Origin of the sequence: Phocaeicola sp. RTP21359st1_B8_RTP21360_211022 (assembly GCF_040911965.1) — a bacterium.
Classification (GTDB): Bacteria; Bacteroidota; Bacteroidia; order Bacteroidales; family Bacteroidaceae; genus Phocaeicola; species Phocaeicola vulgatus.
The window spans coordinates 56,850-114,358 of record NZ_JBDFXP010000009.1 but is presented as its reverse complement, the minus strand read 5'-3'; the positions used below and the strand labels follow the sequence as shown (position 1 = coordinate 114,358).

The window sequence follows — 57,509 nt, the reverse complement described above, 5'->3', positions numbered from 1 at the left end:
CGTTGAAAAAGGTGGGCAAGGCGAATGATGCCGGTGTGTTGCAGGCAAGGGCAAACGTGATGCAGCTGGAATCATCGCAACTGGCTATATGCAAAAGTATCTCTGAGACAGAAAACGCCTTGTCGGCGATACTTGCCATGCCGTCGCACTCGATTGAGCGGAGCGATTTGGCAGAAGCGTCTTTCCCCGATACAATCTCTGTCGGAGTTCCTTTGCTGTTATTATCCAATCGTCCTGATGTTCGTCGGGCTGAAATGGAACTGGCTCAAGCGTTCTACGCCACCAATGTAGCCCGCTCGGCCTTCTACCCCAATATCACTCTTTCGGGTACATTGGGCTGGACCAACAATGGAGGCGGGGTAATCACCAATCCCGGACAGTGGCTGTTCAATGCAATCGCTTCGCTGACACAGCCGTTATTCAACCGTGGAACAAATATCGCTAATTTGAAAATTGCTCAAACCCGTCAGGAAGAAGCCAGATTGTTATACCAACAGTCATTACTGAACGCGGGGAAAGAGGTGAATGATGCCTTAACCGCATGGCAGACGGCAAAATCGCAATTTGAAATAAACACCCATCAGGTTGAAACCTTGCGTGAAGCTGTGCGAAAGACGGAACTGTTGATGCGCCATTCCGGTACCACCTATCTGGAAATATTAACTACCCAACAGTCACTCCTTGAAGCAGAGACAAACCGGTTGCAAACCAGCTTTGACCGCATACAGAGTATTATCAAACTTTATCATGCACTGGGAGGTGGAATATAAATTAGAATCGGGTATCGAAAATACCTTTTGACATTGATTACGGAATCAGAATTGCAATGGAAGTTATTAGTGGGACATGGAAAAGTTGTATCATTTTTGAGCTAAGCGATGGGGCTAAATGTCCGAGCAAATTACACAAATTGTTTCCTGAAGCCAATGCTCGTGTTATAAATCAGCAATTAAAGAAATTGGAAATGTATGGAATCATAGAGAAGAAAATATTTGCGGAACTTCCCCCACATTCCGAATACTCGATTACTCCGATAGGTGAAACCCTTTTGCCTATCATTGAGAAACTGGAAGAGTGGGGCAATTTCTTTCGTCCCAATATGGAAAAAATATTAGGAATGTCAGCAGACAAAATGTAATTCATTCCTTTGCTTATATATTACACAGTAATAAATTGCATAAATACATGAAAACAAGATATTTCGAGAAGACATTGAAACAGGTGAACGGCAGGTGCAAAGCTCCCGTGGCAGAGAAAACTGCCGGTTGTACAGGTATGTCGGAATAACCTTATCCCAATGAATATGGAAGCAAAGCTCTGGTTCATGGTTTTGTGCGGCCTTGCAGTCCTGCTGTCGTATCTTGCCGGTTTCTGGCGACGGAAGACTGCAGCTGCTGCGTTCGCAGCAGCACGCCGCTACCGCCAAAGAGCGCGACCGTTATTGCCGTCTGGCGGTACTGGCGGGCCATCGGGAAGCCTGCCTCATGTTCTGTTTCGCCCGTTCGGACTTTTTCGAGGACCATCAGCCGCTCAAGCCGTTCAAATCGCACGGAATAAAAGTCGCTTTCTATGGGTATTACTATCCTTCACGGTACGCCGACCTGATCGACGATGAACAGCGGGCGTTCTGCTGTTCCCTCTACCAGTTCAAAGAGGGCGAAAATCACGGTATCGAGTTTTTTAAGGCGTGCATGTCCGTCTTGAATTTGGCCGATGCCCCTTACCACATCCTGTTTATGCCGTGCAGCGACGAGTTCAAGTATGCCCGGCGATTCAAACGGCTCGACTGGTACATCACAACCCACCGGCCGGACCTAAGTTCGGGCTTATATGATGTCGATGTGTTCGAGTCACGCGACAGCTTGCACGAGGCGAAAGGCGGCGAAAACCGTATCCTCGAAAGGAACTACCGTATCACGGGGAATATCGAAGGGAAACAGATTATCATCGTGGACGACGTGCTGACAAGCGGACAGAGTATGGCCGACTACAAGGAGGAGATAGAAAGGTGCGGCGGCAAGGTGGTGGCGGCCATCTTCTATGGAAAAACCGTTACCCGGCCGCCTCTGCTTCTGATAAAGGCGCACGTGTGGGGTGGCTGCATCGTGAACAAAATCAAGGAACTGACGAAATGAAAGAATGACTATTGTTGAAATTCGTTTGAACATCATCGGGAAAAAGCCTTATCCTTTTTATCAAGGGGTGGTAGAAAGGGGACTTGAACACTTGGAAACGGTTTTGGAACATTGGAAAAAGAATATATGACATGGAAATAAAACTTATTACTTCTAACAAGAAACAATTCTTGGATTTGCTGTTGTTGGCAGATGAACAAGAAAGCATGATAGACAAATATCTGGAACGAGGTGAGATGTTTGCCCTCTATGATGACGGTCTGAAGGCTATCTCTGTAGTGACGTGTGAAGGAGAGGGTATTTACGAAATAAAAAACATAGCCGTTTGTCCCTCCTCCCAACGCAAAGGATACGGAAAACGGCTGGTTGATTATCTCTTTGGATACTATCAGGGCAGATGTTCCGTCATGCTTGTCGGTACGGGAGATACGCCATCTACACTCTCTTTCTACGAACATTGCGGCTTTCGTATCTCACACCGACTGAAAAATTTCTTCACGGATAATTACGATCATCCGATTTATGAGGATGGAAAGCTGCTTACCGACATGGTGTACTTGCGGAAAGATTTCTCTTAATTCATATTTTGAATGGAATCTCATTTTTCACATCATTTATTATAAGTGATTTGTGATTATTGAATTATATCTCTATTTTTGGAAACGTAATTTTAATTTTCCCGAAAAACCAAGAATAATAGGGACAAGTATTTTTAGTCATTACATTAAAACATTATAATTTATGAAGAAAATCGTATTGACTTGTGTCCTCGTTTTTTCAGCCTGCTGTGTGACCCTGTTTGCACAAAAGGACAAAAAAGAAAAGGAAACAGTGAAAATAGAATGTTGTTGCGAGGACTGTACCTGCCGCAAGTGTAAATGCGATACGGACTGCTCGGAATGCAGAGGTTGTCGCAAGAATGAAGAATGCAGAAGTTGCGTAGATTGTGATCATGAAGGTCGTTGCTGCGATTATCATCGTCATCACAAGAAACACAGAAGAGGCGGATGTTGCGGAGGATGTTAAACAATCGCTGCCCCAAATTATAAAAAGTGAGGTTGTTCACTTCAAACCGGCACAACCTCACTTTTTATGCGCAAAGAGGCGATGTCTCCGTATGCGGTCATTCCAACCAATGGAATCTTGAACAAAGCCTCCCAAATTTTCAACTGGCAATCCGTTTCTTTCAAATGCCGTTTTATCTCTCCGGTCCTGCATGAAAATAAACAGGGCGTTCTGCCGTATGCCATCGCATTTTGTGTAGAATCGGGTGTGCTCAATCTCCAAGAGACTTTCTTAAAAACAAGTTTTATTACTTGTTTCCTTTTCTCACCCTATATCCTGTCCACAGACACCATACGCATCCTCCTCCCACGAGGAAGACAAACACGTAAGTAGCCACGCTGCCTATGAACACCCGTCCGCTGTGTACTTCCAAAGCGAAGTTCCAAAGCGACATGGGTTGTGTGGAGAGTTCGCCGGGCTGGACAAGTGCATCCGTTCCCTCGTAATATTCCACCACGCATTCCTTTCCCTTGAAATCCGCACTGTAACCCGAAACGGCAAACTTGCCGAAAGGAGGACCGGCTGTATCTTCGGCTTCTTCTCCCGTGAAGTAGTCCGTTACCCAGCCCTGCTGTCTGTCCCAAACGAACAGGCCGCTGAACGAACCGGCCAGCCAGTTCCCCTGCTTATCCTTTTGCCAGACATTCAGCCCCATGACACTGACCGGGGGAGCTTCCTCCACCTTCACGGGAACGGCATCCGGTGAAGCCAGCGAATAAAAACCTTCGGAAGTGGAGAGCAGCCAGTCACCGCACATATCGTCATAGCGCACCATGCGCAGCTTGTCGTGCCAAGGATTAGGGCTGTCTAAGGAAGTGCCGGGCAGAGCGGGTGTCTTAGTCAGAGCCAACGGTATCATGACGGGTGGACGGAGACACCAGCCCGTAACGGCCACCAAGAGGGTCAGTATGATAGTGGTGCGTCCCAGCTTGTCGTGCCACAGCAGGGAGAGGCGTGTCCATCGGGCTTCGCCTTCCGTGTGCCGCCCGTGGCGGTGGCGGCGGCGCATGTCCTTGGGCAGCAGCCAGTAGGCAAGCCCCGTGAGGCACAGGAGAACCAGCACAACAGCCACCGCATCCACAACCAGCTTGCCTGCCGTGCCGAACAACTCCCCGCTATGCAACATCCACACCGTGCGGAAAAGCGTCACCTTCGGCTCGTAACCGTCGGGAACTTTCACCTGTATTTTCCGAAATCCGGCGTGAGAAGACGTGGAGAGATAGAGGTACGAACGTCCGGCAACTACCAGCGTGTCGCCCCGGACGGTGATGTCCGAAAGACGTTCTCCCTCGTCCAAAGGCAGGGGGATTTCTATCCAAGCCGTTCCGTCGTGGCGGTACAGGCCGAACTGGCCGGCGGCATACAGCGTACCGTCGGGTGTTTGCACTATGCCTTTCATGCTACGGTAGTCCGCCCCTTGGGAAAGTCCTTCGTTGAAGTCCGCAAAAGCCGAGGCGGCAGTGTCCGTGCGCCATACCCCGGCTGCACCATAGGCCAGTATATGAGCCACGGAATCCTTGTCCGTATAGCGCAGCGTTCCCCTCAGCAGCCCGCCGTTCCATGCTTCGAAACGATAACCCGCAGGCAGCCACTTCCGGCTGACGTTGATGTCGGCCACCGCTTCACGATGATTCAGCACAATACCGCTCCAACAGAACATGAGCATGAAGAAGCAGAACAGCAACCCGAACCATTTATGATGTTTCCTCCAAGTTATCCGTTTCATGATTTATCTTTTATTGTCGTTTTACATCCGCAGTTTTCTTTCGTCTGTCACAAGCGAGATAAAGCCCGGTTACTGCAAACGAAACCAGAATCAACGCGATTTCCTGCACATGTCCTTGTGGATTTGCCCATAGCCCGTTCAGCAGGTGAATCCGGTCGAAGACCTCTACCGCGATCCAGAAGATAATTACGGTGGCGAAACCGAAACGCAGGCTCATGCCCCACGAAGCATAACGCAACAGCTTGGCGAACATGAACAGCGAACCGATGAAGCCCAGCATCCCGACAAGCAATGTCACCGGATGATGGTCACCAAAAAAACGCTCATCGTAGCAGAACATCAGCACCAAGTAGCACGTCCACAGCATGGTAATGACTTCCATAAAAGCGACAATGCTGGTATGGCGTGTCATGGGGCGTGCGGCGATTTCCTTCTTGTGCTTGCCGAAGAACAAGCGCTGCCACCAGTTCAGGAAATTGCAGCCGTTGGCAGTGCAGAACAGGTACAGCATCATCGTCATGGCCCAGAACCCGAATGTGGACGGAAGTATCAGGTATTCCGGCCGGCTGACAATCTCGCCCGTTACCGGGTCGAGCTGCGCCTGCGTGCCGAAACGGTTGGCATAGTACATAAACAGGAAGTCGATGGCGCCCATCCAGTAAAACATACCGCCGAACAAACCCAACAGCGTTTGTTTGACGTCGCCTTTTATGAATACACCGATAATGACCATCAGCAAACCGAACAGCCCCATTCCCATACCGGCATAGAACTGTTCCACCCCCGCCGTACCGTCTTTCAGCGCACGTGCCAGGATGTGTGTCAGCGGCATGGCAACCAATGTCACAGCGATGGAGACAAACGCTTTAAGCCAGTGCCTTTTTCTCTCTTTTGTTGCTGCCATATCCGGTTTTCTTTATTGGGAAACGGCATTCTTTTTCTTCGCACCCATATACCACAGGTAAACAGCCAGTACAAGGAACGCTGCCAGTATGATAATCATTTCCGTCTTATGCCCCATAGGGTCTACCCATATCTCGCTCAACAAATCCATACGGCCAAGGATCTCAATCGGTGTCCAGAACACGATAACGGTAGCGATTGCCATACGGATGTTGGCCCCCCACGCAGAAAGGCGCAACTGTTTGGCGAAGATAAAGAACGAGCCGATAAAGCATCCGACCCCCACCAACAGTGTCACCGGATGATTCTCGCCCAGGAATACATCATCGTAGCAGAACATCAGCAACAGGTAGGAAGTCCACAGCAACATCATCAGTTCCATGAATGTGACGATACTCGTGTGGCGCGTCATGGGGCGGGCGGCGATGTCGTTCTTCTTACCACGGAAGAGCAACCGTTGCCACCAGTTGATGAAGTTGCATCCGTTCTTTGTACTGAACAGGTACATTACCATAATCATCATCCAAAAACCGAACGAGGCGGGCAGTATGAGATATTCGGGACGGGTTACGATTTCACCCGTCACAGGGTCGAGTTCCGGCTGCGTGCCGAAACGGTTGGCAAAATACATGAAGAGAAATTCCACCCAGCCTGTCCAGAAGAGCAGACCGCCGAAGAATCCCCAGAGTGTTTGGCGCGTATCTCCTTTGGCGAATACGCCGACAATCACCATCGCCATACCTACCGCGCCCATGACAAAGGCCGAATAGTGCAGAACGGTCTCGCTCATCAGATGCTCCATGATAATCATCAGCCCGTGCCCCAAAGGCATGGTAAACAATACCATGAGGAAAGAAGCGATGGCTTTCCACCAATAGCGCCGTTTGGCGGCAGGAGGTGTTACATTTGTTGTTTCAGTGGTCGTTACGTTAGTCTTTTCCATATTCCATTAATTTACGTTTGATACGTTTCTTGTAGAATACTATAATAATTGCCGCAGCAACCAGCATGGCGGCGTGCAGCGTAATTGTAAACTCCCAAGTGGGAGCATTGGGGCTGTCCCCGTACTTGTCTGCCATGACGAAGTGGGCGACCGTTATCGCCGTCAGGAAGACGATAACTGTCGGCCATTTCACCCACCGCCGGTTGCAGAAGCGCATAAAGCGCACGAATTGTCCCATCATACTTTCCGTCATTTCAATTCGTCGCAATAGTAACTGATTCTCCCGCCTTCATCACCGATTTCCACGTTGGCATCGTACCAACTGATAATCTGTATCTTGAAGTACCTCTCTCCGTCGGCGGTACGCACCACATACGTGTGGAACGAAGGGGTGTATGTGGGGGGAGGCCCGGAGAAGCTCATGGCCTGCGACAGCAGCGGGTTGGCATTGGTCTCGGTCGTGGCAGGACCGTTGTTGGGGTCGAACCACGGGTTGGCATCGAAGTCCAGATTGTTTTCCACAAGGTAATGGTTCCAGTCGTTCTGCGACATGGTGACGCGCACGTCGTCCGTGTCAACGACCCATTCCAAGTCGGAAGGCAGTTGTGAAACGCTCGTCCAGTCATCGTAACCGCCATAGCCCAAGTCGGCGGCACCGCCCTGACCGATGCCGCTCGTACCCGAATTGGTACGCATGGTATAGCCGCAGAAAGCCAGATCCCAGTCCGTGCGGTTGATTTGTTCGCCTTCCTTGATGTCCTTGTTCACGGTGTAAGTGTTGAATGACTCTCCCGTGCGGAGGTTGAAGTATATCCAGTCGTTCGTCACCCCTGTGGAATAGCCCGACTTGCGGGGCAGCGTCTTGCCCGTAAAGGGCTGTATGTCGTCATAGTCCACGCAGGAGAACATCGTGAGACAGCCCAGCAGGAGGCTTACCGTTTTGAATAATCCCATACGTTTCATTGTCGTATATTTAATCATTTCTTTTTCCTTAAAGAGTTAATCACATCGTCCAGCATAAATTCCAACTGCACCCATCCGCGTGTTCCCGGCGTGGCGGGCACGTTGAACATCGTGATGCCCGAACCGAGGGTTTTCGGCACGTAGTTGAAGATGTTGTCCACACCGAGCGTCAGTTTTACCTTATTGTAGAAGGTCTGCGACACCGACAGGTTGCACAGCACGTATTGCGGCAGGTCGCAACGGAAGTAGGCGTCATAGCTCTTGTTGTCCTCTTCCACGAACACGCGGTCCTGCACGTCGAACTTCTTGCGTCCCATGTACGAGGCGCTGAACACGGCGTTCAACCGGTAGTTCTTCTTCGTGAACTTGTAGTCCAGACTGGCCGTGGCGGCATGGGGAGAGGTGGTGTTCACCTGTATGCCCTCGTTCTTGCTCACGTTCACGAAGCTGTACGTCCCGTTCAGCGTCAGGCAGTCCAGCACGTGCCAGCGCAGCAAGGCTTCCAGCCCCAGAAGGCGTTGCTTGCTCAAATTGGTGTACTCGAAGTTGTACTGCATGTCGTAGATGCGCCATACGCCCTCGATTTTATCACGGAAATAGTTGCCGTAGGCCGTACCGGACAGGAACAGGCGGTCGTTGCTGTACTCGGCTCCCAGCGAGAAATAATTGTTCTTTTCCGGTTGCATGTTCTCGTTTCCGCGGATCATGAACATGCCCAAATGGTCCCAGTTGAAGAAGAGTTCCTTGATACTCGGAGAACGGTATCCCATCGAATAGTTGGCGCGGATGCTCCACCGTTCGTTGGGCGAATACTTGGCGGCAATCTTGGGCATCCCCATGAAACCGAACGCCTTCGAGAAGTTGGTACGCAGTCCGGCAGATACCATCCACTTGGGGTTGATGGTCCACTCGTCCTGCAAGAAATACTCCGTTTCTTTCAAGGCGCGGGTTTTCAGATCGTGGTTGGCATTGCCGGAGAAACGGTCGGAGGTCAGTTCGTCCGACGTATGTTCCACACCGAAGATCAGGCTGTGCCCGTCGAAGTAGTTGCTCGTGATGGTCAGGCGCGGCTGCCAGATGCTACTCTCGTAGTCCTTGTTGCGCGTGTCGATGCGCTCGTGCCGCTTGAAGCGGTCGTAAAAGTCGGCATGAAGGCTACCCGTAACGCTGAACCAGTCCTTCACGTGGTAGGTCAGCTTGGCTCCCGCCGTCCAGTCACGCGCCTGGCTGAAAGTCATGTCCTGTATCAGGTCATACGTGTTCATGAAGAAGGTGCTCCCGTAAACCAAGACCGAGAGGTCATCGGTCGGGTCGTAATACAGTTTTTGGGAAACCGTGATATGCTCCTTGCCCTCGATGCCCATCGGCGGACGTGAGGACGAGTTGACCACGGTGATGTCGTGCGGAAGGAAGGGATTGGCCTCCTGCGTGTAGACCTTCTTGTCATTCTCCGCCTGATACATGTAGAACGCATCCGAGGAACTGTACCATGCGTCGGTCTGCGAGGTTACTTTCCCCGCCTTGAATCCGGCAGATACCCAGCCTTGCAGGTTGGGGCGGTCGGCATTCTTCTCGAACATATACAAAAAATCCTTCGGTTGCGGATTCTTGTAATTGCGCTCGTTCATCTGTCCGTAGCGCACACCTGCGTCGATGGAAAGCGGTTTGGTCGTTTTCTTCGTGATAAGGTTGATTACCGCACCGGCGGCACGCGAGCCGTACAGCGTACTGCTGGCTCCTTTTACAATCTCGATACGGTCGATGGCGTGCAGGTTGAAACGCTCGTAGTCGAGATTCCCGGCCATGTCGCCCGTCATGCGCTCGCCGTCCATCAGGAACAGCACGTGGCGGGCGTCGAGCCCCTGCATGGAGATTTCGTTTCCGAAGCCCACCTTCTGGATATTCAGACCGGGAGTTTCCTGCTGCAATGCCTGTTGCAGGTTGCTGTATCCGGCTTCGACCAACTGCTTGCCGCCCAAGACTTGCGTCGTAACGGGCGACATCTTGATGGGTCGCGCTGTACGCGAACCGGTGACGACTACCTCGTTCAGTCCCAAATGATCCTCTTCCAGATAGACGGTCTTCTCGGTTTCGGTCGCTTCTATCTTTCCTGTTGCCGGAACAAAACCGACATAGGATATTTTGTAATAATACGTTTTCTTGGAGGGGATTTTCAGTTCCGCCAGCCCGTCCACATTCGTGACGCTCCCCTGCAGGTTTTGCAACGCTTCGTTATCGGCATAGACCACAGTGGCCGCGATGACCGGCTGTTCCGTCCCTTTCTCCAGAACTTTGAGCTTTACTTTACGTTGTGCCTGGGCATTCATACATGCCAGTAAGACACAAAATAAGATGGCTGTTATTCTTTTCATCTGTCTATCATCAAAACATGTTATTCTACACAAAAAAGAGGGAAAGCCGTGTGTCTTACGGTCTTTCCTTCTTTCCTGCAATCGAAAGGTCAAGCCTTGCCCTGTTCTTTCTTGGCTTCTTCCAAGTCTTTTTCGTACTGGGCAAATTCTTCTTCAAAGCGGTCGATACGGCTCTTGTCGATTTCTTGCAGGAAGGTTTCGGTGCGCACGTTCATCATGTTGTAGTCCACGATGAACTCCACTTGCTTGGTGTCCACGTTCAGGAAACCATCTACACGGGCGCCGCTCCCTTCCTGGTTGTCCGCAGCGTCATCGCCGCTCGTGGTGACATTTCCGTCCGTTCCCACGAACTTCACCCAACCGCTGCCGGGGTATTCATCCTTTTCCCAACTGTTGAGTTGCATAAACTTCGTTGCACAGCGGAAGGTGATGGCGAAGGGCATGGCGCCCACGGTGAAGTCGCTCAGGTCGAGCACCATCGTGCCGTCTTCCCGCCAAGAAAAGTTGAATTTGGTGGGGCAACCGCTTTCCAACAGCGTCTTGTCCACACCGCTCATTGTAGCACGGGTTGAGAGCACGAGGTCTCCTACAAGGATTTCCTTCGCCTTATCAATATATTCCTGTGCAGGTGGCTCATTGGTAAGTGAATCGTCACTTTCACACGAACTTAATCCGATTACTGTTGCCATAAGAAGGCTGAATAAAAAGTATAACTTTTTCATTTTGCTTATATAATTTACTTGTTTTGTAATCCATAATTGTTTCCTGTTCATTACCCTTGCCTGCGTGTATTCCGCAAAGGGTATGTAAAGTCATGGTTTTTACATGATTAAAGGCAGGCTTTTTCCGATGGCAAAGTCTGTCTTTGATGTGTACCGCATGTAGGCTTCAGAAGCGGTTCAGGCGGTTTGGATAATTTTGTTTCCTCGCCGTCGGTTGCATACCGGAAGTGTTTTTAGCGGCATAGCAGCCTTGCTGACAGGATAATGGTGTCTTCCCCATTGGGTGAGGTGAATATATTGTGATAATTTTTTCTTAGTAACACACAAAAAAAGAGCTAAGAGAAAGCCGTTTGACAGCTTTCTCCTTACTCTTTCTGAATTTAATTTCGTTGCTTGACAAAATAATGACGAATTATTTTGTTCCAACAAAGTGTACGGATGCAGGGAAATCTGCACCTAAGAACTTACCGGATACTGCCAGAGTAAACTCGATAGTGTTGCCTGTAACTTTGGCATCAGTCAAAGAATCTAACTTCAATGTTACTAAATCCATGCCTAAAATGGTCAAAGTTCCTGCTTTATCACCTTTGAAAGCTGTAATTTCACCGGTTTCTTCATCTACTTCTACTTCCAACTCGATAGTGATATTCCCCGGCATACTTCCGATCTGCGGAAAATCGCAACTCAAAATACCATTTTCAAGAGTATAAGATGCAGCACGTGGCTCATAATCTTCTCCTCTCATTTTGATTTGATCCATTGTACCGTTATAAGTACCTTCGTAATCGCTGATTGCCAATACGGTACTTACACCATCTACATCCATCACTGTGGCAGCGTCAGCAGACTGTGCCATTCCGAAACTTGCTGCAACAAGGGCAGCTCCTAAGAAAAATTTTCGCATCGTTTTTATAATTAAAGTTTAATAAAAAAATAATTACACTTTATTTTTGTTTGTTCAATAAAGTCCTCCAACGGCATCCTTTGTTTTTATCATACGATAAAGAAGAAGTATAACCTAACCTTCTGACCGTATCGTCTGGGTCAATGTCTGTATAATTTGCTTTCAGGAATGCTTGGGTTGATTCTCTATAGAAAGTGTTCTCTGAACAAGCGAAATAAGTACCGGCATATCCATCTTCACTATAGAAAATGGTCAGTTCCGGATAAACCAGATTAAAGTCTTTATTCAAATCACCTATACTGAGTTCTGCTACCATCTTGACATTCGACATGTCAAATGTTTCCAATGCGTCCAAGCATTCAATATCAATTCTGTAGGCTTTCAATTCATTTTTTTCGGGCAATTTGATTTCTTTCAGTATAGGACATCCCAGAACCATCAGACTACTGCCATACGTACCATTGCCTTCCGTTTCTTTATCTCCTTGACCCCAAATAGTGGAATAACTCAAATCTAACTTCTGCAATGCCGGGTTATTTTGGACCCAAGCACTTCGCAAATCTGTAGCATTGGATAAGTCGATATCTTCCACTTCTATATTTTGCAGGATGACTTGGGTTATGAATTTCCCTACTTTTATATTGGGCATAGAAGCTATACTTTCTTCTCCGGCAGAATAAAGGCTGATTTTAGCACCTTCCCAATAAGGATTCTCCACCAGAAACTGAATACCCTCAAAGTTGGTAACATTATCAGCAGGAGCAACAAGCAGTTCCTTTGTTTTCTGGTCGAGTCCCAAATGTTTGCTAAGGTCTATTTGGTCGCCGTTAAACAGATCGGCAAAATTTGTCTGCAAATAAGTGAGCAGGTTTGCGTCGGGCACGTCGCGCAGGGTGGTATAAGTTTGCAGATTGCCGTCGACATCAGTCATCTTCATATCAATGGTGCCGGCGGTGATGGCTTCCTTGTTTTGGCGGTAGAAACGCACGAGATCTTCGATATTCTCTTTAGCGGTTTCCGGAAGGTAAAGTTTGGTAATTTCGTGCAGGTTAGTCACAGTTTCATCACCGTTTTCTTCCACTACGACACTCACAAGATTATCATAGTCGTAGATTTCATTACCCGTCAGGTCTATTCCGGTGATTTGTTCCGGCAATTTGGCAAAGTCGAACGCCGGGCCGTAACCATTGTCCGACAGATCCACATCAGTCAAGTTAGGGAACATGGAAAGTTCTGCCAGTGCGTCTGTGGAAATCTGCGTTCCGGAGAGGTCAAGCGTCGTCGTATTGTTAGCCAAATCATCAAGCAACAGATTGCCGTCCTCGTTGAATGTGTAGCCTCTTTGAACAAGAATGGTTTTCAATTCGGTATTCTGCACGGCACCCGTGCTGTATGAGAGGGTGTTGTCGTCATCGCTGCACGATGCCCCTATCAGCAGCATTGCGAATGCCATCAAACCGACATGCAAATTGTTTCTTTTCATCTTTCTGTGATTTTATTATTTCGTTATTATTATTTCGGGGTGCAAAATTATAACGAGTTTACTCAGAGCACAATACCTAAAAATTGGTATATAATTAGAAGCAAATCACCACTCATTAACTAAAAAAATATAAACTTCGCTCCTGCTTTATAATTGTTTGTTAAAACGGTACTTGAAGGAGAGCATGAACCAACTACCTATCTGCTGCGTGTGTCTCTCCGACAATCCGGAGGAAGAGACGCTGCGGGTAAAGTTCTTTTTCTGGCTAAGGATGTCCGCCCAGTAGAATGACAGTTCCGCCTTCTTCTGTTTGAGGAAACGCCAAGAAAGGGAGGCGTTCCACACTACCTGGTCATCTTCGCCGGGGGTGATGTTCGTCCCGTTGCGGAAAGAATAATCGACATCGCTCCGCAACTGAATGCCGCCGGGCAGGTCGGCGTAGGCGTTCACCCCCAAGCGGTAGTCGCGGGTGTAATCGCCGGTTTCGCGCAAAAGGTTGGTGGAGTGGCGGAAACGCCAGTCACCCGTCAGGTCGAAACCTCCCCATTGGGGCTGGTAGCCAAAACGCAGGTTGGCATTCAGTGTCGTGTTGTGGGTCGTACTGCGCTCCGGCATCTCCTGCTGTCCCTCGTTGATAAGGCTTACGTTCTGGCTGAACGAAGCGCCGGTACGTGCGGTAACGGAAAATCGGCGTTTGATGCGCTTCTGGTATCGCACGGTGGCTCTTGCGTTCCAATTCCCGTTCACATTCACGGGATAGCTTTCTATACCGCCTGTTTGGGTATTGTACGTCACAGCCCGTGTCACACTGTTCACCGTGTTCGCCCAAGTCATGTCTCCGTTCAAACCTATCTTCGTGTCTCGTGCTTCTAAGCGCACCCTTTGGTTGTACGAAGGGCGCAGGCTGGGATTTCCCCGTGTAATGTTCAGCGGATCGCTGTTGTCGGTCAGTGTCAGCAGTTCGGTCAGTCCCGGCTGTTTCGTGTCTCCCTCGTAACTTAGTTGCACCCGTGTTTTCTTTTTGTGCCACAAGACGGTAACAGCCGGGTAGTAGTTCACGGAGGTTCTCAGCGTGTCGGCTTGCATCCGCCCGGTCTTCTGGTCGAGACTCTGCCGTTCGGGAACGACGGACAGGCCAGCGTTGATTTCCCAAGTTCTGTCCGTATAGTTAAGGTGGAGGGCCACTTCATGCGCTGTCGTGTGGCTTCGGCTTCTGTTGCTCAGGCTGTCGGTATAGGCTGCCTCGTAGCCTTCCGGCAGGGTGTACAAGGGTTCATCGTCCGTACCGTCGAAAAAGCGGGACAGGTCGTAGGTATTGCGGTCGTTGTTTTGGTTTTCCCGTCTGAATTTATACGAAAGTTGTGCCCGCAGGCTCTTGTGTAGTGGCTGTGTCAGTATCAGTCCCAAGCTGAATTTGCGGTTTCTGTTTGGGCTGTCATAATATTGATTACGGTAGAGGACGGAATCGTTACCCCACTCATCCTGCAATTGGTAATAGGTGGTGGAGGACACGGAAAACGCCTCGTTCTTTCCTCTCCCCTCCGAGTATTGCATGGTTAGCCCCAAACTGCTGCCTTTCTCGTTCAGCCGTCGGGTGAGGTCGGCGTTCAGGAAATACTGCCGGTTGGCGCTTGTTGAACGGGAGTTCATGCGGATGCCATTCACCCGGATATCGTTTTCCGTTTGGCCGTTTTCTTCCCCATTGAACGGTGCTGTGATATCCAATTCTGGATTTTCATTGTAGGTCGCCTGCCGGCTGTCACTCCCGTTTGTCCCTTTCATCGCACTAAAGCTGCCTGAAAGGTTCAGCAAGGTCATCTTATCGATATTCCATTTCATGCTTAGCATGGTGCTTGCCATGCGGTTGGTGTTGTGGCGGTCGCTGGTCGCATAGCGGTAGCGGTTCCCCGTTTTCAGGTATTGCTCGTAGTAAGATGTCCCCTCGTTCCCATTGATAGCATTGCTGTACATGACATTCCCGTTAAGGTGTATCTTCTTTCCGAACTTTTTCAGGAAGTTCACCGCTACATTGTCTTGGCGGTTGTCTTTGTTTGCGGATGTCATGTTGCGGTTGCCGCTTTTGGCGATTACCGACAGGTTTTCCCCGCCGGTTTTGAAGAAATTGCTGATTAGTTCCGCTTCTTTTTTCTTGTTGTTACCCTTGCCTGCGGCTACGGAAGTCATCAGTGTACCGTTGAACTCCTTCTTGGTTTGCAGGTCGAGCACATAGTTTTCTTCCCCTGTTTTTATCCCCATGAATTTCTCCATTTCGCTACGCTTGTCATACACTTTTATCCTGCTTACCAAATCGGCGGGCAGATTTTCCAAAGCCAGCGCATGGTTTCCTGCAAAGAACGCTTCCCCGTTAACATTGATTTCCGCAATGGGAAGCCCATTATAAACCAAGGTTTTGTTTTGCCTGTCATATTCCAAGCCCGGTATCTTTTTTACCAGCTCTTCCAAGTTCGAGCCTTCGGGAATCCGGTAGGCATCGGCATTGATGACGGTAGTGTCGCCCACCAGTTCCACCTCCTTTATGGGAGCCGTGACCACCACTTCGGACAGTTCAAGACCTTCTGTCAAGACAATGTTTCCGACATGGATTTTCGTCTTGCCTGTATTTAATGCACGAAACTCCGGCTTCATACCTATATAAGAAACTTTCAGCAGGTAAGGCGATTCTTTCTTTGCATGGAAGCTAAGACGGAAATTCCCGCCGGCATCACTCATCACCCCTTTTACAAGGGTGGAATCCCCGGCTTCGAGTACCAAGATATTGGTATAGGGCAACACCTCTTGTCCTTCTCCATTGTTGGAAACGACAAGGGTCTTTCCGGTCACATCCACCCTCTGTTGGGCAAATAGAGTTATCGGAAACAGGAACATAAGTATCAGTCCGAGAACAGATATACGCACAATTACCCGTTATTTTTTTATAGTTTTTAAAAGAAATGAAAAACGGGTACAAAATTACAAGCTTTTACCAGCCGTGCCAATACCAAACAATCGGTATATATAATAACTCATTACTTTAACCTTCAACATATAAAAAATGGTCGGAACGATACAGAGTACAAGAAAACCTGCCGTACAACCGGGTCTTTTCCAGAGCATGGCGTCATGTATGAACCGGACATTTGTCGTGCAAATGAAAGCCTTCCAAAGAAACAAACCCCAGTCCACAATAAAAACAAATCCGGCAACCGTTCTTTTATAGAACCGGCTGCCGGACGAGCCAAATTGCGGAAACTGTTACCGTTTCCCTTCCAGAATCAGAATCGGCCGACCCGCAAAGCATTCACGAAAGCGCTGGCCTCTTCTCCCGTATAATGGAGTACGGAAGATGCCGGTTCGTAAGCGTAAGGAACATACTTCAGCAACTGGACGGCAGCGAAGTTACCGTCCTGCGAAACCATGTAGTCCATCCGCACACCGCCGTCCTTCTTCGGCAGTACCTCTGCCTTGCCGTCAAAAGTCTTCTCCTCCAGCAACCGCCCCAATACAGAGAGGTCGCCCGCATCGAAGAAACAAGAACCTTTTTTCACCAAACTGCCGGTCGGAACGTATATCAGACTCCTTTTTCTTATCATCAGGCGAATACCTCCGGCCACCAGAAAGGCGATTCCGCCGACCAGCAGGACAGGACCTGACGCGGAAGAGGAATCTTCCACTTTCGACGAGAAAAACAGAAGGCACAGTCCCACCGCACAAAAAAGGAGGGAAAGAATAAGAGCCGAAATATTGGTAATCTTCTTTATATCGGGATGCGCTGCGGAAAACAGGGTTTCGGCAGCAGAAATGTTTTGATTCATACGGATTGAAAATTTTATTTTTGCTGATTGTTCAATAATAAGATATACTCACGACGAACAGCCACACCCCGCTTTTCAGCCAAGTGTAACCGTCAGTATAAACGATAAAAAAACAAACCGCTAAATCAGAATCCGTCTCATCCCGAAGATATAATGCTCGCAGGCATTATCCCAGTTCGGGCTACGGGAAGAGTCATGCACGAGGGTACAACAATAGGTCAGGTTGTTCATGCGGCAAATGAGATACCGCTGTAAAATTCGGAGAAAATGGGCCGTTTCCACAGATATGTACCGAAGATGCATCCCCTTTACCGATGCGCCGGCACGGCAAGCCACATCGGGGATTTCCCCGATTATGCCTGTTATGTCGCTGTCCTTTTTTTGCCGGATAGAGTCTCTGTCATGGAATTGCTGAAAAGAGGCGTTGTCCGTATTTCGGACACAACATTCCTGCGCAGCCGCCACACCGGCCGCCGGAACATGCAGCGCCCCGGAATTGCATACCAAGGCCAGCAGCACCAACGATAGAACAGCAACGAATCCTTTCATACCTTAATTTTGCCTTGCAAAGGTAAGCATAAAGGCATTTTTTTACCATTCCCGTGAAATGATTAACAAAAATAAACGGAATCATCTGTGTTTTCCACCCGCAGGACTTAATGCGGGGGCCTCTCTGGATTCGGCCAGTGCCGCCACGCACTCTTCGCGTATGGACTTGATGTAATCCAGTACCATTAACGGATCGACACTTTTTCCATCGAGCTTGCAGGAAATATGCAGGTGTTCGCTGGTGCTGCGTCCTGTAGAACCGGTAATACCGACGACATCCCTCGGCCCGATAGCAGCCCCTTTCCGGGTAAGGATACGCGACAGGTGGCAATAGCTGACCGTGTAGTCTCCATGCCGTAAGGTCACATACTTGCCGGAGGATTTGTCCTGCCCGACTTTCACTACCACTCCCGCCATCATGGCCATCACCTCGTCGCCCCGTGCGTGGAGGTCGATTCCGTTGTGAAACTTCTTTTTTCCGGTAAAAGGATCTTTCCGATACCCATAAAGCGAGTTGATTTTCATCCGGTGCAGCGGATAGCTTACGCTAAGGTAACGCTCTATCCATACGTGTTTGCAGGTGTCGGCGGGCAATGCCGGGGCGGCGTCTCCTGCCGACGGTAAGGAGTCTTGGACGGAAAGCATGTTTCCGGGCAAGGTCGCCACATTATCCCTACCGGCAGAAACGACTTCAACCCTGTATCGGGACGGCACGGTCGAGACCGTATTGAATTGTGCTTGAACGGGGCCTGCGATACTTGCAGCACCCGCCATCAAAACCAGTAGTTTCTTTCTCATGCGGCAAATATAACCAGCCCTGCCCAAGATGTCCCGTTTCCACGGCCTTTTTCGACCAAAGTACAACAAAAAAAGCATTCAGAGTATGAATTTATGCGCAAAATCATACTCTGAACATAAAAATAAACTCTCTTAATACACTAATATTATTCTATTATATACAAGGGAATGAAAAGAATCTATCTTTGCAAAGTGTAATTCAAAATACAAAATTAAATATGAATGTAGTACGATTTGAACTAATTGAATTGCCCTATCCGACACTGGCCCGATTCGGGCTTACACAGGAGATGATCGAGGACTTGCCGATGCGTGTCCTCGATGAGATTTGCGACGGCAGACACTCTCCCGTGCTTCCGGTCCGTGTCCGTGACGAGAAGGGAGAACTAATCGAAAGCCGCAGCCGCTTCGCCCTTGTCCGTAGAGATGACGGTCTGTCGGACGTGGTATTTTATCCCGTCCTGGAATCCTCGCCACTGGAACGCTACGACGAGGCGCAACAGAAACAACTGCTCGCAGGCAAGGCGATTCTTGCCGATGTGGAGACGGCAGACGGACGGCACAGCAAGGCATTCGTGCAGATAGACGAGGAAACGAAGCAGGTGATGTATATCCCCACGCCGATTATCGGGCGCAACCTGCAAGTGCTGGCCGACATAATGCACCTCGGTACAATGGAGGTAAACAGTATGCAGAACGGCGAACCGCTGACACTGGTCGTGGACGATGAACCCGTCACGGTGGGCATCGACCTGCATGACAAGACCGGCATCCGCTTCTGTTCGGGCGACAGCCAGAAATGGAAAGAACAGCCCAAACGCGAGTGGGACAAGTACACTTTCGGCGTGTACGGCTGCTGGGTGATGGACGATGACGGCAACCTCGACTATGTTCCCGAAGAGGAATATACCGAAGAACTGTGGAACGAACAGAAGAAAAGCGCCGAGCGTAACCGTGCGGCGGGAGTTCACAAATAATATCTTAACATCCAGCGAATATGGCAGAACACCAATATTATTCCGAAGAGGTACTTATCGAGAAGATGGAGCGCGGCGAATACGGCTGGCTCGACTATGTGAATCATTTCTCGCCCGAATGGCAGGAGGAATATGCCCGCTATTGCAAGGAGCACAGCCTTATGGCGGGCAACGAATCCGCCGCCGAGTTCGTCCACTACAAGGACGAGCAACTGGAGGCGGCGATGGAGAACGGAGATGCATAACGGAAACCCTTTTTAACAACGGATTATGGCGATACGAAAGAATACCAACCCCCGAATGATGGACCTGCAACCCGAAATGCAGGACATATTGAGGCGTAACGGTATGCAGGCCCACGTGGTCAGCGACGGCACGGGCTACCGGCTCGTGGTGCAGGGCCACGATTCGCCGCTGCTGACCTACGACCTTACCGAGCGTCAGATGTTGGCCCTGACGGACTGGGGAACAAACTCGGCCAACAAGAAAGCCTACAACGTGTTCACGAGCATTGTAGGGAAAGACTTTTATATGCCCAAGAACTTCGTCCATGCCCGCAATGCCAACGGTCGTGTCGCTATGGGGCTGCACGGCTACCGTATCGGTATCGGCGAATACGGGCATGTGGGACGGTTGGGTATGCCGCCCCCGTTTCTCGGCTGGACGCCACGCCACCAGTGGGGCTTCCATCTGCGGCGGGTCGGCGGCCAACTGTTCTATCCGGGACCGCCCGTTGTCCCTGAACGGTGGGACGGACGCATGAAGCCGGGCGAATTGCAGTCGGGCGGCTACGGCTTCTATTACAAATACAAGGCCGGACAACCGGTGCAACCGGCACAACAGGCCGACGTCCTGCAAAACCTGCAGACGGTCATCACGCCGCTGGTCAGCCGTCCGCGCAGCACGGAACCGGCCCGTACCTACAAGGAACTGATAAGCTCTCCTGTCTATTTTTCCAACGAGAAATGGCAGGAATGTCTTGCCTCCCACGGCCTTATCGTCGATAAGGAGGCACGGACACTGACCGTACAGTCCGAAAAGGTGACCGCCGATCTGGTCTATGACCTGACGGAAGAAGAAACGGCCGTCCTGACCTCCAACTCCATCGAGGAACAACCGGTCGAGAAGCGGCTGGAAGTCCTGAACGGGGTTATCGGGGCGGATTTTGCCGACAAGGTAACGATGGCGGACCTCGACAGCAAACAACGTATCGCCCTTGGTCTGCACCCCGAAGTACAGGAGGAACTGACGCAGCGTCAGCAACAGGAGCAGGAAATCCTCTCCCCACTGGAAAACCAGCTCCGGCAGGAGATGCCGTATGGTGCGGCTGCTTCCGTCGATGGACGGGATATTTCCGTCCTTGACGAGCGCAAGGGCTGGTACCGAGAAGAACGGCACGGCAGGGAGGTCGAGGTCGGCGAGATAGCCGTACACCCGTCCCCCATAGAGGGCAAGTACAAGATGACGGCCGTCATCGACGGGCAGGTCATCAGCCACGAGATCAGCCAGAAGGATTACGACAAATTCCTTGCGGTCGATGACTACCACCGCATGAAAATCTTTTCGAAAATATTCAGCGAGGTGGACATGAAGATGCGGCCGGAAGCACAGCGCGGTCTCGGCGTGAAGATTTTCGCCGCCCTTGCGGCAGGAACGGTCGTCACGGCGGGTGTCGTCCACGGCCTGCGGCATCATCATCACGGTCCGGAGTTCTACGGTGAGCGTTTCGGAGGCGAGCCGCGTCCGTATTTCAAGCCCGGTGTCGATACGCCGAGGGACGTGGCTATACGCAATTTCGAGGCACAGATGAATCAGGATATTAACGATATGAGAAGAGGGAGATAAAGACAATTATGAGAGAAGGAGACCTTACCTACGACGACTTCCTGCAAAGGCTGAACATTCAGGACGTGCTGATTGACGCGGGCTACCACCTGAACCGGCGCGACGGCCTGCGCTATCCCTCGTATGTCCGTCTGGACAGCGAGGGACGGCGTATCCGTGGCGACAAGTTCATCGTGACGCAACAGGGAAAGTGCTGCTTCCAAGCACAGCAGCAGAAAGTCTATAACATCATCTCGTTCATCAAGGCGCACCCGCAGTTTTTCGCTGAATACCGTGCGGGCATGTCTCCCGACCGACTGGTGAACCTCGTGTGCAACCGGCTGCTGAACCATCCCATCGAGGACCGGACAACGCGGATTATACAGCCCAAGCGGGACATCCGCCCGTTCGACATCGCGAACTACGACCTGTACAAGTTCAACCCGCAGGACCGGGAGACACAGAAGAAGTTCTATCCTTATTTCAAGAGCCGGGGTATCGACCTCTACACCCAGTACGCCTTCCACCGCCACTTCTGTCTGGCGACGAAACACCGTGAGGACGGTGCGGCATACACCAATCTCGCTTTTCCGCTGACCTTGCCCAAAGGCGACGGCACGGTCGTGGGCTTCGAGGAACGGGGACGTGCAAGAATGGACGGAAGCGGCAGCTACAAAGGCAAGGCCGAGGGCAGCAATTCGAGCGAGGGGCTGTGGATTGCCAGCCCTGCCCAAACCCCACTTGCGGAAGCTAAGCGTATCTATTGGTTCGAGAGTGCCTACGACGCGATGGCTTATTACCAGCTTAACCAGAAATGGGACAAGGAACTGCGAAAGGGAGTGTTCGTTTCTACCGGCGGGGCACCGAGCCAACAGCAGTTCAAAGCCATGATAAAGGCCACTCCACGCGCTTACCACCATCTCTGCTTCGACCAGGACCGTGCCGGACAGATCTTCGCCATCAACTTCGCGCTCACCCAGGCGGGCAAGACATTCACCAGCAACGTGACGAAAGACGACAAACTGCTGGTCCGTATCAGTGGCGAGGAGAACCAGAACTACGAAATAAAACTCGAACCCTTCGACTTTCACAGGATAATCGGCACGCTTTTACGTCCCAAAGAAATCTATCGGGAAGATGGTACGCTCGACTATCGGACAATCGGCGACGGATATTTGCAGGAGATGAGCATGGTGTGCCAAGACGAGTACGAGATAGCCCTTGCCGAGGGTTCGGCCAGTGAGGAAACACTGGAGGGCATGAGACAAAATATCATGGCCATAGAGGATGCGATCCGTAATCTTCCCGCTCCCGGCGAGGACAGCACCGACCTTATTGTGTACGAGCCCGCTGAAAAAGGCTATAAGGACTGGAACGAACAGCTCTTGGCAAAGATCAGGCTGCAAGAATCAGTTCACGAAGAGCCGGCCAGAAGAGAAGAACCCGAACAGGAACGGCAAGCACGTTTCCACCGATGACAACGCAGTACCCCCTACATGAAACAACAAAAGAAAAGAGAAGACAATGAATGACAAGAAATTGACACATAATGATTTTTTGCAAAGACTCGATATCCGGGATGTACTGCTTGATGCCGGGTATCGCCAGAACCGACGCTTCGGACTACGCCTCTCCTCGTTTATCCGCACGGACAGTGAGGAAAAGCGTATCCGGGGTGACAAGTTCGTCATAACGCAACAGGGAAAATGCTGTTGCCAACCACCCCGGCAGAAGGAATACAACGTCGTTTCGTTCATCAAGGAGCACCCGGCGTTATTCGCGGAATATTATGAGGGAATAGACCTGAACCGGCTGGTAAACCTCGTGTGCAGCCGCCTGCTGAACATCCCCTTCGAAGAATACGAGGTGCAAACCGTACCGGTCAAGCAAGACCTACGACCATTCGATATAACAGACTACGACCTGCACAGATTCAACCCTCAAGACCATGAGATGCAGGAGATATTCTATCCCTATTTCAAGAACCGGGGTATCGACCTCAGCACGCAGAATGCTTTCCACCGTCATTTCTGCCTGGCAACAAAACACGGCGCAGACGGTGCGGCATACACCTGTCTCGCTTTTCCACTGACCTTGCCCAAAGAGGGCGGTACGGTCGTGGGTTTCGAGGAACGGGAACGTATGAGAATGGACGGATGCGATAGCTATAAAGGCAAGAGCGAGGAAAGCAATGAGAGCGAAGGGTTGTGGATTGCAAGTCCTGCCGGAACACCTCTTGCCGAGGCCAAACATATCTACTGGTTCGGGAGTACCTATGACGCGATGGCCTATTACCAACTCCATCAGGCGAAGAACAAGGATTTGAGAAAGGCGGTCTTTATCTCAACGGGCGGCAAGCCTATCGGGAAACAGATGAGAGAGATACTTGATCTTACCATCCCTGCCCGGCAACATATCTGTTTCGATAATACCCGGAAAGGGTCGAATCTCACATGGGATTTGCAAAAGGAGATATGCCGCTCAGTACGTTTTGCCATAGAGGAAACGCCGGAGAGGAAACCCTATCTCGATTCCATACCGGACGGCGGGGATTTGACAGACGGAGAATTTTACCTATTGCCCAAGGGTGGTTTGCAAGAAATCTGCATACGGTTCGACGCCGAATCGGAAGAAGCGGAGTCGATGCGTTCGAGCGGGTTGTGTGCCCCGGAAGACGTGCAGGACCAGATAGATACCACGAACAAGTGCTACCGGGAATATCGAGAGAAACTACGGGAGTTCCTTGGTATTGACAGGGAGCATGATGTCTCCATTACCTGGGAAAGTCCGGATTATCGCCATACGAGCTGGAACGAACAGCTTTTGGCTGAACAGAAACGTGAAGAGACTGTCGGGCAGGAGTCGGAAAAAGAAGAAAACGCCGGGCAGGAACGACAGATACACTTTCGCCGATGACCATGCCATATACCATACAAGATGTCCGGAACATTATCCTGCGCCCGCACGCCGGGCAATTCGTCATCGACGAACTGCCATTGATATTCATGTGCATGGCGGGACTGGTGTACGGCGGCATGGAAGGTATGCCGCTTGGCGGTATGGCGACGGTCATTGCCTTGTTTCTGTTCCTCGTGCTGCTGTATCGTTTCATTTGCCTGCGCCGGATATGTTACCGGGTCGGCAACGAACAGCTTGTCTGCGAGCGGGGACTTTTCTGCCGCAGGGTGGACTACATGGAACTGTACCGTATCGTGGACTTTCAGGAACACCAGAGCCTCCTGCAACAGCTTTGCGGTCTGAAAACGGTCGTTATCCTTTCGACGGACCGGAACAGCCCGAAGCTCGACCTTATCGGTATCCGGCGCGGAAACGACATCGTGGCGATTATCCGTGAACGTGTGGAAATCAATAAACGAAAAAAGGGAATCTATGAGATTACGAATCATTAGCATATGGGTGGTCTTTGTGCTTGCCGGTCTGCTTCCGCAATTGGCCAAGGCGCAGGTTGCCGCTTCGAACCCGTTGGAATGGGCAGCCTTGGCCGAGGGAAACGAACTGATAAACGGCCAGATAGACAAACAAATCAAAGGGCAGACACAGACCGCCCTGATGCAGAACAGTATCGCAGCGGAGTTCAACCGCATACATGAGTGGGAAAAGCAGTACAACAGTTACCTCAAGACGGCGAACGGTTATGCTTCGTCGCTGAAAGCCTGTACCCACCTCTATAACGACGGCGTGCGGATTTTCCTCACGCTGGGAAAACTGGGCAAAGCCATCGGGGACAACCCGCAGGGCATCGTCGCCAGCATGAACATGAACAACCTCTATATCGAGACGGCGACGGAGCTGGTTTCCGTGTTCACGTTGCTGAACGACGCCGTGGCCAAAGGCGGCACGGAAAACATGCTCACGGGGGCGGAACGGAGCAAAACCCTGTGGGCTTTGAACGACCAGCTCGCGGCATTCAGCCGGAAACTGCATCTGCTCTATTTGAGCCTGCGCTATTATACCCTGAACGACGTGTGGAACAACATAACGGCGGGTATGATAGACCGCAGCAACGGCGAGGTGGCCCGTCTGGCCATGTCCCGCTGGCGCAGGGCGGCAGCCATCGCCCGTTGAAAAAAGGATAATAAAAAACGAAGAACGATGAAGCGGATAATCTCGATATGGATTCTGTTGCTGTGCGCCGGTATCTCGAAGGTACAGGCGCAGAACGATGCGACCCTTGCGGGAATGATTCTGGTTTATACCAACAAGGCCGAGAAGGAACTGAAAAACCAAGAGAAGGTCATGCTGATGCAAACTACAGGGCATGTGTGGACGAAGGAAGAAGTGGAAGGCACGACGGACTTGCAACGGGAGTTCAACAATTACCTGAACTCGTTCCGCTCGATTGTCTGCTATGCGGCTCAGATTTACGGTTTTTACCATGAAATATCGCAGCTTACAGACAACATGGGCGACTTCACCAAACAATTGAGCAGACATTCGACGGGTGCATTGGCCGTCGCCCTCTCCACGCGGCGCAACCAGATTTACCGGGAGATGATATTGAACAGCGTGGAAATCGTGAACGATATACGCACGGCCTGCCTCTCGGACAACAAGATGACGGAAAGGGAACGTATGGAGATCGTGTTCGGCATACGTCCGAAACTCCGGTCGATGAACCGGACGCTGCAGCGACTGACCAAGGCAGTGAAATACACCACGATGGGCGACATCTGGCGGGAAATCGACGAGGGCGCACGCCCTGTCGCGGACAAGTACGACATCGTGAAAGCCGCCCAAAGACGCTGGCGGCAAATTGGAAGAAATGTAAGACCCTAAAAAAAAGAATAAAAATATGGGAGCTTGGGATACGATATTGAAATACGGCGGAAAGGCCATGAAAGGCATGGGCAAGGCCGCCAATGCGACGGGGAAAAGTGCCGGTCATGCGGTACTGCATCCCTCGCAGACCCTTCGGGGAGCCGGGCAGGCGGTCAAAACGGCTACCGCCGGAGCTGCCGTCGGTTATGTGGGTTGGGAAAAACTGACCACCGACAAAAGTGTCGCACGGATCGTCAGTGAGGCCGTAGTCGGCAAATCCGCCACGGATGCCCTTGCAGGTACGACCGAAGACATGAAGGAACTGAAAGACAAAGCCGGAGAGACGGTCTCTGCCATAGGTGAGGCTGTGGGAGGCGCGGACTCGAAACTGAACGGGGTATCGAACTTCCTGCGGGAAGCCTCCGGCGGTGGGTTGTTCAACATGCTCAGCGGCTTTTTGCGAAACCTCGGAGGGGGCAATGTGTCGGGATTGAACATTGCAGGACTTATCGCAGCAGCGTACCTCGTGTTCGGACGTTTCGGCTGGCTGGGTAAAATCGCCGGTCTGTTTCTGGGCATGATGCTTATCGGCAACAATGCGGGCGTTGTCCGCACGGTTCCCTCGGAAACGGTATCGAGGACACAGACGCCGACACTCTCTCCGGAGGAACAAACGCAAAGCGGAGGAATGAGAAGATAGAAACACGAAAATATATATCACAATGAAATATACGGAAGAAATGATTCTGCACTCCGACAGCGGCTATTGTATGCCGTTCGAGGAGCCGCAGGGGAAAGATGTGGAGATGTCGCTCGGCTACGGCGAACAGGTACACCCGGCAACGGGAGAAAAGTTCTTTCATCACGGAATAGACTTCAACGTGAGGTGTTACATGCTGTCAGCCGTGGCCAGCGGCATCGTGTCAGGTGTGGGCAACGACCCGGTACATGGCATTTGCCAGACGGTCCGTTACGGCGGGTACGAGGTGACATACGGTCATCTGTCGAATGTATTCGCCCAATTCGGACAGCGGGTGAAAGCCGGACAAACGGTGGCTTTGAGCGGCGAACTGCTGCATATAGAAGTCAAATTCAAGGGCGAGGAACTGAACCCAATAGAGTTCCTGACCATGTTGTACGGCAACATCAAGGCTTTGCAGGAAGCCGACGGCAATGGTGCGGCGTCTTTTTACGATGCGGAAACAAGAGTAAAAAACGACTACGAGAAGGATCAAAGGGAAATAGAAGAGCTGATGCTCCGCTTTCTGCCACTTTACATGGAGGATTTACAGCGGGGAGCGTACACGGTGCCCGCACATACGGAGCAGTCGCTGCGCCACATCTTTACAATGGGAGCTGCGAAGGAGTATTTCTATGAGAAGATGCCGAGCATGTACAACCCGCTGGGACTGGGGCGCAAAGCCATGCCGCTGGCCTGCAAGGTACAGAACCTGCTGATAGCGGATTTCCTGAACTACCTTGCCCTGCGGCATGATGTGTACCTTTCCGCAACAGGCGGCGAGGTAAAAAAAAACTTCATGACGAAGCCGTAGCGGGCAGCGGACTCATTGATCTGTTGGCGGAACTGGACATCGACATCCAGAGCTTCGACATACCGAGAATCGTCTCCGTCTATCCCGACCGTGCCGGAGTCCGCTGGTGGACGAAGGCATGGTTCAACAACCGGGAGGAAGGGGAAGCCTCGGTAGAAATCGAGCGGGAACAGGCGATACGTTTCATTCACGACAATATCGAAAAGGACACGTGGCTCGAAGAGTTTTTCCCCAAGCAAATGGAGGTGTACCATAACGCTATCGAGCAGACGAAGGAACAACTGTTGAAACAAATAAACATGATATAGAAAGACATTGATTATATGGACGGAATCAAACATAGCAGAAGGTTTGCGGAGTTGGAGGCCCTGATGGGCAGTTATTTCCGCCATCATCTTGTCCCCGTCATGACGCAGACGCAATCCTACCTGACCGAAAAACAGGGCGAGGAAATGAAAGCGTATTCGACCTCCCTGGGCGGCATACTCGGCATGATGGCGTCAGCGGGGCAACCGCTCGCCGACCCGTACCAGACTCTCAAGGTTACGGGAGAGTGGAACTCCAAGACGACCGAGGACTACATCGGGATGTGCAAGGACAGGATTCTCTCGTCGGAGGAGATGCAGCACGACCTCGCCTACATGGCCGGACAGTGGCGCGATGTCGTTGTGAAGGAAGTCGGACGCGAGCGTTACGATAAACTGTCGCAGGAATTGGGCTGCGACCTCGCCTATGCCTTCGTGGACTATCGTGTAGAGCAACTGATGATAGACCAACTGGTCAAGGAACGTATGCCCAAATCCTCGGCGGACTACATCATCCGTAAGGCGGCAGAATCGAGCCTGCTGGGATTGCCACAGGCTTTGGGGCGCTCGCCGCTGGCCGAAGAGATAGAAAAACGCGGAGAGGTTGCCTACCGGCCGAGCAAGTTGGAGAAAGGTGCGGGCTGGGTGTTGGGGGCTTCGGCCGATACGGTCATGTTGGGCGGTACGGGTTCGTGGACGGCCGTTGCACGGTTCATCGGTGCGGATACGGCAATCTCAGCCGTTGCCGACCATTTCGGGAAGGAGGAAACGCAGCCGCTCTCTGCAGAGGAGTGTATCAGCAAGGGCGTGTTCGGCAGCGACAGCAACGTGTTCGACAGCTTCCGCAAAGAGGCGGCAAGCATACCGGGCAAAGAAAACACGGCTCTTGCCGCAGCCAACGGAAAGTTGCAAAAGAAGATACCGATTGTAACATTCGATTTTATGGACTGGTGGAAAACAGACAATAGAAATATGCCGTGGCGGGAAGAAACCGCCGAGGAGGAACGGAAACGGGTGGAACGGTATAAAGACGTGCCGATGGTTGTCGCTCCCGGACAAGAGGAAGCCTACCTGCAAGATATGGAAAGACGGAAAGCCGAAACGGAGGAACAGACGGAATCGAAACCCAAACAAAGGGAAAAAGAGGAAAAGGAAGTGTCGACTTCCGCCGTCTCTGCGGGGGAAGGGATGCGGCAGGAACAGGCAGGTCAGGGAACACAGACCATACAGACCAACGAGAACGGCTGGGACGAGCTGGTCCGCTCGCTCGGACTGGACGGCATAGGCGATGTCGCGGGTAATCTGGGCTATATACTGGCCATGCTGCCCGACATCCTGCTGGGCGTGTTTACAGGTAGGACACAATCGCTGGGCCTGAAAGACAACCTGCTGCCGATAGCGAGTATAGTGGCAGGTATGTTCGTCAAGAATCCGATGTTGAAGATGCTGCTTATCGGCTTGGGTGGCGCGAACCTGCTGAACAAGGCGGGACACGAGGTGCTGGGAAAAGAACGGACGGAGGGAAACAGAAATGCAGCCACGACCGGTAGAGAGGTACAGTACAGACGCTATCCCGACGAGCCGCTGAATCCGCGTATCGTGAACCCGGCACTACAAGGCTGCACGCTGGTTGCCACGATAGACCGTGTGCCCTGTACGGTGCAGCTCACCCCCGCTATGGCCGACGCTTACCGTGCAGGAGCCTTGCCGCTGAACACGCTGGCCAATGCCGTGCTCGCCCAAAGCGACAAGCTCCGCCAGATGGCTTCGCAGAACTATGACAACGGACAGCAGGAAACCATCGTGCGGACACGGGGCATTCAATAATCCTGTAACCGAAAAAATATGGGAATATGAAAGAAAAATCGCAAATAGAAAAGAATGCCGAGGAGCGTCAGATAGAGCTGCTCTCCACGGCTTTGAACGAAGCGTCGAATGCCGGGGGACACTGGCTCAACGCTACGGGCAAGGGCTTTCCGAAATTTTATCCGAAAGGTGTTGCCGTCAGCCCGTTCAACGGCCTGTTCATGGCCTTGCATTCGGACCGGAACGGGTGCAAGACCAACCTGTTCACCCTTTACAGCGATGCCAAGGCACGCGGCACATCGGTACGCGAGCACGAGCAAGGCGTTCCGTTCCTGTTCTACAACTGGAACAAGTACGTCCACCGCAACAATCCGGAGGACATCATCAGCCGGGACGCTTATCTGAAACTGGACGAGGAGGTGCAGAAACAGTACAAGGGCATACATAACAGGGAGATCCGCACACTTTTCAACATCGACCAGACGACACTGCCCTACGTGGATAAGGAGACTTACGATGCGGTATTGCAGAAAGACGGTAGTGCCGTGGAGCGTGGCTACTCCGAAACCGATGAACGGAGACTGCATATCCGCTTCAACGACTTCCTGCTGAAAATGCGGGACAATCTCGTGCCCGTGCGTTCGGACGGCAGCGGAATGCCCCATTACGAGACGGACCGCGATGCGGTCTATATGCCGCGCCAACGGAACTTCGAGCATTATAACGACTACGTTCAGGAAGCCTTGCGGCAAATCGTGAGCGCCACGGGGCACCAACAACGGCTGGCCCGTGAAGGCATGGTGATGAAAAACGGCATGGGTCCTTCGGAAGATGCCCTCAAACAGGAACGGCTGATCGTGGAGGTGGCTTCGGGCATCAAAATGCTGGAACTGGGACTGCCTGCCCGTCTGTCCGACAAAAGCCTTGAATTGGTAGACTACTGGAACCGGGAACTTAAAGAGAACCCCAACCTGATGGATGCCCTCGAAAGCGACGTGAACAACGCCCTCGAAGTAATCCACAAGGCGGAACGGGGCGAGAAAATCGAATATGCCACGATGCGTAACCGCCGGCAGACTTCGGATATGCAGGAGCAGTTACCCAAGCATTTCTACGTGGCCGATGAAATCCGGAAACACCCGAACAAGGAGGACAAGACCATTGTCATCGTCATCGATCCGTCCTCGAAATCGGCGGATGTGATACTCCCTGCCGGTGCGTCGCCGGAGGTGGACAACGAAGTGCCGGGCATGAACAAGGCCCGTATCGGCAGGGCTTTGCGAAGGGAAGGTATTGAAAACGTGCGTTTCTTCAATCCCGACGGCGCATGGGGGTACAGGCCCGATGATGCCTATTTCGCCAAGAAACAGGTATCACTGGCCCGACTGAAGAACTGGGCACTGGAGATGCTTTCCACACTGGACGTGACGCCTGCGGTCAAACGGGCGGACGAAATCGGTTTCGACCAGATACAGATGATCCAGGACGACAAGAACCGCTGGGCGCTGTATCTGAAGCCCGAACATCAGAACGGGTACAGTATCTATCCAGACAAGGAGGACGTGAACCGTTTTTTCTCCACGCTCAAACAGGCGATGGACAACATCGACAAGGTACGCATGGAACTGGCGCACAAGTATTATGTACTGGCGGAAACACAGCCAGACCTGAAAGTGGACCTGTTCAGCAGCGGGGCGCAGGACATCGACCTGAACCGGATTCAGCGTGTGTCCGTATTCAAGACCAAACAAGAAGGAACTCTGTGCGTGGCGACCATCGACGGGAAGAAACTGCAGCCCCGGAGCGTCACGCGGCAACAGTGGCAGCGCATGTGGCTGGCTGAGGACCGTGCAGAATATAAACGCCATCTGGCGGCCACGCTTTTTGCCGATGTGCTGCGTAAAGGACAGACGCAGGAAGAGACTGCCGGAAAGAAACAAGGAGAAGAGGATACCCTACAGCAGGATAAGGACAAGCACCCCAAGCAAGCCAATGAGGAATCCCCCAAAACTGCTTCATCCTTGAAAGAGTTGCCCATAAAAGATATACCGGAACAACTGTATGACAAATACAAGAAAATCAAAGAGGAACAACCGGAAGCGGTCGTCCTTTTCAAACATGAGAACAAGTATTACGCTTCCATGTATGATGCGGAGACCATAGCGAACGAGCTGGACATGCCTCCGGCCAAAGAACGCATTCCGTATGATGCGGACAAAATCATATTGGTATTTGAACACAGCAATGAGGAAACAAGGCAGCAAATCCATGCGCTGCGGGCATACGTGATGGATTGTGACGGTATGTCCAAGGCGCAGCAAAACGAGCCTGCAGAGGCAACTGACGAACAGAACGAGAACGAACAACGTCCAACCATGAGGAGGTAAAGATATGGCAAACAAGAATCAAGAATATACGGAACAATACGCAGATTATGCGATGGCACAGATGCGGAGGTACGGCATTCCGGCCTCCGTGACGCTGGCACAGGGCATACTGGAAAGTTCCAACGGGCAGAGCCGTTTGGCCGTGAATGAGAACAACCATTTCGGCATCAAGGCCACGCCCGAATGGATTGCCGAAGGTGGCCGGTACGGTCTGTATTCCGATGACAAGCCGAACGAGAAGTTTTGCAGCTACGACAGCGTGGGCGATTCGTATGAGCACCACTCACGCTTCCTGAAAGAGAACAGCCGCTATGCCCGCTGTTTCTCGCTCTCGCCCGATGACTACAAGGGCTGGACACAGGGCCTCGAAAAGGCGGGCTATGCCACGGGCGGGCATTATGCCGACAGCCTGCAACGTATCATCGAACAGAACGGGCTGCAAAAGTACGACCGGCAGGTCATGCAGGAAATGGAGACGCAGGGAAAGCGGTTCGGCGTGGAAGAGAACCCGCTCCGTGAGGTCGGAAATACAGTGGACTATTCGTTTCCGGTGGAGCGGAAAGAGTTTCTTTTCGTCACCTCGCCATTCGGTATGCGGCAAGATCCGGCAGACGGCAAGGAACGTATGCACACGGGTATCGACATCCGGTGCGACGGCGATACGGTCCTGGCCACGGAAAAAGACGGCAAGGTCGTCGCTGTCAAAGACAAAGGCCATGCACCCGGTAACAAATCGCTGACCGTGGAATACACCCGTCCGGACGGCAGCAAGGTACAGTGTACCTACATGCACCTCGGCGAAGTTTCCGTAAAGGCAGGCGATACGGTACAGGCAGGCCAGAAGCTCGGCCGTTCCGGTAACACGGGGACACGGACGACCGGGAAGCACCTGCACTTCGGTGTCCGGCAGATTTATGCGGACGGCACGCAGCGGGACGTCGATCCGGCAGCGTATCTGGCTGAAATCGCACAAAAGGGCCACATCAAACAGCAGGTACTACATAACGGCAACGACCTGCTCGCCCGATATAAGGGAACAGAAGAGAATGCCACCGGCAAAAGCCTTTCGCCCGATGCGTGGATGAAAAAACTGCTCTCCTCGGAGGATAGCGGCGTGGGATTGTCGGGGTGCAGTGATCCTGTCGTGGAAATGGCCATGACCGCCTTTACCTCCCTGATGTTACTGGCGACGCAAATCGACAGCAAGAACAAGGAGGAACAAAAGGCAGCCATTTCCGAGGCGATGGACAGCCGGCGTATCGACCTCAAAGCGTTGCTGCCGGGCATGAAAAACTGTGACCTCACAGTCGGGGAAAACGGGCGAGCTGTCCTGCAGGCGGACAACGGCAGCGTTCAGGTATCACGGGAACTGGCCTCTGCCGAGTTAAGCCGCCTGTCGGTGACGCTGAACGACAGTTCTCTTTCGGAGGAAGCCAAACGGCTGCGTGTGACCGGCGTGCTGAACACGGTCATCCTCTCGGAGGCGGCGTCGCAGAACTTTGAACGGGGAATGTCCGAACAACGGGCACAATCGGAAAACCTGAAAAGATAATCCCAAAAAGTCATGATAAAACGCGTGATGATACGACTTTGCGGGTACTTGTCCGGGGTGTCCGTCTGCGCCCTGCATATCCTGTTCTGTTCCCGGCTATTCGGTTGGGTAGCAACACTCGTTATCGTGGGCGTCCAACTGGGTATTGCCGGCTGGATTGTCTACATGAGAATACGTGCTCCCGATTAGGAAACGCTTTCAACCTGTTCAACTTCAAGACACCCCGCTTTGTCCGGTGGACTATGTATCACTAAAAGACAAAATAAAATGATTAAATGCAATATTACGGCGTGCGGCACCATCGGCCGCGACGCTTCGATGCGCACGACCAAAGAAGAGAAAACATTCCTGACCTTTCCGCTCCGCGTCGTGCTCCAAGGCAAGGACGGTCGGAACGAAACGGTCGAGATCAGTGTCAGCAAGGAGGGCGGTCAGAAGAAGGTATCCGGCTATCGAAACGGATTGCGTGTCGAGGTTGCGGGGACGCTGTTCCTGAAACGCCGGGGCGAAAAGCTCTATTTCAACCTCTTTGCCGACCGTATCGGCCCGGCGGCGGACATCGCGGATTCCATCAAGGGCGAACTGTCGTTCCGGGGCAAGGTGGGCAAGAACATCGAGGAACGGAAGGACAAAAAGGATAAGTCCTACACGATGTTCTCTGCATTCAGCACCGAAAAGGTCGATGAGAATTTCGAGTACCAGTGGGTGCGTTTCTTCTGCTTCGACAGGCAACGTGAAGAGTGGCTGCAACCGGGCGTCAAGGTAGAAGCCAAGGGCGAAATGACGGTCTCGGTACATAACGGGAAGCCGGACATCTCCTGCCGGGTGGAAGAACTGGCGCAATATATTCCCGAATCGGATAACTTCAATCAGTAGCAGTCATGGCCGGTTATAGAAAGCGAAATACGGAGGGGCCGAGTAGCGAGGACAAGGCGCTGGACCTCTTTGCCGAGATGATGATCGAGAAAATCGAAAGCATCCACAAGGACTGGCATAAGCCGTGGTTTACCGAGGGGGCACTGCAATGGCCGCGTAACCTTTCCGGGCGGGAGTACAACGGTATGAACGCCCTTATGTTACTGTTGCATTGTGAGAATGAGGGGTACAAGATTCCGCGCTTCTGCACCTTTGACTGCGTGCAGCGGCTCAACAAGCCCGGCAAGGACGGGCAGGAATTACCCCGTGTATCTGTACTGCGCGGCGAGAAATCGTTTCCCGTCATGCTGACCACATTCACCTGCATACATAAGGAAACAAAGGAGAAAATCAAGTACGACGACTACAAGAAACTCTCCGACGAAGAGAAGGCGCAATACAATGTCTATCCGAAAATGCAGGTGTTCCGGGTGTTCAATGTCGCCCAGACCAACCTGCAGGAGGCTCGACCGGAGTTATGGGAGCAGTTGGAAAGAGAGAACGGGAAAAGGGTCGAAAACGGCGAACATTTCAGTTTTGGGCCTGTCGATGCGATGATAAAGGACAACCTTTGGATTTGTCCCATCAAACCGACGCACCAAAACGAAGCATACTACTCAATCACAAAGAACGAGATTGTCGTACCCGAAAAGGAGCAGTTCAGAGACGGGGAATCTTTCTACGGAACGCTGTTCCATGAGATGGTCCATTCCACGGGTGCCGAAGGTGTGCTTGACCGACTCCAACCTACCTCTTTCGGTTCGAAAGAGTATGCCCGCGAGGAACTGGTGGCCGAACTGGGCAGCGCGTTGGTCGCACAACGCTACGGCATGACCAAGCATATAAAGGAAGACAGTTGCGCATACCTCAAAGGGTGGCTCGATGAGTTGAAAGAATCCCCACAGTTTATCAAGACAACGCTTCTGGACGTGAAAAGAGCTTCGTCAATCGTTACTCAAAAGGTGGATAAGATTGCGCAGGAGTTGGAACAAAATGTTACCGAAGAGCAAGAGGACAAACGCTCTGCCAAGGAACGTATTTTTTATGCTTCGGTGGCCTATCTCCAAACCGCTGACGACACGAAGCAACTGGACGAATTGAAGGACAAAGGCGACTACAAGGGTCTGCTTGCGCTCGCCAAGGAGTATTACGACGGCAACGGCATGGACGAGCAGCATACATACGCTTCTCCCCTCCAGAACCGGGGCGATGACCTGCTGATTGAAGATAAGGACTTTGCCGTGGTGTACAACGGAAGTGTCGGAGGCACATACGACATCATGCTGAAATACACGGAACAGGAGGTGCGGGACCATATCACACGTTACGGCACAGACCGTGCCAGCGATGATGTGAAAGAGGTGGCCAAAGATATGGCGGCGGAACAGTTTGCTGAACTGACACATCAGAGAATGCCGGTATTCGAAATGCCAAACGGAGATATTCTGTATGCAAGGTACAACAGGGACAAGGATACGCTGGACGTGGGTACGGCCACCAATGCAGGGATGGCCGTACAACATCATTACCCTTATGACCACAACATGACGCTGGAGGCCAACCTGCAAGCCGTGAACGAGAAGCTGAACGAGCTTGAAGAATACAGGGAGGAGCTACAAGAGGCGGAATATGGCGGCGGTCTGCGTCGGTAACGGCAGCGTAATATGAAGAATGTGGAGCGATTTCATACTGAAGGCGCTCCACATCCTTATAGTCCCTACCGGTTTTCATTCCGCTACAGACTATATGTTATCATTACGACAGCAGTTTGTCAATCATTGACTGTAACTGCAGCATATCGCAATATTGATTGTTTCCGCCGGTATAATCCTTTGCGTGCCGGGCAGTCCGTATCATGAACGAACCGAGTTCTATCTTTATCCCATCATCCATCCGCACATCCGCAGAATGGTTTATATATACAAACTTACCATTACGTTCAATAAAGCAACTTGTATAATAATGCCCCTTATTCTCGGATACGACCGCCGCATCCACGGCTTCTGCATATTTGGATATTTCACGTAGCAATGCCGTTTGGAAATTACTGTATTCCTTTGAAACATAAGTTTCTGCGTCTGCAAGGACAGAAGATTGCCATTGGGTATAAAAAGTCTGTGTCATATTCTTTCAATTCTAATTCTGTAAATAAATTAGGCACATAGCAATAAAAGTATTGAATTTATAGTATTCAATTAACATTTAAGCAATTACCATGATGTTTTCAGAGACCAAAATTACGGAGATTTATTGTATGACAGATGATTTTTGCAAAGAAATTGCTCAATTTCAGGAAAAATATATGGTTGAAGATAAAGATATTGAATATTCCATGCCCCACTTCCTTTAATATAACTTTATTTCCAACTCCCTTTCTACCATAACAGCATACTGTTTTTGAAAGAAGCCCGCCATTGATGTATGTTTTTCAAAGACGGGCAACTGGCTATATTTTGAATTATACTCACGTTAAATAGCTTTCCCAATTCTCTTTGTCGATAGTTAATTTGTTCATTTCCCAATCGTATTCCACTTCCGGTATATCGGAATAAGGGAAGTGCACGGTATAGCCTATCTGTCCGTAGGAGCAATGCAGCGGTACAACGCAAATTTCCTGACCGCAATAAGACTGTGGCGTACAGTATTTCTTCCAATCAAAACGGCCTGCAACTATATTGCAGCAGAGCAGTTTTAGAGCCATTATGCCTTTCCAACTCTGAAAATCTTTCTTGTAACTTGCTCTTTTCATAATGAATACCATTTAATGAGCCATGTTGTAGTAAATTTCGGGTTCGCTCGATACGTTGTAAATCTGACTCCCGCAACGTACCAATAGGGCGTTTTTTCCGTAGTAAAGCTGCTTCATGCCGGTTATGTTCCCCGTGCGGTGAAAGTTTGGGAAACGGCTTATTCCTGCCTTTTCGGCGTCTCGTGTGTAGAGGGTTTTCGTTCTCATTGCATGGTTGTTTTTAATGTTTCATAAAGTTTTTCTATCATGGCTTCCGCCTGCTCCATATCGCTCACGATGTCTTTGATTCGGTAAGGTGCGCCGTTCTTGCCATGCCCGTCCGTACCAATCCACAGGTAGGCTTCATAGTCGGGGTCGAAGTCTTCGTAATATGTTTCAACTTCCTGTAACAAGCTGTCGGTGTCATTGCCTTTCATCTCAACCGAGAAACTGAAATCCTGCCCGTGAGGTGTGTATTGCTGAAAATCGAACACCACGAGGTTCGGTTTGTCGGTATCGGTTTTAACTTGCCAGCCTAATTGTTCAGCTATGGCGATAATCTGTTCTATTGCTGTCATTGTTCTGTTTTTTTATTTCCCTTTTCTTGAAGCCTTCCGACTTCGCCCAAAGGGTTGATTTTTACGTGCAATTCCCAACGGCGAAAGCAAGAACAGCAGGCAAGGAACGGAGGTTAAAATTTTATGAAATGCCGCAATCTGCGATTGCGGAAAGTTTGCGTCAAATTTTATCCGGAGTAGCGAAGCGGTACTTGACACGCTGTTCGTTCGCCGTACCTTTGCTGCGTAAAAACAGGCCGTGGCGATAGTGGAGATTCCATGAAATGATACGCCCAAGCATACAAAGGGAATGGAGGCAAAGATCTCCGGCCGTTACAACAGGAAACGACGGCAGTATGTGTCTGGGGTATAAAGGGCAAAAAAAACGTCGAACGATTGTCCATCGGACAAAATGTAAGGGAATGGAAAAAGAATTGTCTGTATAACAGAATGTTCGACATGGCCTTTATCGGGAATATGAACAACCACCTGTCCCGATTGGCAGGTGGTTGCCCGATATAACTTCCGCAGCCGGTATCAGGCGGCCATGCGCTTTCGGATAAGGGCGATGTTCTTATGCACGAGGTTCATAATCCGCTTGTGATATTTCGTATTTTTATTACACAGTCCTCTCGACTGCAGCACCTTGAATGTTTCGAGGCTCAATTCTACGGTCTCGACCCTCTTGTCCTCTATCCGTGCGGAGAATACCAGCGTATCCGGTTTGAGGTAATATTCGCACTGTCCCACGCAGTGGTGCAACGCATTACCCTCGTCGTAGTAGGCTTCCACGCTATCCAGTACACGGACGACTATCGTTCCGTCCGTGAACTCCAGACCGAAGAACTTGCCTTTCAACTCCCTAAAACGTGCCTCGTTTTCCCTCGCCCGTTTCATCTGCTCCTTGCGTTTTTCCTGCTCTTGGAGAATACGCACCTTGTTCTGATACTTGTCATGCTCGGCTTTCAAATCGGCGGGGCAAACATAGTGGGCGTTGTGCAAGTCCTTGCCGCATCTGTCGAGCATACGGAGATAATCCACCCATATTCCAATGTCCGTTATCCGATACTTCTGGCGTAACACGATTTTGTAGGACGGCCAACAGAAATCCAAATCCTGCGGGTGGTCGATGAAGTGCTTGAGGTCTCGTTTGCGTCCACTTTTAAGTATTGTCTCCACTCGGCTGTCCGATAGCAGGGCTTTCATCAGCTTTTGCGGGGCGATGTCGGCAAACGACCCTTTCAGCCCGTTGCGCCGTAACTTCGGGATAACCGTGTAGCCCGGACAGACATAACAGTCGGCTATGCGTTGGTACACGTAATTGTCGTTCCGCAGTTCCAATCCCGACCCGTACAGAAAGCTGTCCAAATAACACCCCATTGTCCGTTGCAAGGCTGTCAAAGCGGTTTTCCCGTTCTCGTCCAACCAGTATCTCGCCACTTCGCACACGTCTGTCCATGCGTTCTTGCCTTTGCGGTAACAGACATTCATTCTGAAAATCCGCTGCACCTGAAATCCGTCCTGCGTGGTGATGACAGAAAAATAGCTTTTCTCATCTGTCTTGCGGCAAAGCGTGTCTTTGAGCGTCAGTTTGGCGTGGCAGTTCGGGCAATGGCAACGCTTCGCCTTTGTCTCGTTCCACCTATGACCGCAATCGAGGCAGGTCGTTTGTCCGCTCGGTGTACGAAAAGCGTAATGTCCGACGGTATGCCGGAACGCCCATTCTGCCTGTTTCTCCGTGATAGGCAGCAACCGCCCGTTGGCGGCTACTACCTGATGCTGAAATTTTGTCCGTGCTTTCATGGTCAGAAATCGAAGAGTGAGAGTTCCGTTTGGGTATTCTGTACAGCTTTGGCGGTCGGCTTCGGCCTGCTGTGGCGTTGCTGTATCTTGCGCATTTCTTCCTCCTGATAGGCTTTCAGCGCGTCTTTTCGGGCTTGCGCCTTTTCTTCTTCGGTCAGCTCCACCTTGTGATTGACCACGACGCCACAACTGATAGGTTTGCCCACGTCGATGTTGTCCTCATCATAGTAATGAATGGCGAGCGACCACACCTCGTCGTCGGTCATTCCGCAACAGCCGCTTGCCTTGACTTGATTGAGAATGAATGTGATACAATCGTCCAAGTTTTTGTTTTCTTTGGCATAGGAGACGGCGAAAAGTTCGTCCGTCCGTGCCTTGCCGTCCAAGTATTCCTTGATAGTCCGTTTGAAATGTTCCGTACCTTTCATCGTTCAGCGTTTTGAGGTTAAAAATGATAGTCGATGACACCGCCGATGTAAAGCAGCGTACCGGGTTTAAATTCACATGCCTGCCGCAGGAACTCGTAGGATTGCTCGGCGTTGGATTGCAGCCCCTCCTCGTCCATGTAGAACCAGTAAGCGGTATCGAGCGGGTTTTTCAGGAACTTTTCGAGTTGATAGACCGGGCCAATCCAGTCCTGCACGCTTTCGGGGGTAAGGGCTTCCGCCCTGCTTCGAATGTCTGCGATGAAATCTTCTCTCCATCGTTCCGCACCGCCTTTGTAGCGTATGGTATCGTCGGAAACAAGCTCGAACATGCCTTTGGGCAGAATGTTGTTTACCAAGTTGTCGATATGGAACTGGCGTTCCTCATCGTCAATCTCCGCACAATAGTCGAAGAAACTATCGTCGCCCTGCGTGAGGGTGTCCTCGTTCAGGTAGTTGTCCTTGCTCACCCGTGTTTCGGTAATTTGAAAAATCTTGCTGTGCATAACTTTAAATTTTTAATTTGTTGAACTTGCTTTTTTCTTCTCCCTGCTTTCGGAGCCTTTCGGCTTCCTTGGCGGGAGAGATTTTACATGCAAGCCAGACAGCGGGGAAAGGACGGAAAGGCAAGCAAACGGCCGGAGAATTTCACGGAATACCCAACCCGTCGAGGTACGAGGCGGGGGCTGAAAGGCCATCTTCGATTTGCGGAAGGCTGCCGGGCAAATCCGCGAGCCGTTAGCATAGTGGTGCTTGACGCCGGACGACCGCTGTACCTTTGCATGAGAAAATCCAACCGGCGAGGAGGCAACGGGGGCGAGATCAGGGAAAGAATGGGATAACCGGAATAAAAGAGGAAGAAGCCCGATTGTATATAGAAGTGGGAATAACGGCTAAAAAAGAAAATCTGCCTGTGAGGGCGATTGACAAAAAAAGCCCCCTGAACCTTTTGACCGTCCAAGGGACTTCACGTGCCCGGCAAAGCGGAATTTTCGGAACGCGAGCCGGATTATAAGGTGGCTTTTAATCGTAATGCATAATTCAACAGATATTTTCCTGAATCGGAAAACTCTTTTTTATTTCCTGTATAGACATACCCGTGGCTCTCATAAAATTTTCTTGCTGCAAAATTTTCTTCCAACACCCACAGGTAAACCTCTTTTACATCGTGACTTTTTGCTGTTGTAAGGAAATGGCGCATAAGTTTTGTCCCAACACCTTCTCCTTGAAAGAACGGATCTACATACAACTCTTTCAATTCCCATATACTGTTTTTACAATCCAGTTTCATCATCCCCTTTACAATCCCGTCATCAAAAACATATATATCGTCCAAAGCTCCTATAACATCCTGATAATATAATGCAAGACGCAATACCGACATTTCATTAAAGGAAACATCATCGTTTTGAAAAATAGGGCGAAAGGCTTTTCTTTTAGAGAAAATCTGTATTTCCGCAAGTCTTGAAGCATCCTTTATCGTGGCAACTCTAATCATTTTTTTGTTTTTATAATTTTGTATTTACATATTATTTTCCCAAAAGTTTCTGTTCTTCACATACTATCCGGCACTGTTTCCAGTATGTTTTTTTCAGAAGCAAATATATAAAAATCAATTCCACAAGGTGCCATGAACGACTTTTTTTATTAAGATTCACAGGAATGTGATATAAAAGAGTTTAACTCCTCCGACGTTCCTTTGCAGCTGCATAGGGTGTCGTGTGTCTTGCCTTGATTTGTCGGGTAACGTCAGGAGCAAAAACGGGAAACGCTATCGGGAGGTAGAAAGGAATGGAAATGGGGTATAAGGGTTATAACAGGTGGACGTCCGCTTAAAAAGGAATTTCTTGTGACATGCCGGGTATGGCATATAACTGGAGAGACGACCTTGCGGAATAAAGCCCCCGAAACCGGCTTTGCAGGTTCGGAGGCTTGTGCCGCATGAGGCTATTTATCAGCGTTTGCCGTGCGCCTGTCCCAGAAGATAGTCTTGCAGGGATTGGTAGCGGTTTTGAATATTAGCGTTTTCATTGAAACCGTTCAGGCAATGAAGCAATGCTTTTTCGAGCGTGATGTATCGGCGGCTGAAAGTCTGTACGTTATCCAAGCAACAGGCTTCCAAAGCGTATTTGAACGGTGCAAAATTTTCAGGTTCTTTCCGAATCCGCACATGCCACAGGAAGAACAACTGAATCGTGAAACTGTCGGATTCACCTGCTTTCATCAAATGTTCTTCATCGAGCAACCGTCGGACAAGCTCCGGGGTAAGCTGGCAATCATTTTTCCGGTAATACATGCGTTTTGCCGTATTATAGGCTGCAAACTGTTCGATGTCCTGTGCCGTCAGCCTGTATACTTCCGAGTAAAATGCACGTACTTCTTTACCTGTAACAACGATTTTCTCGTCTCCGAACTCGTATTCATACGCTTTTTCATCGGAGATTTCCTCTTCTGTTAAGGTCTTGAACCCGTAACATTCCGTTACGATGAACGGTTCTTTTCCGAACTCCGCCAGAGATTCGAGGGCATGGAGGCTGTTGCAGGAGAAGAACATGTCGTTTCCAATACTTTCACCGCTTTCCAGCAGCCGGATTTTTACGTCTTCGGAATCGTTGGTGTACTTCCATACTATCCGACAACTTGCATAATGGGGCTTCCTGCCGTTCGCCTCGACAAATCCGGCAAATCCGCTCTTGATGGCGGCCTTTGTCTTCTCTACATCCGTCAGGACGCTTCGTGCCTTACAGGTTTCGCACCGGCCGAATTGCAAAGAATCGTCGGAAATTTCCGTTATCACTTTGGTGTTGGGGTTTACTGTGGCTTCGCATACTACCTGCGTACCGCCACATCGTGTACATATTATACTCATATCTTGTCAAGATTAAAAATTAATATATCTTTCTATCCGCTATATTGAACTTGTCGATAAGGTTCAGCCAATGGCTGCAATTCCTTTTCAACAAAACAATTTATCCAGATTCTGCTTAAAGCGTAGCATTAGGCGACACTTCCCATCGCATTTACGAACCGACCCCATATAGGCGCATTGACCGCTTGTTTCATCAAACAAAAAACATGACTGCCGGAATGCCTCAAAAATTCTTATCTTAACCTGTTCGTCCAGAACTTTCCCTTCCATAATTTGATTACCATTTGCGTGCATAATACATAAAAGTTAAATTAAACTCCGAGTTATTTATTTCCCTCCTCTCGGAAGCTTTTCAGCTTTCCTTGCCGGGAGAGATTTTACATGCAGATCAGACAGCGGGGAAAGGACGGGAAGGCAAGCAAACAGCCGGGGATTTCACGGAATACCCAACCCGACAGGCGCAGCAAGGAGGGAACTGAAAGGACATCTTCGATTTGGGAAGGCTGCCGGGCAAATCCACGAGCGGTTAGCATGGCGGTACTTGACACCGGACGACCGCTGTACCTTTGCATGGGAAAATCCAACCGGCGAGAAAGTGGCGGAAACGAGATAAGGGAAAGAAGGAGATACGATAGTGGAGTAAAAGGGGAAGAAGCCGGACTGTATAAAAAAGCCGGAACATTGGCTAAAAAAGGAGGTCGTTCCGTGGAAACGGCGTACAGAGAAAGTCCTCTCGAACTTTTACTGTCCGAGAGGGCTTATCGTCTACTCTATAAAATGGTAATGGGCATTTTGGCATTCTCCGTTCGATTGTGTCTTTTGCAAAACGTCATCGACGCTGGAATATCGGCTAAAACAGCCGTTATATATCTGCTTGCCGTCGAGCGTTATCCGTTGCAGGTAACAGCCGCATACTCCGTCACGGCTACGGTCAGCGACAAAATAGAACACGATACCGTTGCTGTACGACAATCGCAATTCCGTATAGTTTATCTCGGTTTTGGGCTGTTCGGTCGGCAGACGGGTATTGAAATAACCCGTAGCCAGCATGACCTGTCCGGCGAAACGCATGGCTTCTGCCCGATATTTTTTCATGGCCGAAGCCACGGGGCTTTCGTCCCGACCGTTTCCGACAAACGATGCGGGCAGGCTTCTGTTCCTGTAAGACAGTTTGAACATGCCGACCTCTTCCTGCACCACGGGCAGGCCGACAGCTTCGTACTCCTCTTTCGTCATTTCGATGAAACGTGTGCGTTCCTCGTCCAGATAGAGGCGGTAAGCGGGTTTCACCCGCTCCCGCTTCTCTTCATATTCCGCCTGTTCCCGTGCGTTCATGCAGTTATAAACGTGTCGGGACACTCTCCGCACCGCATTGACGAAAGTCGGGCTTTTGCATATCCCGAAATGCCGGGCGAAGTCGGGTACAGTCCCGATAAAGCCGTACTCTTTCCAATGATAGGTTCTCATGGCTGTCTGTCCGATTTAATCCACGACCACATATTCATTGATACTGCAGCAAGAATCGGGGTTTTCCTGCGCCCATTCTTCAAACAGAGCCTTGGCATCCTGTTCCGAGCGGACGGTTTTTCCTGCGACCTCGCCAAGCCACGCAAACAGGCTCTCCCTGTCGGCAAAATATTCGCAGAAGTATTTGCCTTTGGCAGTACATAAATCGACTATGTATTTGTCGGTAAAATACTTGCCTTCGCTGTCGTTGGTCTCGTAGAAGCCCATTCCCGGCTCTTCGGTCTGGTAATAATAACGGAGCGATGGGAATTTCTCGCACACGAGGTCGAATGTCTCGTTGCATGGCCCCCATGCCGTCTCCGTCGTAAAGCGGAGGGTTTCGCCCACCATTTCGAGGTTTGCCCAATCTCCCCGACAACTCACCTTGTCCCAGTCCTTGCCCAAGGCATCCACAAGACACCCCAGCCATGATGTCCCGAAGCCGTTTTTCACGGCAGGCGTTTTTCTGTCCTGCAAATCTTTCATCAACTCATAGAGGCTTTTGATTTCCTGCGCGTCGCCCTCTATCACATACGCTGTTGAACACCAGTTTGGCATAATCGTTAATTTTTATTCGTTAAACTTTTTCTTCCCTTTTTTCGGAAGCTGTTCCGGCTTCCTTATCGGGATAGATTTTACATGCAGGCCAGACAGCGGGAAAATGAGGAAAAGGCAAGGAAACCGCCGGGGATTGAACGGAATACCCAACCCGACAGCGCAGCACGGCGGGGACCGAAAGGTCATCTTCGATTTGGGAAGGCTGCCGGGCAAATCCGCGAGCCGGTTAGCGGAGCGGTACTTGACGACCGAATGACGCTGTACCTTCGCATGGGAAAATCACACCGACAAGGGAGTGCGGCAGGGAGCGATAAGAACGAGAATAAATAAAAAGGAGAGGTGAACGGGATATAACGGGTATAGAATATGGACTTGAAAAGGAAATTTTTCGGTATAATTATAATAAGGTGTTTCCGGACACGAGGCCGGGTAGCCGTCTTGTCTCTGCCATAACCGAAAGGTCCAGCGAACAATGAATAACGCAGCATCGTTCAGCAGTCAGAAACAGTAACTATGCCGTCGTACTGATTTACGACAATGCCGATAAAATAAGGAAAAGCCGAAAAGAGGGGCTTGCCTTCTTTCCGGCTTTTCGTGAAAGTCCTATTATCCGGGCTTCCCGTTATTCTATACGGTCCAGCCTGCGGACTTCTCTTGAATCGTCCACAGACGGGCATAAAGCCCCTCGTGCCGCATCAGTTCGTCGTGCGTGCCTTGTTCTTTTACCCGTCCGTCTTCCAGAACGACGATCCGGTCCGCATTCATGATCGTCTTAAGCTTGTGGGCGATGACGATGACGGTGCGTCCCTTGATAAGCGTGTCGATGGCTTTCTGCACCTCCACCTCGTTTTCCGGGTCGAGCGATGCGGTCGCCTCGTCCAGCAGGATAATCGGCGCATCCTTCAAGATGGCGCGGGCGATGGATATGCGCTGTTTCTCGCCGCCGGACAGCGTGCAACCGCCCTCACCCACCATCGTGTCGTATCCCTGCGGCAGGCGCATGATGAAATCGTGGCAGCAGGCTTTCTCGGCTGCCGCGATGATCTCCTCGTCCGTCGCACCGGGCTTTCCGAAACGGATATTGTCGCGTATCGTGTCCTGAAACAGATAGACGTCCTGGAACACCATCGAGATGCGGCTCATCAGACTTTCAGGTTCTATATCTTTCATCGGAACGCCATCGAAAAGGACACGCCCCTGCTGCGGGTCGTAGAATCGGGCGCAAAGTTTCATCACCGTACTTTTCCCGCTCCCCGAAGGACCGACGAGAGCCGTCAGCGTGTTTCTCGGAAACGCGATGGAAACGTCCTGAAGCACCTTCTTGTCCTGATAGGCGAACGACACATGCTCGAACCGGATGTCGCCGGTGGCCGGCGCCTGCCGTTCGCCTTCCATCTCCGGCTCGTTCATCAGCGTGAGAATACGCCCTCCGGCAATGGAGAAGTAGCGGAACTCCGCAAAGTTGGTCAGCGCCGAAGTCAGCGGGTCGAACACGCGCGAGCCGACCACGAGGAACAGCACGAAGACGAGCAGCGAGAGTTCGCCTCCCAACAGCAGGTAGGTTCCGCACAGCACCATCAGGGTCAGTCCGGCCCGCACCAATGTAATGCTCAGCAGCACGAAAGGCCCCAGCATGGCTTCCTGACGGATACAGGCACGGCGCAGTTCCGCAAAAGCATCGCGCAGGCGGACAAAGCGGTCGCCCAGCAGGTTGTAGGCTTTCATCACGCGAATGCCCTGCAAGTATTCCTCCAAGCGGTTCCCGGCATTGATTTTGGCTTGTATCTGCCTGCCGCTCAACTTTTTCTGCACACTCGTGCTCATCCATAGGACAAGCAAGGCGACCGGCAGTGCGGCGAACATGGCAACGGCCATCCGCCAGTCGATCCATACCAGCGAGAGGAATGCCAGCACGGGCATGACGACGGCTCCCATCAGTTGGGGCAAATGGTGGGAAATGCCCGTCTCGGCCATCGTGAAATCGGTAACGAGCATGGACGAAAGATCGCCGGGGTCGCGCCGGGAAAGAAATCCGAGAGAGAGTTTCCGCAGATGTTCCGCCAGTGCAATGCGCCCCGACGCACTCATTTCGTAGGCTCCTCTGAAATTGGCCCGGTAGGAGGCCCGTTCGGCCAAAGCCATCACCAGCATATAGACAGCCAATATGCCGAAAATGCACCACAGTCTTGCCGTGTCGAGCGGTCGTCCGCTGCCGTCGAACGCGGCGAAGATGATGCGCACCGCCTCGATGGAGAGGCAGAAAGGTATGATGTTGACCAGATTGGCGAGCATGGTATAGCCCACGGGCTTGTAAAGACGTTCCGTATGGCCTATCGTAATGTTTTTAATCGCATTCATGTTCCACTCCTTTCATTTATGTGCGACGATATGCAGTTCTTCTTTTTTCTGAATTACCCGGATGTCGGAAAAGCCGGCTTGGGACAGCAACTGTTTCAGTTCTTCGGCTCCGTACACCGTCATTCCCTTTATCCGCTCCGTCCACGCCTTTCCGAGTTCGGGGTCGCTCGCTTCCAGACTGATGAGAAAGCAGCCCCCTTTCCGGATCACGCGGAAGACTTCGGCCAGCGCCTTGCTGACGGAAGACCAGAAATAGACGGTCTCGAAGGCCGTAACGGCATCGAAGGCCCCGTCCCCGTAAGGCAGGGAGCAGACATCGCCCTGCTGTATGAAACATCGGCGGTCCAGTTCTCCCGCATTGTGCCTGCGGGCGAAGGCGACGCTCTCCTCCGACAGGTCCATGCCGTAAACTTTTCCCTGCGGACACAGCTTCAGCAGACGCTTCACGTTGGCGCCGCCCCCGCATCCGATGTCCAGCACATTCCATTCCGGCCGCCAGTCCACCTGTTTCATGCCGCGATGGGCCAGCGAAGCGTGGAAACAGTTCATTCCCCGCAAAATCATCCGTCCCCAGAATCCCTGCGGACAACTCGTATTCTGTAAAATATCGTTCAAGAAACTATTCTTTTTCATATCTCCGTATTCAATTTTTGTTCAACTTCCAATGATAAGCGCTCGTATAGGCATCCCACATGTTCTTGTAGAGCCCCTCGGCGACGGATAAGTCGTCGTGCTGGCCCTGCTGTACGATCCGTCCCTGCTGCAAGACCACGATGTTGTCCGCCGAGACGATGGACGACAGCCGGTGGGCGATAATAATCACGGTCTTGCCTTTTATCAGGGATTGAAGGGCCTGCTGCATCTTGTATTCGTTCTCCGGATCGGCGAAGGCCGTGGCTTCGTCCAGTACCAGTATCGGCGCATTCTTCAGAATGGCGCGGGCCACGCATACCCGCTGCGCCTCGCCGCCCGACAGATACACGCCCTCGTCGCCTATTCTCGTCTCGTAGCCTTGCGGCAGCCGCTCGATGAACTCGTGGCACTGGGCGGCTTTGGCCGCCGCCACGACCGTTTCTTTCGTTGCGGCGGGGGAACCGACGGCGATGTTCTCGTACAGCGTGTCGTAGAACAGGAACGTATCCTGAAAGACGAATGAAACGGTATCCATCAACTGCGTCGTAGCGATGTTCTTGATGTTCACGCCACCGATGAGAATCTCGCCCTGCTCCACGTCCCAGAAACGGGGAATCAGGTTCGCGACGGTGGACTTGCCGCTTCCCGAAGGCCCCACGAGCGCCGTAATCCGGCCTTGCGGCGCCGTGAAGCAAACATCGCGCAGCGCCTCGGTACGTGTGCCCTGTTCCGTATTTTCGTAGGAGAATGACACGTGGCGGAACTCCACCTCATACGACTGCGGCACTTCGGGGTGTTCCGGTTCGGGAACGGGCTTTTTCTCCAGAATGCGGTCGATACGCGCCACGCCTTCGTCGATCTCCTTGGTGTTTCCGCCCAGGAACGTCAGTTTGTAGATGGGCGAAGCCACACCCGGTCCCATGATGATGAAAAACAGCCATACGGCGGCCAATGCGAGCGACTGCGGATTCCCTTGTATCAGCAGGATACCCACGGGAAGAATGAACGTCACCATCGAACCCAGCAGGACGGTGAACGCGATCATCCCGTTCTGGTAGGTGTCGCAGCATTTCAGGGCGAACGTCTTGTAAGCCTGTATCTCGGCGTTGAACTGCCGGAACGAGCGGACGCTCTGTCCGAATATCTTCACCACGGGCATTCCCCTGACGTACTGCACGGCGGAGGCGCTCATCTTTTCCTGCGCATCATAGTAAATACTCATGAACTCCCGTGCCTTCTTCCCCATGAAATTGGAGAATTGCAGGGCGAAGCTCAACAGCACCACGGCCAGACAGACCGCCGTCAGCCATGTATCCAGCGAGAAAAAGATGACGAGCATCACCACGACCGTCGCCACTACGTTCACCAAATCGGGAATCGTGTGGGCGATGAATCCCTCGATTTTCTCGATGTTCTGCTCCATCGTCTTCTTGATGGCTCCGGTAGAGGTGTTGTTGAGATAACCCAGCGACAGCTTGCCGATATGCTCGGACAGCCGGACACGCAATCCGTACAGAATGCGGAATGCAGCCACGTGCGAGGACATCAGGGCGGCGTACAGCAGCACCAGTCCGCCGATAAGCCCGCAGAAGGCGATCCAGCCCCAACGAATCATGCCGGCTTCGTCCACCGAAGCCGGGCTTGTACCGTGCGTCAGCAGCTCTTTCAACACCTCGTACACCGCCCAATAGGGTACGAGCATACACACGGCGCTGCCTGCCGACAGCAGACCCGCCAGAAAAAGCAGCCCTTTCTTCTGCCCCGCGATCTCGAACAGGCGGGACAGACCTTCTTTCTTCTTTTCTTTTGTTTCCATATATTGAATTTTATCCGATTCTCTCTATCCGTTGTTGGTAAATTCCTGTAAATCTTCCGGCCGGATTACAACAGCCCCGTCAGCCGCTCCCCGCTCTTTTGTCAGCCGGAAATCGCAGCACGAAGCACCGTGTGCCAATGTGCGGGTCCGTGTCAGCCGGATACCGAGTACATCGTGTGTGATATAATCATTCACGCAGAAATAGGGAAAAAAGCACTCGACGCCAATACGGGAACAGAGTTCGGCGACCGGGCACCGGGCAATGTCCATACCGACATCGAACGTATCGTCCGCATTCGGCAACACGCAATCGAACAGCCAATCGTCCTCTGTGGAAACATGCGAAGCGGAAGCGATGCGACGCACATAGTCGGGCGAACACAACATTTCGCGTATTTCCGAAATTTTTTCAGAAGGGATACTCGACAACGTGAGCTTTTTCAATGCTTTCTGCGTAACAATGGAAAGTTCTGCCGGACTCCATCCTCTGGCCGACAGTTCTTGCCACAGACCGATCTCATAGGCTATACCGATAATGTTTTTCACCCATGGTGATGTCGGCGGGACATCCGGAATGATTGCGGAGATACGATGAAAATTCTCGACAGCCGCTTCCATCACGGAATCAACGGATTCGACCGACAAACGGGATGCCAGTTCTTCCCTGAAAAATTCTTCGAACCGTTCCAACATTGGGAGATAAGGTTCAATCGTCGTCTCTTTCATCTTTCATGGAGAATTGCCGCCGTGTCACGGGAATTCGATACGATTTCATATCCCAACATCGAACTGAACTTGTAGCACAGCCGCGTCATCCGTCCCAATATTTGCCCGAAGAAGAAGCCCCAGCGCGGACGGAAAAACTTCATGTAATTGGCCTGTTCCAAAAGGCGTAGGCGGGGTTCCCATTGTTCTACCAGACGCCCGTCGCTCAGACCGGAGCGGATTTGCGCCTCGTGTTCACGGAGCGAATCGGGTTTCACTCCGTGACGGCTCATCATCGTACCGCAGACGTCGAACCACAGTTCGCCGCCCCCGAAACGCTCGGCCACATGGTGCAGAAATGTTTTTACCTGCTTTTCATAGAAATACATCAGCACGCCTTCGACCACGAAGATGAAATGCGCATCGGGATGCCGGCGACGCAGGTCGTCCAGCCAGCCGGCATCCAGCAGGGAGGCCGCAATGTAGGGGTTGCCCGGCTGCTCCGGAATCAGCTCGCGGCGCAGCGCGATGACTTCCGGCAGGTCCATGTCGTAGAATACGGCCTTCCCGTCGCCGATACGCTGGAAACGGGTGTCCAGACCACAGCCCACATTCACCACCACCGCATCGGCGTGCTTCCCTATGAAGCGGCGCACGGCACGGTCGAAAAACCACCCGCGCACGACGCAGCCGACCTCGCTCAACTTCGCCCCGTCGAAACGGGAGTAGTCGTATTCCAGACTGTCCACCAGCCCCTCCGCAACCTTGTCGTTCAGAATCGGGTTCTTTCGGCGGCTCTCTTTCGCCCTGTAATAGAGCGGAATGAGCAATGTCTCGGCGACAATGCTCTCGAATTTATGTCTCTGTTTCATTTGTTATGATATTTATTAATGAACGATATTCAGATTTGTTCACGAATAAAAAAAGAGGAAACCTTTGTGAAGATTTCCTCTTTTCCCGCTGCCCCGTTACGGCAGCTTGTCCGTATGTGTCTTTTCTATCTGTCATACCTTGATAATGGCCCTCCAACCTTGAATTTCAAACAGAATATAGTCATGCAGAATGGATTCCATTTCCTGTTTGGGCACCGCGTGCATCAACAGCTCCTCGAACAGCGTGAACATCCACACCGTATGCAGGTGAATGATAAAATCGGACACAGCCGTATTTATATTCGGGTACTTCTTCTTCATGGCGGCGAACCATGCCTTGACCAGCCCGGTCGAACGGTCGGTGTAGCTTTCGCGAAAATGTTCCAGCGAAGAGCCTTGGGCACGGAACAACAGGATCTCCAGCAGGCTGCGATGCGTTTCGATGAGCGAAACGTATTCGTCGATACAGGCTTTCAGGTATTTTTCGGAACGCATCGTCATCACGTCCTCGCCGCGTATGCCGTGATGCTCCTGCAACATGGCTTCCATAGCGTGCAGGACGGGACGGACCACTTCACAGAACAATTCGTCCTTGTTCCGGAAATAATTATATATGTTCCCCACACCGACACCGACGGCTCCGGCAATCTCGCGCATGGAGGTCTTGGAATACCCCTGCTGCCCGAATCGCTGTTCGGCGACTGCCAATATGCGGCCGCGTATGTCTTCTTTGAGTACCTGCATAAATAATGAACGATGTTTCCGTTTATATTTTTGCAAAAGTACGGGGTTTGAATTTACTGGACAATACCTATTTATGGTGATTTTACATGATTGAAATAAGGGAAAAGCAGGTATTACCGGAGGTAGCGAAATACCTTGTCTATATCCTTGTCTATATCCGAAAGGAAAAGTCATATTGTTCATTGAAAAGGAGAAAGTCTCATAGATTATAATTACTTTTGTACATAAAACCCAAAGAATCAAATATAAAATGGCAAAGATTACAGTAAAAGACACAAGTGTCACAATTATATCAGTCAACGAGAATGATTATATCAGCCTGACAGACATAGCAAGATACAAAAGCGATGACCCGACTGCGGTTATCGGGAACTGGCTGCGTAACCGGAATACAATAGAATATCTGGGTATTTGGGAGAGTTTGTACAACCCGAGTTTTAAACCCCTCGAATTCGAGGGGTTTAAAAAGGAAGCCGGGCTGAACGCCTTTACCTTATCACCGACAAAATGGATAAGTACGACAAACGCAATAGGCATACTCTCCAAATCGGGACGCTACGGCGGCACTTACGCTCACAAGGATATAGCATTTAAGTTTGCAAGCTGGATTTCCGTTGAATTTGAACTGTATATTATAAAGGAGTTCCAACGATTAAAGACCGAGGAACAACAGCAACTCGGTTGGTCAGCCAAACGGGAACTGTCGAAAATCAACTACCGCATACATACCGATGCCATAAAACAGAACCTTATCCCGGCAGAGGTAACCGCCAAACAAGCCAGTATTATCTATGCCGATGAAGCCGATATGCTGAATGTGGCGATGTTCGGTATGACCGCCAAGATGTGGCGTGAGCAACACCCCGAACTGAAAGGGAATATCCGGGACTATGCCACAATCAATGAGCTTATTTGCCTCTCAAATATGGAAAACCTCAATGCAGTATTTATAGACCAAGGTATTCCGCAGGGTGAGCGGTTGATTAAACTCAATCAGATAGCCATTCAACAGATGAGAATATTGGGAACTGGCGGCAGCGAACGCAAGTTATTAAAGTAGATGAGTCTCTATCAGAATTTGTGCCGAGTACGTGATGAACAATACACTATCAAACCATGACGAATAAAGATGAAATGACAATGAACTCTGATAAAAACGCCTATTTTCTATCGCTTCCGGAGATAACCGAATTATCCGTTCCTCCTAAAACGATATTGTTGGAAGAAGGCAAGGTAGCCGACAGAATGTACCTGATCCGGAAAGGTTGCCTGCGCCTGTTTTTCAACAACGAAGGACGGGACATCACTTTCCAGTTCTTTTTCGAAGGGGATTTCGTCGCGTCATTCGACAGCCTGTATCAACGGACACCGAGCCTTTTTTCCCTGGAAAGCATAGAGCCGGCAGAACTGTCGGTTATGAAGCGGGAAGATTTTTTCAGAAACCTCGGACAGAAGCCCGCGCTACGGCAGATATATGAGGAAAAAATCATCGAACGCTTCCATGTTTATCAGCGGCTCTTCCTTTCCCGCATAAAGAACACCCCCCAACAACGGTATGAAGAACTGCTGAAAGAACACCCCTCTATCATACAGCGGATTCCCCAGCATTATATTGCCTCCTATTTGGGGATTACTTCTGTTTCCCTGTCGAGGATCAGAAACAGGCGATAGTTCATTTCTTTACATTTGTTATCGTCCGGTTCCAGTCGAAGATGCGAACTTTGCCGCATCTATTAAAACCGAAAGACAGATGAAAAAGATTTTTATAATAGACTGGAGCCTGATTCCCGTGTTTGTCCTGTCCGCATACTCCGGAATCGAATTGCATGTGGCCGACTATGAAGGCAATCACGAGGTATGGCATAATTGGGCAGTTTTCCATGTCCTGACGAGCCTGCTGTTCCTCATGGCCTCCATATTTCATATAGCGACGCATTGGGGCTGGTACAAGGGAACTGCCAAGAACGGAATAGGCCGGAAAAGCAAGGTCACGGCGGTACTGTCGGTCCTGTTCCTGTCCGTGGTTCTGACCGGATTTGCCCTGTTAGGCATAGAAGGAGCAGGTTCCCCGGTCGGGCAATGTCATTTTTGGGCAGGAATCGTTACAACTGTCCTTTCTATCGGCCATATACTGAAACGCCTTCCGTTGCTACGCAAATCATTGAAATAAGCACAACCTATTCAACGGACAACTTCCGGACAAAGCGTTCTTACAGAAATCGGGGTACTTATTACAAATGCGGCTTCTTGCTTACTGTCGAGAAGACCGCATTTTTCTTTATTTTTCGGCATATCATTCGATTTCAGCATTGCTCGTCCAACCATTTGGGGCATCCGGTCCATTCGTTGCCCCTTCAAATCCGGCATCAGAGAATGGCTGTTGTCATAGGCACCGACTTCATGCAGTTCCACGAATGAGGCATTTCCTCCGTAACGGTTTATGTTTTTCACGAGCTTACGGCCTGTCCGGAGAAAACATACGTGCCAGTTTTTCCCGACGAGATTCCGAAAAGACATTAAAATAGTTGAAGAATAAAATGTTACGCATACAATTATGTACAGAATCCTTTCATTTCGAACCATCATGCCTTATTTATACCGGACGGGGGCAATGTCGCTCCCGTAAAATAATTAAGGATTATGATAATAGGTTATTTAAGGGTCAGCACGGGCAAACAGAACCCGGCTAACCAACAAGACGAGATCCGGCGTTTCGCCGACAGTAGAAATCTTTCCGTCAGCCAGTGGGTGACGGAGGTCGCCAGCGGCAAGAAGAAGGGGTGCGACCGCAAATTAGGGGGACTGATACGGCGCATGAAACGGGGCGACACGCTGATTGTCACGGAAGTTTCGCGGCTAAGCCGCACGCTGACGGACCTCATGGCCATCATGGGCAAGTGTCTGGAGAAGGGAATCAACCTTTACACAACCAAGGAGGGGTATTCGTTCGACAACTCCATCAACAGCAAGGTACTTTGTTTCGCGTTCGGTCTGGTAGCGGAAATTGAACGCAACCTGATTTCGATGCGCACGAAGGAGGCTCTCGCCCTCCGGAAAGCCGAGGGTGTCGTCCTTGGTCGGAAAAAAGGCAGCTACACGAAAATGAACGTGCTGATCGAAAACCGAAAGGTCATCGTTGGCATGTTGAAGCGGAACTGTACGATTGCCGATATATGCAGGCGTTTCGACATTTCGCGGGATACATTCATGAAATTCCGTAGCCGCTATAAGGAAATAGATAAGGCCATGAAAGAGAAAGAGATAAGACGGAAAGGGGAGTTGCAAAAACGGAGGGTATGATTTTACGTTGGTTTAATCGTTGGTTAAATCGTTCGTTTTCAGCCACAAAATTACAAAAACACGAATTATCCACAAAAAAAATCTGCAAAAAATTGCGTTTCAGTTCTTTGAGTAGGACAAATTTTCCCGGAGTGTCCGAATAATACGACCTTTTTTCCGATAGTCTTTTTAACGAACAAATAAATCGGCATAACTGACAGTTATCCGGCTGATTATTTGTTGGTTCGGTGCTTTTTTACCTCTAAAGAAAGAAGCACGGCACGGACAAACGTACAGAGATTGAATAAATAGCTGATATAAATAAATTGGCATAGACAGAATTATGACAATGAAACGAATACTGTTATTATTTCTTTTATTCTGCGGCGGGTATGTTCATGCGCAAGAGTTGGACTCGGCCCGTATCCATTACCGGCAGGGCCACAGGGAAGTGGACATGCTCTTCCGGGACAACCGCGCGGAACTGGAGCGTTTTATCCGCACCCTGCGTGAAGAACACGGTGCGGACCGCCTTGAAAGCGTCGTGATACGCTCGTGGGCATCGCCCGAAGGTGTGAACCGTCTCAACGGGGTGCTGTCAGAGCGCAGGGCCGACTCCCTGAAATCCTATCTCGTGCGCCACGCCGGAATCCCCGACAGTTTGATCTGCATACATGGAGAAGGTATTGCGTGGGACATGCTGCGCCAAATGGTCGCCGCCTCGGACATATTATACAAGGAAGAGGTGCTGCATATCCTTGACCATACGCCCGTATGGGTGTTCGACAAGGCAGGTCGCGTAGTGGACGGACGCAAGAAACAGCTCATGGACCTGCGGGGCGGTATGCCGTACACCTACATGCTGGAGAATTTCTTTCCCGAACTGCGCTCCAGCCTCTCGGTGGCCTGCTACCGGAAACCCGAACCGCCCGTAAAAGTCATTTCCCAAAAAGAGACGAAAGTGAAAGAGCCGGAACCGGCCCTGCAACCCGATAGCGTGGCGGAACCGGCCTCCGAGCCGGCAACGGTGCGGAAGGAAGCGACCGTGCAACCGCATAGACCGACAGTACAGCGGTTGGCCGTTAAGACCAACCTGCTCTACGATGCGATACTGATGCCTTCGCTCGAAGTGGAGTACCGTATCGCCGACCGTTGGACGGTGAACCTCGAAGGCGACATGGCATGGTGGAATAATGACGGCAAGCACAAATGTTACCAAGTAGCTACAATCAGCCCGGAGGGACGCTGGTGGTTCGGACAGAAGCAAGGCAGCCCGTGGCACGGCCACTACCTCGGCGTGTTCGGCGGCTTCACGTGGTACGACCTTGAAAACGGCAAAGAGGGCTATCAGGGCGAGGCCGAAATGGTGGGTGTCAGCTACGGCTACATGTTCCCCATCGGACGGCGGCTCTCGCTGGAAGCCGGTATCGGTCTGGGGTACATGCACAGCAAGTACGAAGAATATCTTCCCATCGACGGGCACTACGTGTACCAGCAGACAAACCGAATGAATTACTTCGGTCCGTTGAAACTGAAGTTTGCCCTTGTGTGGCGGTTGTGGGATACCGATAAAAAGAAAGGAGGCGCACGATGAAAGCAACGCTACGATATACCCTCATGGGGCTTACGTTTGCAGGATTGACATTCCTTTCCACGAGCTGCCGGAAAGACCTGTGTTACGACCACGACGAGCATGGTCTTTCCGTGAAGGTGAATCTCTCTTCCGACTGGGAACAGGAATGGGAACGTACTTACGCCTATGACTGGGAAAAATTGTGGGAAGAGGACTGGAAGTACGACTATGAAGATTTGTGTCCTGCTCCGGCCGACGGAATACGTGTCCAAGTCTATACCAGCGACGGACAGCGTATAGAGAGCAATCTGCCCGATGAAGGAGGACGGATCGCCATGCCGGAAGGCACGCACGAACTGTTGTTCTACAACAATGATACGGAATATATCGTGTTCGATGGCGTGGCCGCTTCGGAATCCGCCACAGCCACCACACGCGGCGTGACCCGGAGTTCTTTCCATGAATTGCACGCGGGGGAACGTACCGTGAACCAGCCCGACATGCTTTACGGGGCATACATGGAAGAATACACGGCAGAAAAAACACTTGCCCCGACGGAGCTGCCGGTTACCTTGCGTCCATTGGTTTACACCTATATGATACGTTACGA

At 51.1% G+C, this 57,509-nt stretch carries 60 protein-coding genes and 1 pseudogene (2 of these 61 cut by a window edge); 28 read left to right on the top strand and 33 right to left on the bottom strand.

Features of this window, described 5'->3' with window-relative positions:
* From AB5062_RS06950 to AB5062_RS06930, 5 genes and pseudogenes are all read left to right on the top strand, one after another.
* Positions 1-770: the 3' portion of an efflux transporter outer membrane subunit gene (locus AB5062_RS06950; protein ID WP_007569361.1), read on the top strand. The gene continues 586 nt to the left of window position 1, outside the view; 770 of the gene's 1,356 nt are visible here — the last part of the coding sequence; its start codon lies off the left edge, out of view; it ends in the stop codon at positions 768-770.
* A gap of 56 nt (positions 771-826) precedes the next feature.
* Positions 827-1,138 carry a helix-turn-helix domain-containing protein gene (locus AB5062_RS06945; protein WP_007569362.1) on the top strand — a complete coding sequence of 104 codons (312 nt, stop codon included), beginning with the start codon at positions 827-829 and terminating at the stop codon, positions 1,136-1,138.
* Between the two features lie 165 nt (positions 1,139-1,303).
* A pseudogene (locus AB5062_RS06940) lies at positions 1,304-2,135 on the top strand (phosphoribosyltransferase family protein).
* A 131-nt stretch (positions 2,136-2,266) separates the two neighbouring features.
* On the top strand, positions 2,267-2,713 hold the full coding sequence (locus AB5062_RS06935) for an N-acetyltransferase (RefSeq protein ID WP_007569366.1): 447 nt from the start codon (positions 2,267-2,269) through the stop codon (positions 2,711-2,713).
* Between the two features lie 163 nt (positions 2,714-2,876).
* Entirely contained in the window at positions 2,877-3,161 is a 285-nt protein-coding gene (locus tag AB5062_RS06930; RefSeq protein ID WP_164932424.1) for a hypothetical protein, read from the top strand.
* A 41-nt stretch (positions 3,162-3,202) separates the two neighbouring features.
* On the opposite strand, the gene AB5062_RS06925 is transcribed toward AB5062_RS06930, so the two are convergent.
* The 14 genes from AB5062_RS06925 to AB5062_RS06860 all read right to left on the bottom strand — a co-directional run bounded on the left by AB5062_RS06925 (position 3,203) and on the right by AB5062_RS06860 (position 18,453).
* Positions 3,203-3,385, bottom strand: a complete 183-nt coding sequence (locus AB5062_RS06925) for a hypothetical protein (RefSeq protein ID WP_054349832.1) — start codon at positions 3,383-3,385, stop codon at positions 3,203-3,205.
* 62 nt (positions 3,386-3,447) lie between these two features.
* A complete protein-coding gene (locus AB5062_RS06920) occupies positions 3,448-4,926 on the bottom strand; it encodes a PepSY domain-containing protein (RefSeq protein ID WP_007569370.1) in 1,479 nt (492 codons plus the stop codon).
* A gap of 10 nt (positions 4,927-4,936) precedes the next feature.
* The gene (locus AB5062_RS06915) at positions 4,937-5,830 is read right to left on the bottom strand and encodes a hypothetical protein (protein ID WP_007569372.1); all 894 of its coding nucleotides are present in this window, start codon (positions 5,828-5,830) and stop codon (positions 4,937-4,939) included.
* A gap of 12 nt (positions 5,831-5,842) precedes the next feature.
* The gene (locus AB5062_RS06910; protein ID WP_007569373.1) at positions 5,843-6,772 is read right to left on the bottom strand and encodes a hypothetical protein; all 930 of its coding nucleotides are present in this window, start codon (positions 6,770-6,772) and stop codon (positions 5,843-5,845) included.
* The gene (locus AB5062_RS06905) at positions 6,759-7,013 is read right to left on the bottom strand and encodes a hypothetical protein (protein WP_225719307.1); all 255 of its coding nucleotides are present in this window, start codon (positions 7,011-7,013) and stop codon (positions 6,759-6,761) included. The genes AB5062_RS06910 and AB5062_RS06905 overlap by 14 nt, the downstream gene beginning before the upstream one ends.
* Before the next feature lie 8 nt (positions 7,014-7,021).
* Entirely contained in the window at positions 7,022-7,735 is a 714-nt protein-coding gene (locus AB5062_RS06900) for an HmuY family protein (protein ID WP_008655044.1), read from the bottom strand.
* Positions 7,736-7,749: 14 nt separating this feature from the next.
* The gene (locus AB5062_RS06895; RefSeq protein ID WP_008655042.1) at positions 7,750-10,107 is read right to left on the bottom strand and encodes a TonB-dependent receptor; all 2,358 of its coding nucleotides are present in this window, start codon (positions 10,105-10,107) and stop codon (positions 7,750-7,752) included.
* A gap of 89 nt (positions 10,108-10,196) precedes the next feature.
* A complete protein-coding gene (locus AB5062_RS06890; RefSeq protein WP_044301994.1) occupies positions 10,197-10,829 on the bottom strand; it encodes a DUF4903 family protein in 633 nt (210 codons plus the stop codon).
* A gap of 412 nt (positions 10,830-11,241) precedes the next feature.
* Positions 11,242-11,733 carry a hypothetical protein gene (locus AB5062_RS06885; protein WP_007569380.1) on the bottom strand — a complete coding sequence of 164 codons (492 nt, stop codon included), beginning with the start codon at positions 11,731-11,733 and terminating at the stop codon, positions 11,242-11,244.
* A 40-nt stretch (positions 11,734-11,773) separates the two neighbouring features.
* The gene (locus AB5062_RS06880) at positions 11,774-13,216 is read right to left on the bottom strand and encodes a hypothetical protein (protein WP_007569382.1); all 1,443 of its coding nucleotides are present in this window, start codon (positions 13,214-13,216) and stop codon (positions 11,774-11,776) included.
* A gap of 147 nt (positions 13,217-13,363) precedes the next feature.
* A complete protein-coding gene (locus AB5062_RS06875; RefSeq protein ID WP_007567535.1) occupies positions 13,364-16,102 on the bottom strand; it encodes an outer membrane beta-barrel protein in 2,739 nt (912 codons plus the stop codon).
* Positions 16,103-16,488: 386 nt separating this feature from the next.
* Positions 16,489-16,920 carry a hypothetical protein gene (locus AB5062_RS06870; RefSeq protein WP_229533186.1) on the bottom strand — a complete coding sequence of 144 codons (432 nt, stop codon included), beginning with the start codon at positions 16,918-16,920 and terminating at the stop codon, positions 16,489-16,491.
* 228 nt (positions 16,921-17,148) lie between these two features.
* Positions 17,149-17,577, bottom strand: a complete 429-nt coding sequence (locus tag AB5062_RS06865) for a hypothetical protein (RefSeq protein WP_007567540.1) — start codon at positions 17,575-17,577, stop codon at positions 17,149-17,151.
* Positions 17,578-17,658: 81 nt separating this feature from the next.
* Positions 17,659-18,453, bottom strand: a complete 795-nt coding sequence (locus tag AB5062_RS06860; protein WP_007567541.1) for a M23 family metallopeptidase — start codon at positions 18,451-18,453, stop codon at positions 17,659-17,661.
* A 140-nt stretch (positions 18,454-18,593) separates the two neighbouring features.
* Here AB5062_RS06860 and AB5062_RS06855 point away from each other — a divergent pair, with 140 nt between their 5' ends.
* The 17 genes from AB5062_RS06855 (at position 18,594) to AB5062_RS06775 (ending at position 36,125) form a co-directional block, all read left to right on the top strand.
* Positions 18,594-19,352, top strand: coding sequence for a DUF4099 domain-containing protein (locus AB5062_RS06855; RefSeq protein WP_007567550.1), 759 nt, complete (start codon positions 18,594-18,596; stop codon positions 19,350-19,352).
* 20 nt (positions 19,353-19,372) lie between these two features.
* On the top strand, positions 19,373-19,597 hold the full coding sequence (locus tag AB5062_RS06850) for a hypothetical protein (protein WP_007567552.1): 225 nt from the start codon (positions 19,373-19,375) through the stop codon (positions 19,595-19,597).
* Between the two features lie 25 nt (positions 19,598-19,622).
* The gene (locus tag AB5062_RS06845; RefSeq protein WP_007567553.1) at positions 19,623-21,197 is read left to right on the top strand and encodes a hypothetical protein; all 1,575 of its coding nucleotides are present in this window, start codon (positions 19,623-19,625) and stop codon (positions 21,195-21,197) included.
* Positions 21,198-21,205: 8 nt separating this feature from the next.
* On the top strand, positions 21,206-22,654 hold the full coding sequence (locus AB5062_RS06840; RefSeq protein ID WP_007567554.1) for a toprim domain-containing protein: 1,449 nt from the start codon (positions 21,206-21,208) through the stop codon (positions 22,652-22,654).
* A gap of 46 nt (positions 22,655-22,700) precedes the next feature.
* On the top strand, positions 22,701-24,092 hold the full coding sequence (locus AB5062_RS06835; protein ID WP_007567560.1) for a toprim domain-containing protein: 1,392 nt from the start codon (positions 22,701-22,703) through the stop codon (positions 24,090-24,092).
* Entirely contained in the window at positions 24,089-24,586 is a 498-nt protein-coding gene (locus tag AB5062_RS06830; RefSeq protein ID WP_007567564.1) for a PH domain-containing protein, read from the top strand. Before AB5062_RS06835 ends, AB5062_RS06830 begins: the two co-directional genes overlap by 4 nt.
* A complete protein-coding gene (locus AB5062_RS06825) occupies positions 24,567-25,262 on the top strand; it encodes a hypothetical protein (protein WP_007567566.1) in 696 nt (231 codons plus the stop codon). Before AB5062_RS06830 ends, AB5062_RS06825 begins: the two co-directional genes overlap by 20 nt.
* A gap of 27 nt (positions 25,263-25,289) precedes the next feature.
* The gene (locus AB5062_RS06820) at positions 25,290-25,973 is read left to right on the top strand and encodes a hypothetical protein (protein WP_008655035.1); all 684 of its coding nucleotides are present in this window, start codon (positions 25,290-25,292) and stop codon (positions 25,971-25,973) included.
* 16 nt (positions 25,974-25,989) lie between these two features.
* Positions 25,990-26,655, top strand: coding sequence for a hypothetical protein (locus AB5062_RS06815; protein ID WP_008655034.1), 666 nt, complete (start codon positions 25,990-25,992; stop codon positions 26,653-26,655).
* Positions 26,656-26,677: 22 nt separating this feature from the next.
* On the top strand, positions 26,678-27,508 hold the full coding sequence (locus AB5062_RS06810) for a M23 family metallopeptidase (protein WP_008655033.1): 831 nt from the start codon (positions 26,678-26,680) through the stop codon (positions 27,506-27,508).
* Positions 27,509-27,531: 23 nt separating this feature from the next.
* The gene (locus AB5062_RS06805) at positions 27,532-27,816 is read left to right on the top strand and encodes a hypothetical protein (protein ID WP_008655032.1); all 285 of its coding nucleotides are present in this window, start codon (positions 27,532-27,534) and stop codon (positions 27,814-27,816) included.
* Positions 27,817-27,831: 15 nt separating this feature from the next.
* On the top strand, positions 27,832-29,640 hold the full coding sequence (locus AB5062_RS06800; RefSeq protein ID WP_008655031.1) for a hypothetical protein: 1,809 nt from the start codon (positions 27,832-27,834) through the stop codon (positions 29,638-29,640).
* Positions 29,641-29,666: 26 nt separating this feature from the next.
* Entirely contained in the window at positions 29,667-32,006 is a 2,340-nt protein-coding gene (locus AB5062_RS06795) for an ArdC-like ssDNA-binding domain-containing protein (protein ID WP_008655030.1), read from the top strand.
* Positions 32,007-32,010: 4 nt separating this feature from the next.
* Complete coding sequence (locus tag AB5062_RS06790; protein WP_008655029.1) at positions 32,011-33,558, top strand: glucosaminidase domain-containing protein; 1,548 nt, start codon at positions 32,011-32,013, stop codon at positions 33,556-33,558.
* Positions 33,559-33,570: 12 nt separating this feature from the next.
* On the top strand, positions 33,571-33,747 hold the full coding sequence (locus AB5062_RS06785) for a hypothetical protein (protein WP_008655028.1): 177 nt from the start codon (positions 33,571-33,573) through the stop codon (positions 33,745-33,747).
* Positions 33,748-33,825: 78 nt separating this feature from the next.
* The gene (locus tag AB5062_RS06780; protein WP_008655026.1) at positions 33,826-34,434 is read left to right on the top strand and encodes a hypothetical protein; all 609 of its coding nucleotides are present in this window, start codon (positions 33,826-33,828) and stop codon (positions 34,432-34,434) included.
* 5 nt (positions 34,435-34,439) lie between these two features.
* Entirely contained in the window at positions 34,440-36,125 is a 1,686-nt protein-coding gene (locus tag AB5062_RS06775; RefSeq protein ID WP_008655024.1) for a zincin-like metallopeptidase domain-containing protein, read from the top strand.
* 103 nt (positions 36,126-36,228) lie between these two features.
* Here the strand turns inward: AB5062_RS06775 and AB5062_RS06770 are convergent, their stop codons facing one another.
* From AB5062_RS06770 to AB5062_RS06685, 18 genes are all read right to left on the bottom strand, one after another.
* Positions 36,229-36,597, bottom strand: coding sequence for a hypothetical protein (locus tag AB5062_RS06770; protein WP_008655022.1), 369 nt, complete (start codon positions 36,595-36,597; stop codon positions 36,229-36,231).
* A gap of 340 nt (positions 36,598-36,937) precedes the next feature.
* Positions 36,938-37,222 (bottom strand): hypothetical protein, encoded by a 285-nt coding sequence (locus tag AB5062_RS06765; protein WP_008655007.1) that lies wholly within the window; start codon positions 37,220-37,222, stop codon positions 36,938-36,940.
* A 12-nt stretch (positions 37,223-37,234) separates the two neighbouring features.
* Positions 37,235-37,429, bottom strand: a complete 195-nt coding sequence (locus AB5062_RS06760; protein ID WP_008655004.1) for a hypothetical protein — start codon at positions 37,427-37,429, stop codon at positions 37,235-37,237.
* The gene (locus AB5062_RS06755) at positions 37,426-37,779 is read right to left on the bottom strand and encodes a hypothetical protein (protein WP_008655002.1); all 354 of its coding nucleotides are present in this window, start codon (positions 37,777-37,779) and stop codon (positions 37,426-37,428) included. Before AB5062_RS06755 ends, AB5062_RS06760 begins: the two co-directional genes overlap by 4 nt.
* Before the next feature lie 516 nt (positions 37,780-38,295).
* Positions 38,296-39,561, bottom strand: a complete 1,266-nt coding sequence (locus tag AB5062_RS06750; protein ID WP_008654999.1) for a PcfJ domain-containing protein — start codon at positions 39,559-39,561, stop codon at positions 38,296-38,298.
* Positions 39,562-39,563: 2 nt separating this feature from the next.
* The gene (locus tag AB5062_RS06745; RefSeq protein ID WP_008654998.1) at positions 39,564-39,989 is read right to left on the bottom strand and encodes a PcfK-like family protein; all 426 of its coding nucleotides are present in this window, start codon (positions 39,987-39,989) and stop codon (positions 39,564-39,566) included.
* A gap of 17 nt (positions 39,990-40,006) precedes the next feature.
* Positions 40,007-40,492, bottom strand: coding sequence for a hypothetical protein (locus AB5062_RS06740; protein WP_008654997.1), 486 nt, complete (start codon positions 40,490-40,492; stop codon positions 40,007-40,009).
* A 503-nt stretch (positions 40,493-40,995) separates the two neighbouring features.
* Positions 40,996-41,484: a GNAT family N-acetyltransferase gene (locus AB5062_RS06735; protein ID WP_008654991.1), complete on the bottom strand. Its 489-nt coding sequence runs from the start codon at positions 41,482-41,484 to the stop codon at positions 40,996-40,998.
* Positions 41,485-41,940: 456 nt separating this feature from the next.
* A complete protein-coding gene (locus tag AB5062_RS06730; RefSeq protein WP_007572000.1) occupies positions 41,941-42,855 on the bottom strand; it encodes a hypothetical protein in 915 nt (304 codons plus the stop codon).
* Positions 42,856-43,232: 377 nt separating this feature from the next.
* A complete protein-coding gene (locus tag AB5062_RS06725) occupies positions 43,233-43,427 on the bottom strand; it encodes a hypothetical protein (RefSeq protein ID WP_007571998.1) in 195 nt (64 codons plus the stop codon).
* Positions 43,428-43,620: 193 nt separating this feature from the next.
* Positions 43,621-44,322 (bottom strand): hypothetical protein, encoded by a 702-nt coding sequence (locus tag AB5062_RS06720; protein ID WP_225719306.1) that lies wholly within the window; start codon positions 44,320-44,322, stop codon positions 43,621-43,623.
* 15 nt (positions 44,323-44,337) lie between these two features.
* A complete protein-coding gene (locus AB5062_RS06715) occupies positions 44,338-44,919 on the bottom strand; it encodes a hypothetical protein (RefSeq protein ID WP_007571996.1) in 582 nt (193 codons plus the stop codon).
* Positions 44,920-45,546: 627 nt separating this feature from the next.
* Positions 45,547-47,277 carry an ABC transporter ATP-binding protein gene (locus AB5062_RS06710; RefSeq protein ID WP_007571994.1) on the bottom strand — a complete coding sequence of 577 codons (1,731 nt, stop codon included), beginning with the start codon at positions 47,275-47,277 and terminating at the stop codon, positions 45,547-45,549.
* 12 nt (positions 47,278-47,289) lie between these two features.
* Positions 47,290-47,910: a class I SAM-dependent methyltransferase gene (locus AB5062_RS06705; RefSeq protein ID WP_007571993.1), complete on the bottom strand. Its 621-nt coding sequence runs from the start codon at positions 47,908-47,910 to the stop codon at positions 47,290-47,292.
* Positions 47,911-47,920: 10 nt separating this feature from the next.
* Entirely contained in the window at positions 47,921-49,726 is a 1,806-nt protein-coding gene (locus tag AB5062_RS06700; protein WP_007571990.1) for an ABC transporter ATP-binding protein, read from the bottom strand.
* Between the two features lie 24 nt (positions 49,727-49,750).
* Positions 49,751-50,452 carry an L-2-amino-thiazoline-4-carboxylic acid hydrolase gene (locus tag AB5062_RS06695; protein ID WP_007571988.1) on the bottom strand — a complete coding sequence of 234 codons (702 nt, stop codon included), beginning with the start codon at positions 50,450-50,452 and terminating at the stop codon, positions 49,751-49,753.
* On the bottom strand, positions 50,449-51,303 hold the full coding sequence (locus tag AB5062_RS06690; protein WP_007571986.1) for a class I SAM-dependent methyltransferase: 855 nt from the start codon (positions 51,301-51,303) through the stop codon (positions 50,449-50,451). Before AB5062_RS06690 ends, AB5062_RS06695 begins: the two co-directional genes overlap by 4 nt.
* Before the next feature lie 132 nt (positions 51,304-51,435).
* Positions 51,436-52,047, bottom strand: a complete 612-nt coding sequence (locus tag AB5062_RS06685) for a TetR/AcrR family transcriptional regulator (RefSeq protein WP_007571984.1) — start codon at positions 52,045-52,047, stop codon at positions 51,436-51,438.
* A gap of 250 nt (positions 52,048-52,297) precedes the next feature.
* Between AB5062_RS06685 and AB5062_RS06680 the strand changes: the two genes are divergently transcribed.
* From AB5062_RS06680 to AB5062_RS06670, 3 genes are all read left to right on the top strand, one after another.
* Entirely contained in the window at positions 52,298-53,107 is an 810-nt protein-coding gene (locus AB5062_RS06680) for a KilA-N domain-containing protein (protein WP_007571983.1), read from the top strand.
* A 56-nt stretch (positions 53,108-53,163) separates the two neighbouring features.
* Positions 53,164-53,718 (top strand): Crp/Fnr family transcriptional regulator, encoded by a 555-nt coding sequence (locus AB5062_RS06675; protein ID WP_007571982.1) that lies wholly within the window; start codon positions 53,164-53,166, stop codon positions 53,716-53,718.
* A 79-nt stretch (positions 53,719-53,797) separates the two neighbouring features.
* On the top strand, positions 53,798-54,217 hold the full coding sequence (locus AB5062_RS06670) for a DUF4405 domain-containing protein (protein ID WP_007571980.1): 420 nt from the start codon (positions 53,798-53,800) through the stop codon (positions 54,215-54,217).
* Between the two features lie 11 nt (positions 54,218-54,228).
* Here AB5062_RS06670 and AB5062_RS06665 read toward each other — a convergent pair whose 3' ends face one another.
* Positions 54,229-54,498 carry a hypothetical protein gene (locus tag AB5062_RS06665; RefSeq protein WP_225719305.1) on the bottom strand — a complete coding sequence of 90 codons (270 nt, stop codon included), beginning with the start codon at positions 54,496-54,498 and terminating at the stop codon, positions 54,229-54,231.
* A 189-nt stretch (positions 54,499-54,687) separates the two neighbouring features.
* On the opposite strand from AB5062_RS06665, the gene AB5062_RS06660 reads away from it, so the two are divergent.
* From AB5062_RS06660 to AB5062_RS06650, 3 genes are all read left to right on the top strand, one after another.
* The gene (locus AB5062_RS06660; RefSeq protein WP_007571976.1) at positions 54,688-55,347 is read left to right on the top strand and encodes a recombinase family protein; all 660 of its coding nucleotides are present in this window, start codon (positions 54,688-54,690) and stop codon (positions 55,345-55,347) included.
* 322 nt (positions 55,348-55,669) lie between these two features.
* Positions 55,670-56,920, top strand: coding sequence for a DUF3575 domain-containing protein (locus AB5062_RS06655; RefSeq protein WP_007571972.1), 1,251 nt, complete (start codon positions 55,670-55,672; stop codon positions 56,918-56,920).
* Positions 56,917-57,509, top strand: partial view of a DUF5119 domain-containing protein gene (locus tag AB5062_RS06650; protein WP_007571970.1) — the 5' portion only. Its footprint extends 436 nt past the window's final position; only the first 593 of its 1,029 coding nucleotides appear in the window; the start codon lies at positions 56,917-56,919; the stop codon falls past the right edge of the window. The genes AB5062_RS06655 and AB5062_RS06650 overlap by 4 nt, the downstream gene beginning before the upstream one ends.

Bases quoted from the DNA above. Each gene is read 5' to 3' on its own strand.
- AB5062_RS06895 (WP_008655042.1), bottom strand. From the start codon at position 10,107: ATGAAAAGAATAACAGCCATCTTATTTTGTGTCTTACTGGCATGTATG.
- AB5062_RS06840 (WP_007567554.1), top strand. From the start codon at position 21,206: ATGAGAGAAGGAGACCTTACCTACGACGACTTCCTGCAAAGGCTGAAC.
- AB5062_RS06750 (WP_008654999.1), bottom strand. From the start codon at position 39,561: ATGAAAGCACGGACAAAATTTCAGCATCAGGTAGTAGCCGCCAACGGG.
- AB5062_RS06660 (WP_007571976.1), top strand. From the start codon at position 54,688: ATGATAATAGGTTATTTAAGGGTCAGCACGGGCAAACAGAACCCGGCT.
- AB5062_RS06720 (WP_225719306.1), bottom strand. From the start codon at position 44,322: ATGAGAACCTATCATTGGAAAGAGTACGGCTTTATCGGGACTGTACCC.
- AB5062_RS06765 (WP_008655007.1), bottom strand. From the start codon at position 37,222: ATGAAAAGAGCAAGTTACAAGAAAGATTTTCAGAGTTGGAAAGGCATA.
- AB5062_RS06790 (WP_008655029.1), top strand. From the start codon at position 32,011: ATGGCAAACAAGAATCAAGAATATACGGAACAATACGCAGATTATGCG.
- AB5062_RS06815 (WP_008655034.1), top strand. From the start codon at position 25,990: ATGGGAGCTTGGGATACGATATTGAAATACGGCGGAAAGGCCATGAAA.
- AB5062_RS06695 (WP_007571988.1), bottom strand. From the start codon at position 50,452: ATGAAAGAGACGACGATTGAACCTTATCTCCCAATGTTGGAACGGTTC.
- AB5062_RS06700 (WP_007571990.1), bottom strand. From the start codon at position 49,726: ATGGAAACAAAAGAAAAGAAGAAAGAAGGTCTGTCCCGCCTGTTCGAG.
- AB5062_RS06935 (WP_007569366.1), top strand. From the start codon at position 2,267: ATGGAAATAAAACTTATTACTTCTAACAAGAAACAATTCTTGGATTTG.
- AB5062_RS06680 (WP_007571983.1), top strand. From the start codon at position 52,298: ATGGCAAAGATTACAGTAAAAGACACAAGTGTCACAATTATATCAGTC.
- AB5062_RS06655 (WP_007571972.1), top strand. From the start codon at position 55,670: ATGACAATGAAACGAATACTGTTATTATTTCTTTTATTCTGCGGCGGG.
- AB5062_RS06900 (WP_008655044.1), bottom strand. From the start codon at position 7,735: ATGAAACGTATGGGATTATTCAAAACGGTAAGCCTCCTGCTGGGCTGT.
- AB5062_RS06795 (WP_008655030.1), top strand. From the start codon at position 29,667: ATGAAAGAAAAATCGCAAATAGAAAAGAATGCCGAGGAGCGTCAGATA.
- AB5062_RS06825 (WP_007567566.1), top strand. From the start codon at position 24,567: ATGAGATTACGAATCATTAGCATATGGGTGGTCTTTGTGCTTGCCGGT.
- AB5062_RS06775 (WP_008655024.1), top strand. From the start codon at position 34,440: ATGGCCGGTTATAGAAAGCGAAATACGGAGGGGCCGAGTAGCGAGGAC.
- AB5062_RS06730 (WP_007572000.1), bottom strand. From the start codon at position 42,855: ATGAGTATAATATGTACACGATGTGGCGGTACGCAGGTAGTATGCGAA.
- AB5062_RS06855 (WP_007567550.1), top strand. From the start codon at position 18,594: ATGAATGTAGTACGATTTGAACTAATTGAATTGCCCTATCCGACACTG.
- AB5062_RS06915 (WP_007569372.1), bottom strand. From the start codon at position 5,830: ATGGCAGCAACAAAAGAGAGAAAAAGGCACTGGCTTAAAGCGTTTGTC.
- AB5062_RS06785 (WP_008655028.1), top strand. From the start codon at position 33,571: ATGATAAAACGCGTGATGATACGACTTTGCGGGTACTTGTCCGGGGTG.
- AB5062_RS06845 (WP_007567553.1), top strand. From the start codon at position 19,623: ATGGCGATACGAAAGAATACCAACCCCCGAATGATGGACCTGCAACCC.
- AB5062_RS06670 (WP_007571980.1), top strand. From the start codon at position 53,798: ATGAAAAAGATTTTTATAATAGACTGGAGCCTGATTCCCGTGTTTGTC.
- AB5062_RS06925 (WP_054349832.1), bottom strand. From the start codon at position 3,385: ATGGCATACGGCAGAACGCCCTGTTTATTTTCATGCAGGACCGGAGAG.
- AB5062_RS06715 (WP_007571996.1), bottom strand. From the start codon at position 44,919: ATGCCAAACTGGTGTTCAACAGCGTATGTGATAGAGGGCGACGCGCAG.
- AB5062_RS06860 (WP_007567541.1), bottom strand. From the start codon at position 18,453: ATGCTTTTTTTGTTGTACTTTGGTCGAAAAAGGCCGTGGAAACGGGAC.
- AB5062_RS06745 (WP_008654998.1), bottom strand. From the start codon at position 39,989: ATGAAAGGTACGGAACATTTCAAACGGACTATCAAGGAATACTTGGAC.
- AB5062_RS06690 (WP_007571986.1), bottom strand. From the start codon at position 51,303: ATGAAACAGAGACATAAATTCGAGAGCATTGTCGCCGAGACATTGCTC.
- AB5062_RS06740 (WP_008654997.1), bottom strand. From the start codon at position 40,492: ATGCACAGCAAGATTTTTCAAATTACCGAAACACGGGTGAGCAAGGAC.
- AB5062_RS06930 (WP_164932424.1), top strand. From the start codon at position 2,877: ATGAAGAAAATCGTATTGACTTGTGTCCTCGTTTTTTCAGCCTGCTGT.
- AB5062_RS06810 (WP_008655033.1), top strand. From the start codon at position 26,678: ATGAAATATACGGAAGAAATGATTCTGCACTCCGACAGCGGCTATTGT.
- AB5062_RS06905 (WP_225719307.1), bottom strand. From the start codon at position 7,013: ATGATGGGACAATTCGTGCGCTTTATGCGCTTCTGCAACCGGCGGTGG.
- AB5062_RS06800 (WP_008655031.1), top strand. From the start codon at position 27,832: ATGGACGGAATCAAACATAGCAGAAGGTTTGCGGAGTTGGAGGCCCTG.
- AB5062_RS06880 (WP_007569382.1), bottom strand. From the start codon at position 13,216: ATGAAAAGAAACAATTTGCATGTCGGTTTGATGGCATTCGCAATGCTG.
- AB5062_RS06875 (WP_007567535.1), bottom strand. From the start codon at position 16,102: ATGTTCCTGTTTCCGATAACTCTATTTGCCCAACAGAGGGTGGATGTG.
- AB5062_RS06945 (WP_007569362.1), top strand. From the start codon at position 827: ATGGAAGTTATTAGTGGGACATGGAAAAGTTGTATCATTTTTGAGCTA.
- AB5062_RS06725 (WP_007571998.1), bottom strand. From the start codon at position 43,427: ATGCAAAGGTACAGCGGTCGTCCGGTGTCAAGTACCGCCATGCTAACC.
- AB5062_RS06890 (WP_044301994.1), bottom strand. From the start codon at position 10,829: ATGAAAAAGTTATACTTTTTATTCAGCCTTCTTATGGCAACAGTAATC.
- AB5062_RS06835 (WP_007567560.1), top strand. From the start codon at position 22,701: ATGAATGACAAGAAATTGACACATAATGATTTTTTGCAAAGACTCGAT.
- AB5062_RS06755 (WP_008655002.1), bottom strand. From the start codon at position 37,779: ATGACAGCAATAGAACAGATTATCGCCATAGCTGAACAATTAGGCTGG.
- AB5062_RS06885 (WP_007569380.1), bottom strand. From the start codon at position 11,733: ATGCGAAAATTTTTCTTAGGAGCTGCCCTTGTTGCAGCAAGTTTCGGA.
- AB5062_RS06820 (WP_008655035.1), top strand. From the start codon at position 25,290: ATGAAGCGGATAATCTCGATATGGATTCTGTTGCTGTGCGCCGGTATC.
- AB5062_RS06735 (WP_008654991.1), bottom strand. From the start codon at position 41,484: ATGATTAGAGTTGCCACGATAAAGGATGCTTCAAGACTTGCGGAAATA.
- AB5062_RS06850 (WP_007567552.1), top strand. From the start codon at position 19,373: ATGGCAGAACACCAATATTATTCCGAAGAGGTACTTATCGAGAAGATG.
- AB5062_RS06910 (WP_007569373.1), bottom strand. From the start codon at position 6,772: ATGGAAAAGACTAACGTAACGACCACTGAAACAACAAATGTAACACCT.
- AB5062_RS06830 (WP_007567564.1), top strand. From the start codon at position 24,089: ATGACCATGCCATATACCATACAAGATGTCCGGAACATTATCCTGCGC.
- AB5062_RS06780 (WP_008655026.1), top strand. From the start codon at position 33,826: ATGATTAAATGCAATATTACGGCGTGCGGCACCATCGGCCGCGACGCT.
- AB5062_RS06770 (WP_008655022.1), bottom strand. From the start codon at position 36,597: ATGACACAGACTTTTTATACCCAATGGCAATCTTCTGTCCTTGCAGAC.
- AB5062_RS06685 (WP_007571984.1), bottom strand. From the start codon at position 52,047: ATGCAGGTACTCAAAGAAGACATACGCGGCCGCATATTGGCAGTCGCC.
- AB5062_RS06920 (WP_007569370.1), bottom strand. From the start codon at position 4,926: ATGAAACGGATAACTTGGAGGAAACATCATAAATGGTTCGGGTTGCTG.
- AB5062_RS06760 (WP_008655004.1), bottom strand. From the start codon at position 37,429: ATGAGAACGAAAACCCTCTACACACGAGACGCCGAAAAGGCAGGAATA.
- AB5062_RS06865 (WP_007567540.1), bottom strand. From the start codon at position 17,577: ATGAAAGGATTCGTTGCTGTTCTATCGTTGGTGCTGCTGGCCTTGGTA.
- AB5062_RS06705 (WP_007571993.1), bottom strand. From the start codon at position 47,910: ATGAAAAAGAATAGTTTCTTGAACGATATTTTACAGAATACGAGTTGT.
- AB5062_RS06675 (WP_007571982.1), top strand. From the start codon at position 53,164: ATGACGAATAAAGATGAAATGACAATGAACTCTGATAAAAACGCCTAT.
- AB5062_RS06710 (WP_007571994.1), bottom strand. From the start codon at position 47,277: ATGAATGCGATTAAAAACATTACGATAGGCCATACGGAACGTCTTTAC.